The organism is Cupriavidus sp. FW305-F7, assembly GCF_058782875.1.
Genome location: NZ_JBYSYC010000027.1, coordinates 1 through 56,331, shown reverse-complemented (window position 1 = coordinate 56,331; position 56,331 = coordinate 1). Strand labels below are relative to the sequence as shown.

General features: G+C 67.1%; 52 protein-coding genes and 1 pseudogene (1 of these 53 only partly in view). 36 read left to right on the top strand and 17 right to left on the bottom strand.

The genetic code is table 11. The features are described 5' to 3' along the window. From AC3WL8_RS23655 to purU, 4 genes are all read left to right on the top strand, one after another. On the top strand, positions 1 to 742 hold the 3' portion of the coding sequence (locus tag AC3WL8_RS23655) for a 2-aminoethylphosphonate--pyruvate transaminase (protein WP_492378914.1). The gene continues 392 nt to the left of window position 1, outside the view; the window shows 742 of its 1,134 coding nt (coding positions 393–1,134); its start codon lies off the left edge, out of view; the stop codon is at positions 740 to 742. 113 nt (positions 743 to 855) lie between these two features. Further along, complete coding sequence (locus tag AC3WL8_RS23650; RefSeq protein WP_013953556.1) at positions 856 to 1,707, top strand: EamA family transporter; 852 nt, start codon at positions 856 to 858, stop codon at positions 1,705 to 1,707. Positions 1,708 to 1,804: 97 nt separating this feature from the next. Further along, positions 1,805 to 4,300 carry a GcvT family protein gene (locus AC3WL8_RS23645; protein WP_013953557.1) on the top strand — a complete coding sequence of 832 codons (2,496 nt, stop codon included), beginning with the start codon at positions 1,805 to 1,807 and terminating at the stop codon, positions 4,298 to 4,300. Positions 4,301 to 4,330: 30 nt separating this feature from the next. Beyond that, a complete protein-coding gene (purU, locus tag AC3WL8_RS23640; protein WP_013953558.1) occupies positions 4,331 to 5,227 on the top strand; it encodes a formyltetrahydrofolate deformylase in 897 nt (298 codons plus the stop codon). Between the two features lie 22 nt (positions 5,228 to 5,249). On the opposite strand, the gene AC3WL8_RS23635 is transcribed toward purU, so the two are convergent. Beyond that, positions 5,250 to 6,575, bottom strand: a complete 1,326-nt coding sequence (locus AC3WL8_RS23635; protein ID WP_211981906.1) for an aminotransferase-like domain-containing protein — start codon at positions 6,573 to 6,575, stop codon at positions 5,250 to 5,252. 84 nt (positions 6,576 to 6,659) lie between these two features. Here AC3WL8_RS23635 and AC3WL8_RS23630 point away from each other — a divergent pair, with 84 nt between their 5' ends. From AC3WL8_RS23630 to AC3WL8_RS23610, 5 genes and pseudogenes are all read left to right on the top strand, one after another. After that, entirely contained in the window at positions 6,660 to 7,289 is a 630-nt protein-coding gene (locus AC3WL8_RS23630) for a LysE family translocator (protein ID WP_013953560.1), read from the top strand. 25 nt (positions 7,290 to 7,314) lie between these two features. Further along, positions 7,315 to 7,653, top strand: a complete 339-nt coding sequence (locus tag AC3WL8_RS23625) for an antibiotic biosynthesis monooxygenase family protein (RefSeq protein WP_013953561.1) — start codon at positions 7,315 to 7,317, stop codon at positions 7,651 to 7,653. A gap of 66 nt (positions 7,654 to 7,719) precedes the next feature. Then, a pseudogene (locus AC3WL8_RS23620) lies at positions 7,720 to 8,175 on the top strand (c-type cytochrome); the annotation flags it as partial. A gap of 221 nt (positions 8,176 to 8,396) precedes the next feature. Next, entirely contained in the window at positions 8,397 to 9,917 is a 1,521-nt protein-coding gene (adh, locus tag AC3WL8_RS23615) for an aldehyde dehydrogenase (RefSeq protein WP_013953563.1), read from the top strand. A 2-nt stretch (positions 9,918 to 9,919) separates the two neighbouring features. Next, complete coding sequence (locus tag AC3WL8_RS23610; RefSeq protein ID WP_013953564.1) at positions 9,920 to 10,321, top strand: DUF779 domain-containing protein; 402 nt, start codon at positions 9,920 to 9,922, stop codon at positions 10,319 to 10,321. Between the two features lie 97 nt (positions 10,322 to 10,418). On the opposite strand, the gene AC3WL8_RS23605 is transcribed toward AC3WL8_RS23610, so the two are convergent. Together AC3WL8_RS23605 and AC3WL8_RS23600 are read right to left on the bottom strand one after the other, a co-directional pair. Next, positions 10,419 to 12,371 carry a sigma-54-dependent Fis family transcriptional regulator gene (locus tag AC3WL8_RS23605; protein ID WP_013953565.1) on the bottom strand — a complete coding sequence of 651 codons (1,953 nt, stop codon included), beginning with the start codon at positions 12,369 to 12,371 and terminating at the stop codon, positions 10,419 to 10,421. A 167-nt stretch (positions 12,372 to 12,538) separates the two neighbouring features. Further along, entirely contained in the window at positions 12,539 to 12,781 is a 243-nt protein-coding gene (locus tag AC3WL8_RS23600; RefSeq protein ID WP_018308883.1) for a hypothetical protein, read from the bottom strand. A 190-nt stretch (positions 12,782 to 12,971) separates the two neighbouring features. On the opposite strand from AC3WL8_RS23600, the gene AC3WL8_RS23595 reads away from it, so the two are divergent. The 3 genes from AC3WL8_RS23595 to AC3WL8_RS23585 are packed head-to-tail and all read left to right on the top strand — an operon-like array spanning position 12,972 to position 17,323. Then, on the top strand, positions 12,972 to 13,898 hold the full coding sequence (locus AC3WL8_RS23595) for an alpha/beta hydrolase (RefSeq protein WP_013953566.1): 927 nt from the start codon (positions 12,972 to 12,974) through the stop codon (positions 13,896 to 13,898). A 30-nt stretch (positions 13,899 to 13,928) separates the two neighbouring features. Next, complete coding sequence (locus AC3WL8_RS23590; RefSeq protein ID WP_013953568.1) at positions 13,929 to 16,040, top strand: penicillin-binding protein 1A; 2,112 nt, start codon at positions 13,929 to 13,931, stop codon at positions 16,038 to 16,040. A 29-nt stretch (positions 16,041 to 16,069) separates the two neighbouring features. Further along, the gene (locus AC3WL8_RS23585; RefSeq protein ID WP_013953569.1) at positions 16,070 to 17,323 is read left to right on the top strand and encodes an arsenic transporter; all 1,254 of its coding nucleotides are present in this window, start codon (positions 16,070 to 16,072) and stop codon (positions 17,321 to 17,323) included. Positions 17,324 to 17,513: 190 nt separating this feature from the next. On the opposite strand, the gene AC3WL8_RS23580 is transcribed toward AC3WL8_RS23585, so the two are convergent. Continuing rightward, on the bottom strand, positions 17,514 to 17,675 hold the full coding sequence (locus AC3WL8_RS23580; RefSeq protein WP_013953570.1) for a hypothetical protein: 162 nt from the start codon (positions 17,673 to 17,675) through the stop codon (positions 17,514 to 17,516). Positions 17,676 to 17,997: 322 nt separating this feature from the next. Between AC3WL8_RS23580 and folE the strand changes: the two genes are divergently transcribed. Next, positions 17,998 to 18,747: a GTP cyclohydrolase I gene (folE, locus tag AC3WL8_RS23575; protein WP_041228695.1), complete on the top strand. Its 750-nt coding sequence runs from the start codon at positions 17,998 to 18,000 to the stop codon at positions 18,745 to 18,747. Between the two features lie 48 nt (positions 18,748 to 18,795). Further along, on the top strand, positions 18,796 to 19,239 hold the full coding sequence (locus AC3WL8_RS23570) for a BLUF domain-containing protein (RefSeq protein WP_013953572.1): 444 nt from the start codon (positions 18,796 to 18,798) through the stop codon (positions 19,237 to 19,239). Positions 19,240 to 19,280: 41 nt separating this feature from the next. On the opposite strand, the gene AC3WL8_RS23565 is transcribed toward AC3WL8_RS23570, so the two are convergent. Both AC3WL8_RS23565 and AC3WL8_RS23560 read right to left on the bottom strand, forming a co-directional pair. Beyond that, on the bottom strand, positions 19,281 to 19,535 hold the full coding sequence (locus AC3WL8_RS23565) for a hypothetical protein (protein WP_013953573.1): 255 nt from the start codon (positions 19,533 to 19,535) through the stop codon (positions 19,281 to 19,283). Between the two features lie 183 nt (positions 19,536 to 19,718). Continuing rightward, positions 19,719 to 19,883, bottom strand: a complete 165-nt coding sequence (locus AC3WL8_RS23560) for an FmdB family zinc ribbon protein (protein WP_010812787.1) — start codon at positions 19,881 to 19,883, stop codon at positions 19,719 to 19,721. Positions 19,884 to 20,351: 468 nt separating this feature from the next. On the opposite strand from AC3WL8_RS23560, the gene AC3WL8_RS23555 reads away from it, so the two are divergent. From AC3WL8_RS23555 to AC3WL8_RS23535, 5 genes are all read left to right on the top strand, one after another. After that, positions 20,352 to 20,999, top strand: a complete 648-nt coding sequence (locus AC3WL8_RS23555; RefSeq protein ID WP_013953575.1) for a response regulator — start codon at positions 20,352 to 20,354, stop codon at positions 20,997 to 20,999. Between the two features lie 17 nt (positions 21,000 to 21,016). Then, positions 21,017 to 21,892 (top strand): hypothetical protein, encoded by an 876-nt coding sequence (locus tag AC3WL8_RS23550; RefSeq protein WP_013953576.1) that lies wholly within the window; start codon positions 21,017 to 21,019, stop codon positions 21,890 to 21,892. 39 nt (positions 21,893 to 21,931) lie between these two features. Then, positions 21,932 to 22,870, top strand: coding sequence for a histidine kinase dimerization/phospho-acceptor domain-containing protein (locus tag AC3WL8_RS23545; protein WP_492378913.1), 939 nt, complete (start codon positions 21,932 to 21,934; stop codon positions 22,868 to 22,870). Then, complete coding sequence (locus AC3WL8_RS23540) at positions 22,780 to 24,402, top strand: ATP-binding protein (RefSeq protein WP_492378912.1); 1,623 nt, start codon at positions 22,780 to 22,782, stop codon at positions 24,400 to 24,402. The genes AC3WL8_RS23545 and AC3WL8_RS23540 overlap by 91 nt, the downstream gene beginning before the upstream one ends. 142 nt (positions 24,403 to 24,544) lie before the next feature. Next, complete coding sequence (locus AC3WL8_RS23535; RefSeq protein WP_080569603.1) at positions 24,545 to 25,936, top strand: MFS transporter; 1,392 nt, start codon at positions 24,545 to 24,547, stop codon at positions 25,934 to 25,936. A 65-nt stretch (positions 25,937 to 26,001) separates the two neighbouring features. Here AC3WL8_RS23535 and AC3WL8_RS23530 read toward each other — a convergent pair whose 3' ends face one another. The 3 genes from AC3WL8_RS23530 to AC3WL8_RS23520 form a co-directional block, all read right to left on the bottom strand. Then, on the bottom strand, positions 26,002 to 26,976 hold the full coding sequence (locus AC3WL8_RS23530) for a Bug family tripartite tricarboxylate transporter substrate binding protein (RefSeq protein WP_013953577.1): 975 nt from the start codon (positions 26,974 to 26,976) through the stop codon (positions 26,002 to 26,004). 96 nt (positions 26,977 to 27,072) lie between these two features. Next, positions 27,073 to 27,885 carry an SDR family oxidoreductase gene (locus AC3WL8_RS23525; RefSeq protein ID WP_013953578.1) on the bottom strand — a complete coding sequence of 271 codons (813 nt, stop codon included), beginning with the start codon at positions 27,883 to 27,885 and terminating at the stop codon, positions 27,073 to 27,075. A gap of 33 nt (positions 27,886 to 27,918) precedes the next feature. After that, positions 27,919 to 28,851 carry an IclR family transcriptional regulator gene (locus AC3WL8_RS23520; RefSeq protein ID WP_492378911.1) on the bottom strand — a complete coding sequence of 311 codons (933 nt, stop codon included), beginning with the start codon at positions 28,849 to 28,851 and terminating at the stop codon, positions 27,919 to 27,921. 320 nt (positions 28,852 to 29,171) lie between these two features. Between AC3WL8_RS23520 and AC3WL8_RS23515 the strand changes: the two genes are divergently transcribed. Next, a complete protein-coding gene (locus AC3WL8_RS23515) occupies positions 29,172 to 31,271 on the top strand; it encodes a TonB-dependent siderophore receptor (RefSeq protein WP_492378910.1) in 2,100 nt (699 codons plus the stop codon). A gap of 103 nt (positions 31,272 to 31,374) precedes the next feature. On the opposite strand, the gene pdxR is transcribed toward AC3WL8_RS23515, so the two are convergent. After that, entirely contained in the window at positions 31,375 to 32,913 is a 1,539-nt protein-coding gene (gene pdxR / locus AC3WL8_RS23510; protein WP_492378909.1) for a MocR-like pyridoxine biosynthesis transcription factor PdxR, read from the bottom strand. A gap of 83 nt (positions 32,914 to 32,996) precedes the next feature. On the opposite strand from pdxR, the gene AC3WL8_RS23505 reads away from it, so the two are divergent. Continuing rightward, entirely contained in the window at positions 32,997 to 33,620 is a 624-nt protein-coding gene (locus AC3WL8_RS23505; RefSeq protein WP_013953582.1) for an FMN-binding negative transcriptional regulator, read from the top strand. A gap of 53 nt (positions 33,621 to 33,673) precedes the next feature. Next, a complete protein-coding gene (locus tag AC3WL8_RS23500) occupies positions 33,674 to 34,291 on the top strand; it encodes a LysE family translocator (RefSeq protein ID WP_492378921.1) in 618 nt (205 codons plus the stop codon). A gap of 40 nt (positions 34,292 to 34,331) precedes the next feature. Here AC3WL8_RS23500 and AC3WL8_RS23495 read toward each other — a convergent pair whose 3' ends face one another. Beyond that, the gene (locus AC3WL8_RS23495; RefSeq protein ID WP_492378908.1) at positions 34,332 to 37,910 is read right to left on the bottom strand and encodes an indolepyruvate ferredoxin oxidoreductase family protein; all 3,579 of its coding nucleotides are present in this window, start codon (positions 37,908 to 37,910) and stop codon (positions 34,332 to 34,334) included. Positions 37,911 to 38,031: 121 nt separating this feature from the next. On the opposite strand from AC3WL8_RS23495, the gene AC3WL8_RS23490 reads away from it, so the two are divergent. Both AC3WL8_RS23490 and AC3WL8_RS23485 read left to right on the top strand, forming a co-directional pair. Beyond that, entirely contained in the window at positions 38,032 to 38,967 is a 936-nt protein-coding gene (locus tag AC3WL8_RS23490; RefSeq protein ID WP_013953585.1) for a LysR substrate-binding domain-containing protein, read from the top strand. Between the two features lie 196 nt (positions 38,968 to 39,163). Then, on the top strand, positions 39,164 to 39,658 hold the full coding sequence (locus tag AC3WL8_RS23485) for a polyhydroxyalkanoate granule-associated phasin (protein ID WP_238553102.1): 495 nt from the start codon (positions 39,164 to 39,166) through the stop codon (positions 39,656 to 39,658). A 132-nt stretch (positions 39,659 to 39,790) separates the two neighbouring features. Here AC3WL8_RS23485 and AC3WL8_RS23480 read toward each other — a convergent pair whose 3' ends face one another. Further along, on the bottom strand, positions 39,791 to 40,093 hold the full coding sequence (locus tag AC3WL8_RS23480) for a DUF1330 domain-containing protein (protein ID WP_013953587.1): 303 nt from the start codon (positions 40,091 to 40,093) through the stop codon (positions 39,791 to 39,793). Positions 40,094 to 40,299: 206 nt separating this feature from the next. Here AC3WL8_RS23480 and AC3WL8_RS23475 point away from each other — a divergent pair, with 206 nt between their 5' ends. Beyond that, the gene (locus AC3WL8_RS23475; RefSeq protein ID WP_249221338.1) at positions 40,300 to 41,250 is read left to right on the top strand and encodes a Bug family tripartite tricarboxylate transporter substrate binding protein; all 951 of its coding nucleotides are present in this window, start codon (positions 40,300 to 40,302) and stop codon (positions 41,248 to 41,250) included. A 29-nt stretch (positions 41,251 to 41,279) separates the two neighbouring features. On the opposite strand, the gene AC3WL8_RS23470 is transcribed toward AC3WL8_RS23475, so the two are convergent. Continuing rightward, on the bottom strand, positions 41,280 to 42,254 hold the full coding sequence (locus AC3WL8_RS23470) for a LysR family transcriptional regulator (RefSeq protein ID WP_211981988.1): 975 nt from the start codon (positions 42,252 to 42,254) through the stop codon (positions 41,280 to 41,282). An 89-nt stretch (positions 42,255 to 42,343) separates the two neighbouring features. Here AC3WL8_RS23470 and AC3WL8_RS23465 point away from each other — a divergent pair, with 89 nt between their 5' ends. From AC3WL8_RS23465 to AC3WL8_RS23455, 3 genes are read left to right on the top strand one after another with little or no spacing between them, the layout of a single operon-like run. Next, positions 42,344 to 43,573, top strand: coding sequence for a CaiB/BaiF CoA transferase family protein (locus tag AC3WL8_RS23465; protein WP_013953590.1), 1,230 nt, complete (start codon positions 42,344 to 42,346; stop codon positions 43,571 to 43,573). Then, on the top strand, positions 43,570 to 44,580 hold the full coding sequence (locus AC3WL8_RS23460) for an NADPH:quinone oxidoreductase family protein (protein ID WP_211981990.1): 1,011 nt from the start codon (positions 43,570 to 43,572) through the stop codon (positions 44,578 to 44,580). The genes AC3WL8_RS23465 and AC3WL8_RS23460 overlap by 4 nt, the downstream gene beginning before the upstream one ends. Before the next feature lie 53 nt (positions 44,581 to 44,633). Further along, entirely contained in the window at positions 44,634 to 45,581 is a 948-nt protein-coding gene (locus AC3WL8_RS23455; protein WP_249221339.1) for a tripartite tricarboxylate transporter substrate binding protein, read from the top strand. A gap of 80 nt (positions 45,582 to 45,661) precedes the next feature. Here AC3WL8_RS23455 and AC3WL8_RS23450 read toward each other — a convergent pair whose 3' ends face one another. Next, a complete protein-coding gene (locus AC3WL8_RS23450) occupies positions 45,662 to 46,072 on the bottom strand; it encodes a type II toxin-antitoxin system VapC family toxin (RefSeq protein WP_211981994.1) in 411 nt (136 codons plus the stop codon). Then, a complete protein-coding gene (locus AC3WL8_RS23445) occupies positions 46,069 to 46,320 on the bottom strand; it encodes an antitoxin (protein ID WP_041228698.1) in 252 nt (83 codons plus the stop codon). Before AC3WL8_RS23445 ends, AC3WL8_RS23450 begins: the two co-directional genes overlap by 4 nt. Positions 46,321 to 46,678: 358 nt before the next feature. Here AC3WL8_RS23445 and AC3WL8_RS23440 point away from each other — a divergent pair, with 358 nt between their 5' ends. The 8 genes from AC3WL8_RS23440 to AC3WL8_RS23405 all read left to right on the top strand — a co-directional run bounded on the left by AC3WL8_RS23440 (position 46,679) and on the right by AC3WL8_RS23405 (position 54,852). Then, complete coding sequence (locus AC3WL8_RS23440; protein ID WP_013953595.1) at positions 46,679 to 47,854, top strand: branched-chain amino acid ABC transporter substrate-binding protein; 1,176 nt, start codon at positions 46,679 to 46,681, stop codon at positions 47,852 to 47,854. Positions 47,855 to 47,935: 81 nt separating this feature from the next. Then, complete coding sequence (locus tag AC3WL8_RS23435; protein WP_013953596.1) at positions 47,936 to 48,865, top strand: branched-chain amino acid ABC transporter permease; 930 nt, start codon at positions 47,936 to 47,938, stop codon at positions 48,863 to 48,865. Beyond that, positions 48,852 to 50,063 (top strand): branched-chain amino acid ABC transporter permease, encoded by a 1,212-nt coding sequence (locus AC3WL8_RS23430; RefSeq protein ID WP_492378907.1) that lies wholly within the window; start codon positions 48,852 to 48,854, stop codon positions 50,061 to 50,063. Before AC3WL8_RS23435 ends, AC3WL8_RS23430 begins: the two co-directional genes overlap by 14 nt. Then, positions 50,060 to 50,842 (top strand): ABC transporter ATP-binding protein, encoded by a 783-nt coding sequence (locus tag AC3WL8_RS23425; protein ID WP_013953598.1) that lies wholly within the window; start codon positions 50,060 to 50,062, stop codon positions 50,840 to 50,842. The genes AC3WL8_RS23430 and AC3WL8_RS23425 overlap by 4 nt, the downstream gene beginning before the upstream one ends. Then, positions 50,839 to 51,552: an ABC transporter ATP-binding protein gene (locus tag AC3WL8_RS23420; RefSeq protein WP_211981997.1), complete on the top strand. Its 714-nt coding sequence runs from the start codon at positions 50,839 to 50,841 to the stop codon at positions 51,550 to 51,552. Before AC3WL8_RS23425 ends, AC3WL8_RS23420 begins: the two co-directional genes overlap by 4 nt. Positions 51,553 to 51,567: 15 nt before the next feature. Beyond that, the gene (locus AC3WL8_RS23415; RefSeq protein ID WP_211981999.1) at positions 51,568 to 52,872 is read left to right on the top strand and encodes an amidase; all 1,305 of its coding nucleotides are present in this window, start codon (positions 51,568 to 51,570) and stop codon (positions 52,870 to 52,872) included. A gap of 15 nt (positions 52,873 to 52,887) precedes the next feature. Beyond that, complete coding sequence (locus AC3WL8_RS23410) at positions 52,888 to 54,204, top strand: M20 family metallo-hydrolase (protein ID WP_211982001.1); 1,317 nt, start codon at positions 52,888 to 52,890, stop codon at positions 54,202 to 54,204. Positions 54,205 to 54,261: 57 nt separating this feature from the next. Continuing rightward, positions 54,262 to 54,852, top strand: coding sequence for a helix-turn-helix domain-containing protein (locus tag AC3WL8_RS23405; protein WP_013953602.1), 591 nt, complete (start codon positions 54,262 to 54,264; stop codon positions 54,850 to 54,852). Positions 54,853 to 54,947: 95 nt separating this feature from the next. On the opposite strand, the gene AC3WL8_RS23400 is transcribed toward AC3WL8_RS23405, so the two are convergent. After that, a complete protein-coding gene (locus AC3WL8_RS23400; RefSeq protein ID WP_080569604.1) occupies positions 54,948 to 55,259 on the bottom strand; it encodes a hypothetical protein in 312 nt (103 codons plus the stop codon). A 298-nt stretch (positions 55,260 to 55,557) separates the two neighbouring features. Beyond that, a partial coding sequence (locus tag AC3WL8_RS23395; RefSeq protein ID WP_492378906.1) for an RNA-guided endonuclease InsQ/TnpB family protein occupies positions 55,558 to 56,331 on the bottom strand: 774 nt, incomplete at its 5' end.

Here is a 56,331-nt window from a genome sequence, read left to right as displayed (position 1 = left end):
GTCGATTACCCACGTGGCGCAGGTGCACTGCGAGACCGGCGCCGGCGTGCTCAACCCGCTGCAGGACATCGCCGCGCTGTGCCAGCGACTGGGCAAGGGGCTGATCGTCGACGCGATGAGCTCGTTCGGCGCGATCGAGATCGACGCCCGCACCATGCCGTTCGACGCGCTGGTGGCCGCCACCGGCAAGTGCATCGAGGGCGTGCCGGGCATGGGCTTCGTGCTGGTGAAGAAGGACGTGCTGGAAGCCAGCCAGGCCAACAGCCACTCGCTGGCGCTGGACCTGTATGACCAGTACGTCTACATGCAGAAGACCACGCAGTGGCGCTTCACGCCGCCCACGCACGTGGTGGCGGCCTTCCGCACCGCGCTCGACCAGTTCCTGGAAGAAGGCGGCCAGCCGGTGCGCGGCGCGCGCTACCGCAGGAACTGCGACGCGCTGGTGCAGGGCATGGCCGCACTCGGTTTCCGCGCCTTCCTGCCGGCGGCGGTGCAGGCGCCGATCATCGTCACCTTCCATGCGCCGGCCGATGCGCGCTATGACTTCAAGACCTTCTATGCCAAGGTGCGCGAGCGCGGCTACATCCTGTATCCGGGCAAGCTGACGCAGATGGAGACCTTCCGCGTCGGGTGCATTGGTGCAATTGATGACAACGAGATGCGCAATGTCGTGACGGCAATCGGCGAGGTGCTGGGCGAGATGGGGATCAAGGCGCAGGCGCCGCTGGCGGAAGCGGCTTAAGGCGTTTTCCTCCAACACCCGGCAGCAGGCTCCTCTCTCCCGCTTGCGGGAGAGAGGAGCAAACCAGCGGACTTGCGAACGCATCAGAAGACCACAAGAACGACCCCTCCTTCATGTCCCTCCCCCCAGACTTTCACGGCCTCGCCTTTGCCGCCGTGATGCTGTCCGCGCTGATGCATGCGTCGTGGAACGCCATCGTCAAGATCGGCGGCGACCGGTTGTCGTCGATGGCGCTGATTGACACCTTCTGCCTGCTGGTGGCGCTGCCCTTCCTGTTCCTGGTGCCGCTGCCCGCGCCCCAGGTCTGGCCTTTCCTGCTGGCCACCGTGGCACTGGAGGTCGGCTACAAGCTGTCGCTGGTGGCCGCCTACAACCGCGGCGACTTCAGCCAGGCCTATCCGCTGATGCGCGGCTCGGCGCCGATGATGGTGGCGATCCTGCTGTTGCTGGCCGGCAGCGAACGGCTGGGGCCTGGCGGCTATGCCGGCATTGCACTGATCTGCTGCGGGCTGGTCAGCCTGGTGCGCTGGCGCCGGCAAACGCCCGACCTGCTCGGCTTTGCGCTGCTGGCCGGGGCCTGCCTGGCGGGCGGCACCGTAATCGATGGCACCGCGGTCAAGCGCTACGGCGAGGTCTTCACTTACATCGTCTGGCTGCAGGCGATGTCGCACATCTTCATGCCGACCTACGCCTTCAGCCGGCGCGGCACCGCGCTGGTCACGCTGATGCGCACGGAATGGAAGCGCGCGTGGATCGGCGGCATCAACCGGGTGGGCTCGTATGCGCTGATGCTGTGGGCGATGACCATGGCGCCCGTGACCAAGCTGGCGGCGCTGCGTGAATCGAGCGTGATCTTTGCCGCGTTGCTGGGCCACTTCCTGCTGCGCGAGCCCTTCGACCGGCGGCGGCTGATTGCAACCGCGCTGGTCCTGGCGGGGATCCTGACACTGCAACTGGCGCGCTGATCCGCCGATGCATGTGGCATTTTGTGTTGTTGGTTGGCGTTTTTTTGCATAACATGGCAGGCAACGCCAACCACTTTCCTGCCGAGGTTTTCCCGCCATGTCCCCTGTCATCCCATCCCACTCCCGCGTCGTCATCATCGGCGGCGGCATCATCGGTTGCAGCGTCGCCTATCACCTGACCAAGCTCGGCTGGAAGGACGTGGTCCTGCTGGAACAGGGACAGCTGTCCTGCGGCACCACCTGGCACGCGGCCGGGCTGGTCGGGCAACTGCGCTCGCAGGAAAGCATGACGAAACTGATCCGCTACTCCACCCAGCTGTACAGCGAACTGGAAGCGGAAACGGGCCTCGGCACCGGCTGGAAGCAATGCGGCTCGCTGTCGGTCGCGCGCACTGCGGAACGCATGACGCAACTGCGCCGCACCGCGGCAGTGGCGCGGGCCTATGGCGTGGATTGCGAGGTGATCTCGCCCGCGCAGGCCGGCGAACTGTGGCCGGTGATGCGCACCGACGACCTGCTTGGGGCGGTCTGGCTGCCGGGCGACGGCAAGGCCAACCCGACCGACCTGACCCAGGCGCTGGCGCGCGGCGCGCGCAGCCGCGGCGCGGTCATCGCGCAGGATACGAAAATCACCGCGATCCATACCCGCGATGGCCGCGCCACCGGCGTGAGCTGGCGCAACAAGGCCGGCGACGAAGGCCGCATCGAGGCCGAGATCGTCGTCAACTGCGCCGGCCAGTGGGCGCGCAAGGTCGGCCAGATGTGCGGCGTGACCGTGCCGCTGCACTCGGCTGAGCACTATTACATCGTCACCGAGCGCATCGCCGGCGTGCACCCTGACCTGCCGGTGATGCGCGACCCGGACGGCTTCATCTACTTCAAGGAAGAAGTGGGCGGGCTGGTGATGGGCGGTTTCGAGCCCAATGCCAAGCCGTGGGGCATGCAGGGCATTCCCGAGCCGTTCGAGTTCCAGTTGCTGCCTGATGACTGGGACCAGTTCGAGATCCTGATGGAGAACGCGCTGATCCGCGTTCCGGCACTGGAGTCGGCGCAGGTCAAGCAGTTCTACAACGGGCCCGAGTCCTTCACGCCGGACAACAACTTCATCCTCGGCGAAGCGCCCGAGCTTCGTAATTTCTACGTGGGCGCGGGCTTCAACTCAATGGGGATTGCGTCTGCCGGCGGCGCCGGCATGGCGCTGGCGGAATGGATCGTCGCGGGCGAGCCGACCATGGACCTGTGGCCGGTCGATATCCGCCGCTTTGCCGGCTTCAACGGCAACGAGAGCTGGCTGCACGACCGCGTCAAGGAAACGCTGGGCCTGCACTACGCGATGCCCTGGCCCAACCGGGAACTGGATACGGCGCGGCCGTTCCGGCGCTCGCCGCTCTATGCCCACCTGCACGCTGCCGGCGCCAATTTCGGTAGCAAGATGGGTTGGGAGCGGCCAAACTTCTTCGCGCCTGCCGGACAGTCGCCCGAGATCCGCTACTCGTTCGGGCAGCAGAACTGGCTGCCGTGGAGCGGCGCAGAACACCGCGCCTGCCGCGAGGCAGTGGCGCTGTTCGATATGAGTTCGTTCTCCAAGTACATCGTCAAGGGTGCCGATGCCGAGGCCGTGCTGCAATACGTGATGAGCAACGACGTGGCCGTGCCGCCGGGGCAGACCGTGTACACCGCCATGCTCAACGACCGCGGCACCTATGAATCCGACCTGACCGTGACGCGGCTGGCGCACGACCAGTACTTGCTGGTGACCGGCTCGGCGCAGACCACGCGCGACTTCAATTATATCGAGCGCCTGATTCCCGCCGACAAGCGCTGCGCGATTGTCGATGTCACCGGCCAGTTCGCCGTGCTGGCGGTGATGGGCCCGCGCTCGCGCGAGCTGCTGCAGAGCGTGTCGTGCACCGATTTTTCCAATCAGGCGTTCCCGTTCGGCACCTCGAAAGAGATTGATCTCGGCTATGCCACGGTGCGCGCGACACGCCTGACCTATGTGGGCGAACTGGGCTGGGAACTGTATGTCCCGGTGGAATTCGCCGTGGGCGTCCATGACACCCTGCACGAGGCCGGGAAACGCTTCGGACTGGTCAATGCCGGCTACTACGCCATCGAATCGCTGCGCATCGAAAAGGGCTACCGCGCCTGGAGCCGCGAACTGACCACCGACATTCATCCGTTCGAGGCCGGGCTGTCTTTTGCCTGCAAGCTGAACACGGGCATCCCGTTCCGCGGGCGCGAAGCGCTGCTCAAGCTGCGCGCTGCCGGCGGCACCGCGCAGGTGCGGCGCCGCGTTGCCGTGGTCACGCTGGACGGCGCCAGCGAGGCCATGCTCTGGGGCGGGGAGGCCATCCTGCGCACCGCCCAGGACGGCACCGTGCGCCCGGCCGGCTTCGTGACGTCGGCCGCGTTCGGCCACACCCTTGGCTGTCCGGTGGGCATGGGGCTTCTGGCACGCGCCGATGGTCCGGCCGACGCGGCATGGATCGAGGGCGGCAAGTATCACGTGGACCTGGCCGGGCAACTGCTGCCCGCGCGCATCCATCTGCGCGCGCCGTACGATCCGGCCAGCGAACGGACCAAGGCCTGAACATCGATGCAAGCGGATACCGGAGTGCCCATGCCAGTGATCCAGACCGAAAGCGCCAGCTACATCCTGACGCTGTCGTGCCCCGACCGTCCAGGCATTGTCCATGCCGTCTCGGCGCTGCTGGTGGAAGCCGGCGCCAATATCGTAGATTCCGCGCAGTTCGGCGATCGCGACAGCGCGCGGTTTTTCATGCGCGTGCACTTCCAGCGGCCGCTGCCAGAAGGCCAGGATGGCGGCGATGCGCTCGCTGCCCTGCGCAGCACGCTGGCGGGCGTGGCGGCCGCGCATGAAATGGACTGGTCCCTCCACGACGCCGCGCGCAAGCCGCGCGTGATGCTGATGGTGTCAAAGATCGGCCACTGCCTGAACGACCTGCTGTTCCGCTACCGCACCGGCCAGTTGCCCATCGAGATTCCGGCGATCGTCTCCAACCACAAGGACTTCTACCAGCTTGCGGCGAGCTACGACATCCCGTTCCATCACCTGCCCCTGCTCAATGCCACGCCGCAAGGCAAGGCCGCGCAGGAAGCGAGACTGTGGGACCTGGTCTGCGACTACAGTATCGACCTGGTCGTCCTGGCCCGCTACATGCAGGTCTTGTCCGAGGATCTGTGCCGCCGCCTGGAGGGCCGCGCCATCAACATCCATCATTCCTTCCTGCCCAGCTTCAAGGGCGCGCGCCCCTACGCGCAGGCCTACGAGCGCGGCGTCAAGCTGATCGGCGCCACAGCGCACTACGTGACCGGCGACCTCGACGAAGGCCCCATCATCGAACAGGAAGTCGCACGCGTGGACCATGCCATGGATGCCGCGCAGCTGACCGCCATCGGACGCGATGTGGAATGCGTGGCGCTGGCGCGGGCGGTGAAATGGCATGCGGAACATCGGGTCCTGCGCAACGGCGGCAGGACGCTGGTGTTCCGCTGACGCGGCAGCCTTTGCCGCCGCTTCAGGCTGCCACCGCCCGCCGAACCTTGCGCAACGCCTGCTCCAGCGCATCCATCGAGATCGACCCGAGCGCCAGCCGCAGCGCATGCGGCACGCTCGCTCCGACCGCGAACGGCTCGGCCGTCGTCACCAGCACACCCTCTTGCTCCAGGGCAGCCGCGACCTGGTCGGCGCGCAGGTCCTCCTCGAGTTCAAGCCACAGGTAGTATGAAGACGGGTGCGCCGTGACGCGGCAGCCGCGCAGGATGCGCCGCGCCAGGCTCTGCCTGCGCCGGGCGTCCTTGCGCTTGCGCTCCTCCAGGTCATCGACGGTGCCGGCTTCGATCCAGAGGCAGCCTAACGCCACGGTCAGCGACGGCGTGTTCCAGGTTGACACGCGAATGGCGCGTTCCAGGGCCGGCACCAGCGGCCCGGGCGCCGCGACGAACCCCATCCTCAGGCCCGATGCCACGCTTTTCGACAAGCCCGAGACGTAGACGGTCCGCTCTGGCGCGAAGGTGAACACCGGCTTCGGCGCCGGTTCGGCAAGGAAGGCATAGGCACCGTCTTCAATGATCAGCAGATCATGCCGTTGCGCCAGGGCCGCAAGACGGCCACGGTCCGCCTCGCTCATGACATAGCCCAGCGGATTGTGCATGGTCGGCATGGTGTAGACCGCCCGCACCGGACGCCGCTTGCAGAGCGCGGCAAGCCGATCCAGGTCCAGGCCCGCGGCGGTCGCCGGCAATGGCTCCAGGTCGAGCCGGTACAGCTGCGCCAGCGCCTTCATGCCCGGATACGTCAGCGCGTCAACCGCCAAGACGTCGCCGGGATTGAGCAGTCCCATCACCGTCACCGCCAGGCCCTGCTGCGCGCCATTGACGATCAGCACCTGGCTGCCCGGCACCCGGATGCCGCGGTTGCGCAGGTGCCTGGCGACGGCCTGCCGTTCGTGCGGGCGCCCGCCCTGCGGCGCGGAGTGCAGCAGCGCGTCGAGATCGCCCGAGGCCGCGATGCTGCGCAAGCCATCGCGCAACAGTTCAACCTGCCCGGGCAGCGACGGATAGTTGAAGGTCAGGTCCACCGCGCCGGCGCGCACCGGATGCTGTTCCAGCCCCAGGCCGCGCGGCAGCGAGGTATCGCGCACGAACGTGCCCCTGCCGGTCTCGCCGACCACCAGCCCGACGGCCTCCAGCTCGACATAGACGCGTGCCGCGGTCGCCAGCGCCACGCCGTACTGCTTCATCAGCGCACGCACCGTCGGCAGTTGCGTGCCCGGAGGCAGCTCGCCGCAATGAATGCGCGCGGAAATCTCGTCAACAATGGTTTTGTAGCGCACGTGGGCCATGCTTTGTATCTAGAACAATGCTTTGCGTGTATCAGGCCAGAAGAATAGCCTGCATGCCTAGTCAACGCTAACCATTTCCTGCACATGATTGCCCTGACCACCCTGTCGATCTTCGCCGCGGCAGTGATGCTGCTGCTCCTGTCACCCGGCCCGAACATGGCATTCGTGATGGCACATGGCATCACCTATGGCCCTCGGGGCGGCGTTGCGACGGCACTGGGGATTGCCGTGGCCGACCTGGTCCTCACGGTCCTGACCGCCACCGGCATCACCGCCCTGGTAATGGCGTGGGCGCCGGCGTTCGACCTGATCCGCTATGCCGGCGCGGCCTATCTGCTGTGGATGGCGGTCAAGGCGCTCCGGCAGCCGCTTGCGCTGAAGGAGGCAGTGGTGACGCAAGCGTCCTTGCGCTCGGTGTTTGTGCGCGCCATGCTGAACAGCCTGCTCAATCCCAAGGCGCTGCTGTTCTTCATGGTCTTCCTGCCGCAGTTCGTCGATCCCGGCAAGGGCGGCGTAGCCCAGCAGCTGCTCATGCTTGGCCTGGTCCTGACAGTGATCGCCACCGTGTTTCACGCGTTGCTCGGCGCGGCTGGCGGTACCGTGCGCCGCTTCCTGTCACGCCACCCCAAGGCCGCGACACTGCAGTCGCGCGGCCTTGCGGCCGTGCTGGTGCTGCTGGCGCTGCGGCTGGCGCTGACCTCGCGCCCGGCCTGAAACCGTTTCTCACGCAGAGCCCTTGATGTATATCGCAGCCTTTATTTACCGGCCCGGCCAGGCCGATGACGAGTTCCACCGCCTTAGCGCCCTGATCGACGAGATCGCCGCCGGCATACCCGGCTTTGTCGGTGCCGAGTCCTGGCGCTCGCCAGATGGCCAGTTGTCCAACGCCAGCTACTACTGGCGCGACAAGGACTCCCTGCAGGCCTTCGCCACCCACCCGCGGCACCTGGACGCCAAGCGCCAGTACCGCAAGTGGTATGACGGCTATCACGTGGTGATATCCGAAGTGCAGCGCGCCTATGGCGACGGTTCGCTCCGGCATTTCGTGCCCGACAGCCGGCGCCAGCCGCAGGGCTAAACGCCTTCACCTATCCGGCCGATCTTTGGACGGCCGGCCGCCGGGATATGAATGATTCTGGCGGCGATCTATCTGAGCAGCCAGTACCTGAACAAGGGCGACCTGGCGGCGATGACGACCTACCTGCTCGGGGACAAGCCGCCCGCACCGCAGCCAGTCAAGCCCGTCAACGCCGATGCCGCGCAACTGGCACCGGGCCGCCGCCACTATGTGGCGGTCTGCGCCGGCTGCCACGGCCGCGAGGGCGAAGGCAAGCCGCACGTGGCGGTATCGATGGCCGGCAACTCGACCGTGCGCAACACCGATGCGCGCAACCTGATCGTGTCGATGCTCGACGGCATCGAGGCGCAGCGCTTCCCCGGCGCGGAGGCCATGCAGGACATGCCGGGCTTTGCCGCGCGCATGAGCGACGACGAGCTGGCGCTGCTGGCCAACTACCTGCGCGCCACCTGGGGCGGCCAGCCGGCCGACGTGACGCCCGCCGCGGTCAAGGCGCTGCGCGCCGCAGGCCCCGGGCACTGAAGCCCTGCCCCGGGTGTTCCATTCTGGAACACCCGGTGTCACGCGCTGGCACAGCCGTGCCGGCGTGTGACATATCCCACCCGTGCCACGCGCACGCGCCCCCCGCTTTTCCCCGTTCTTTCGTTCGATTCCCGCCCCGGCACAGCTCTTGCGATCTGCCTGTTGTGCGCATGGCCGGAATGCCGTGACGACACCACAGAAATCACTGAACGGAGCGAGACATGAACATGGCGGAAATCGCCCAGCTGGGCGTCAACAACCCCTACAAGCAGCAGTACGAGAACTACATCGGCGGCGCCTGGGTGCCGCCCGCCGGCGGCGAGTACTTCGAATCGATCACCCCGATCACCGGCAAGCCGTTCACGCGCGTGCCGCGCTCCGGCCAGCAGGATGTCGACGCAGCGCTGGACGCCGCGCATGCCGCCAAGGCCGCGTGGGCTCACACCTCCACCACCGAGCGCGCCAATATCCTGAACCGCATCGCCGACCGCATCGAGGCCAACCTGAAGCTGCTGGCAGTGGCCGAGAGCATCGACAACGGCAAGCCGGTGCGCGAAACCACCGCCGCCGACCTGCCGCTGGCGGTCGACCACTTCCGCTACTTTGCCGGCTGCATCCGTGCGCAGGAAGGCGGCATCTCCGAGATCGACGCCGACACCATTGCCTACCATTTCCATGAGCCGCTGGGCGTGGTCGGCCAGATCATCCCGTGGAACTTCCCGCTGCTGATGGCCACCTGGAAGCTGGCCCCGGCGCTGGCCGCCGGCAACTGCGTGGTGCTCAAGCCGGCGGAACAGACGCCGGCCTCGATCCTGGTGCTGATGGAAGTGATCGGCGACCTGCTGCCGCCGGGCGTGATCAATGTGATCAACGGCTTCGGGCTGGAAGCCGGCAAGCCGCTGGCATCAAGCCCGCGCATCAGCAAGGTGGCGTTCACCGGCGAGACCACCACCGGCCGGCTGATCATGCAGTACGCGTCGCAGAACCTGATCCCGGTGACGCTGGAGCTGGGCGGCAAGTCGCCCAACATCTTCTTCGAGGACGTGCTAGCCGCCGACGACGCCTTCTTCGACAAGGCGCTGGAAGGCTTTGCCATGTTCGCGCTGAACCAGGGCGAGGTCTGCACCTGCCCGTCGCGCGCGCTGATCCAGGAATCGATCTACGACCGCTTCATGGAGCGCGCGCTTAAGCGCGTGGCCGCGATCCGCCAGGGCCATCCGCTCGACACCGGCACCATGATCGGCGCGCAGGCGTCCGCCGAACAACTGGAGAAGATCCTGTCGTACATCGACCTGGGCCGCAAGGAAGGCGCGCAGTGCCTCACCGGCGGCGAGCGCAACGTGCTGGACGGCGACCTCGCGGGCGGCTACTACGTCAAGCCAACGGTGTTTGCCGGCCACAACAAGATGCGGATCTTCCAGGAAGAGATCTTCGGGCCGGTGGTGTCGGTGACCACCTTCAAGGACGAGGAAGAGGCGCTGGCCATCGCCAACGACACGCTCTACGGGCTCGGTGCGGGTGTCTGGACACGTGACGGCGCGCGCGCATTCCGCATGGGCCGCGGCATCCAGGCGGGGCGCGTGTGGACCAACTGCTACCACGCCTACCCCGCGCATGCCGCATTCGGGGGCTACAAGCAGTCCGGCATCGGCCGCGAGAACCATCGCATGATGCTCGACCACTACCAGCAGACCAAGAACCTGCTGGTGAGCTACAGCCCCAACGCGCTCGGGTTCTTCTGACCATGGCGGGCTCGACGTCCGCTCCCGCCACCGCGCCGGTCGCACGCGTGGTGGCAACCCCGGCCGCGCTCACGCTGATCGCGGAGCTGGCCGCGCGGCATGGCCCGCTGATGTTCCACCAGTCCGGCGGCTGCTGCGACGGCAGCGCGCCGATGTGCTACCCCGCCGGCGAACTACTGGTGGGGCAGGCCGATGTCTGCCTGGGCGAGATCGGCGGCGCGCAGTTCTATATGACGCGGGCGCAGTTCGAGTACTGGCAGCACACGCGGCTGGTGATCGATGTGGTGCCAGGGGCAGGCGGGATGTTCTCGCTGGAGGGACGGACGGGGAAGCGGTTCCTGACCCGGTCGGAGTTGTTCAGCGATGAAGAGGCTGCGTGGCTGGCGGCGCAGCCGGGGTTGTGAGGGTGATTGCTTGCTGATGTCGGTAGTTGCTTGCCGACGGAGTGCTCCCTCTCCCGCTTGCGGGAGAGGGAGCAAACAAGCGGTCGGCGGGACTGCCTCAGCGCTCCGATTCCGGCTCGCCTTCCAACCCCTCCCTCAACCTCCGATAGATCGTATTGCGCGACACCCCCAGCTCACGCGCCACGTGGCTGACATTGCCGCCGTGCCTGGCGAGCGCCTGCCGGATCAGGCCAGCTTCCCAGTCGCGCATCCGGCTGGCCTTTGAGGACGCCGGCGGCTGCGCAGAAGCCGCTGCATCACAGCGCTCCACCTCATCGCCACACTCCTGCTCAAACCCTTCCGGCAGGTGTTCCACCCCGATCTCCGCCTCCCCTTCCGCCAGGATCGCCGCCGTGCGCAGCACGTTGGCAAGCTGCCGGATATTGCCCGGCCACGGGTGCCGGCGCAGCAGCGCCAGCACCTGCGCGTCGACATGCACCGGGGACGGCAAGCCGGCGTCTTCGCCCTGCCGCTGCAGGATGCGATCGACCAGAAGCGGCAGGTCGCTGCGCTCGCATAGCGACGGCAGGGTCACGGCCAGCGCATTGATGCGGTAGTACAGGTCTTCGCGGAAGGCGCCATCGGCAATCATCGCGCGCAGGTCGCGGTGGGTGGCGCAGACCACGCGCACATCGACCGGCAGCGCGCGGGCGCTGCCCAGCGGGGTAACCGCACGCTCCTGCAGCACACGCATCAGCCGCACCTGCTGTGCCAGCGGCATGTCGCCGATCTCATCCAGGAACAGCGTGCCGCCGTGCGCCTGCACGACCTTGCCCTCGCTGCCGCGGCGGCGCGCGCCAGTGAAGGCGCCTTCTTCGTAGCCGAACAGTTCGGCCTCGATCAGCGATTCGGGGATGGCCGCGCAGTTGACCGCGACGAAAGGCCCGCCGGCGCGCGGCGAGGCGGCGTGGATGGCACGCGCCAGCCACTCCTTGCCGGTGCCGGTGCGGCCCTGGACCAGGATGGTGATATCGCGCCCGCTGACCTTGCGCACGCGGCGCAGCACTGCGGCCACGGCGGCGTCGCCGGTATCGAGCGCGGCAAGTGCCGGCGGCAGCGGATCTTCGGCGCTGGGCTGGCGCACCGCGATGGGCGTGGCCAGGTATTCGATGCGGGCAAACACCTGTACCCGGCTGGGCAGCGTCAGCGTCTGCAGTGATCCCGCCGCGCCGCTGCGCGCCTGCATCGCCGCGCGCACCGGCTGGCCGAACAGCCCGGCAAAGCCGGCTGCCGCCAGCGCGTGCGGGGCCAGCCCCAGCTGGAACAGGCCGCTGCGGTTGGCAGCCAGGAAAGCACCGTCGGGCGAGAACGCCGCCATGCCCTCGAACAGCGTGCCGACGAACTCGGGCCGCGCATGGAAGCGCACCAGCAGCGCGTCCGGGAAGTGGTTGGCAAACAGGTGGTTCTCGATCATCTGCGCCGACATCCGCACCAGCGCCATGGTGTGCCGGTGGAAGCCGCGATGATCGCCGCTGACATCGAGCGTGCCCAGGATGGCACCGGTCGGGCTGGCGATCGGCGCGCATGAGCAGGTCAGCTGGTGGTTGGACTCGAGGAAATGCTCGCTGGCGTGGATCAGGGTGGGGCGGGCCTCGGCCAGTGCGGTGCCGATGGCGTTGGTGCCCTTGCTCGGCTCCGACCACGACACCCCCGGCGCCAGCGCGACGCGCCGCGCCCGCGCAACGAAGTCGCCGTCGCCCAGGCTGTGCAGGATCACGCCGCTGCTGTCGGTCAGCAGCACCATGCTGTCGGTATTGGCGATCTGCGCGTGTAGGGTCTCCATCACCGGCAAGGCATGGCGGTACAGGTCGCAGCTGGCGTCCACCAGCTCACCCAGCGCGCGCGGGCTGACGGCATCGAAGCCGGGCGCATGGCGCGCATCCAGCCCGAAGCCGGCCGAGCGCGCATGCGCGCGGGCGATCAGGCCGGCGCGGTCGGCATCGGTCGGGTCGACATGGGCAGCCTGGGGGGCAACATCGGAAGGCGCAGCGGGATGGGCGGCACGGTGCATGACGGCGGGTCTCCTGTATCAGGCGGCGCGCGTCGCGGCCGCTGCCCTGCCGTCCCGTGGCGCGTGCCGTGCAGTTCAGGTGCGGCGGCAGGCCGGGCGGCTGTATTCCGGCAACCTTATCACAGGCTCCCGGCCATGTATTGCCCCCGCGCCATGCCGGGCCGGGGTCAGCGTTTTTCGTCGAGCAGGTCGTTCAGGATCTCGTCGAAGGTGGCCTGGGCATCTTCCAGCGCCTGCAGCGCCGCATCGAACGTCTGCAGCGCAAGCTTGGATGGCTTGCCGCTGCCCTGCGGCGGATAGTGGGTCTGCAAGGCGGTGAAGGCCACCTGCACCTGCCGCGTCGCCGCGACCACGCGTTCCATCGCCTGCGCCTCTTCGGCGCGGTATTGCTCGTGTTTCTGCTCGCTCATGCCTGTTTGCTCCGTATGCGCGTCGTCTCGGGAGGGGGCGCGCGCGCGTGAATGAGGTATATCGTACAAGAACTGCGCCGGCCGGCTTGCGCTGCGCGCTTGCGCCAGACAAAAATGAGGTAGGCTGCGCGGCTGGGCGGCAAGGCCGGCGCTGGTGCGCCTCGCCTGGCAGCGACACTGAAGACTAGCCATGCCATTGATCACCCGCCGTACGCTGGCAGCCGCGCTGATGACTGCCAGCGGCTTCGCATGCTACTGGACCTACCTGACGCTCAACCAGGAGCGGCTGCTGTTCGATGCGCGCCGGCGTCCGCCGCGCGACCTGCCCGACGGCATCATTGGCTACTCGCACCTGATCCCCGGCGGCGTGGTGCGCGGCTACATCTACCATACCCCCGGCGACAACGTGCGCGACCTGCTGTTCTACCTGCCCGGGCGTGGCGAGGATGTGCTCGAAACGCTGCAGTACGCACGCTGGCTGCCCGCCGGCATGGCCTTCGCCACCTACGACTACCGCGGCCTGGGACACTCCGACGGCCTCCCGTCCGAGGGCGCCGCAGTGGCCGACGCCAGCCAGTTCCTGCTGCATGCGCGGCGTGTCTTCCCCGACACCCGTGTGCATGTGGTGGGGCGCAGCCTGGGCACCGGCGTCGCGATCCAGCTGGCGGACCTGCAGGACTTCGAGAGCCTGCAGCTGATCACGCCCTACGACTCACTGCTTGAACTGGTGCGCAAGCGCTTCCCGCTGGTGCCGCTGCGCCAGCTGATGCGCCACCATTTCGATTCGATCTCGCACTGCAAGAAGGTCGTGCAGAGCACCAAGGTGCTGCTGGCCGAGACCGATGAAGTCGTGCCCCATGAATGCTCTGAACGGCTCATGGCCGCCTGGCCGGGCCCGGTGGCGCTGCAGACCGTGCCAGCCACGGATCACTTCACTATCATCGAACGCGAGGAGACCTGGCTGGCGCTGTGCGAATTTGCCCGGCATCACAGCCAGGCCAGGCTGCGCGTGGCTACGGCACAGCCCGCCCGGCCCGCCCCGCCGGCCGCCGCCGGCACGCCGCCCGTCGACCATGACGAGCTCGGCAATCCGTTGCCGCTGGCGGCCAGGCGCTAGCACCAGTCAGCCAGCGGGTAAAATGCGCGCATGAAAAAAATCGCAGTCAAGGCAGGCGGCGCCGTACTGGCGCTGGCTGCAGCCGGTGCCTTGCTTGCCGGCTTTGCCGCGGTGGTAAGCCTGCGGCAGCTTCCCCCAGTCGACGCCCTGCGCGACTACCGGCCCGACGTGCCCCTGCGGATCTACACCAGCGACAACGTGCAGATCGGCGAGTTCGGCAGCGAGCACCGCGAGTTCATCCCCTTCGGGCAGATGCCGTCGCGCATGGTCCAGGCGCTGCTGGCAGCCGAGGACGACCAGTTCTACCAGCACGAGGGTGTCGACTTCCCCGGCGTGCTGCGCGCCGCGCTGGCCAACCTGGGCCAGGGCTATGCGCAGGGCGCCTCCACCATCACCATGCAGGTGGCGCGCAATTTCTACCTGTCGCGCGAAAAGACGCTGGCGCGCAAGTGGTATGAAATGCTGCTGGCCTGGCGCATCGACCAGACCCTGCCCAAGGACCGCATCCTTGAGCTGTACATGAACCAGGTCTACCTGGGCGAGCATGCCTACGGCTTCGGCAGCGCCGCGCATGCGTACTTCGGCAAGCCGCTGGCGTCATTGTCGCTGGCCGAGACGGCCATGCTGGCGGGGCTGCCCAAGGCCCCCTCCTCCATCAACCCGGTGGTCAACTTCCCGCGCGCCAAGCGGCGCCAGGAATATGTGCTGGGCCGCATGCTGGCGCTGGGCATGATCAGCCAGGACGACTACCGCGAGGCCCGCGCCGCGCGCCTGGCGATCTCCGACAACAGCCCCGGCAGCTTTGCCGGGCATGCCGAGTACGTGGCCGAACTCGCGCGCCAGCTGGCGCGCGAGCGCTTTGGCGACGAGGCCTACACGCGCGGCCTGAACGTCTACACCACGGTGTCGTCGGTGCGACAGACGCTGGCTTACGATGCGGTGCACGGTGGGCTGGAAGGCTACGCGCGGCGCCACCGCAAGTTCGTCAAGGACCTGTCGCAGGGTCCGCAGGCCGCGCTGGTATCGCTGGACAGCGCCACCGGCGCGATCGAGGCGATGGTGGGCGGCGCCGACTTTGCCACCAGCCGCTTCAACCATGCCACCCAGGCGCAGCGCCAGCCGGGCTCGACCTTCAAGCCCTTCGTCTATGCGGCGGCGCTGGAGCGCGGCGTGTCGCCCCGCACGCTGATCAATGACGCGCCGCTGCCCAATGGTTCGCGCTGGCAGCCGACCAATGACGACGGGCGCTTTGTCGGCCCCATCACCGTGCGCCAGGCGCTGGCCGAATCGCGCAACCTGCCGGCGATCCGCACGCTGCAGGCGATCGGCATCCCGTACGCGGTGGAGTTCGCCAGCCGCTTCGGCTTCGCGCCCAGACGGCTGCCGCGCTACCTGCCGCTGGCACTGGGCACCGGCACCACTTCGCCGCTGCGCCTGGCCGCGGCCTACGGCGTCTTTGCCAACGGCGGCCACCGCACCGAGCCCTACCTGATCGCGCGCATCACCGACAGCGAAGGCAAGGTGCTGTTCTCTGCCGAGCCGGGCAACGCCACGGACAGCCCGGCCCCGCCGCGCGTGATCAGCGCCCGCAACGCCTTCGTCATGGACAGCCTGCTGCGCAGCGTGGTCGACGACGGCACCGGCGCCGGCGTGCGCCGCTACCTGCGCCGCGACGACGTGGCCGGCAAGACCGGCACCACCAACGATTCGGTCGACGGCTGGTTCGCGGGCTACGCCGGCGGCGTCGTCACGGTGGCGTGGATGGGCTACGACGACAACCGCAGCCTGGGCGAGCATGAATTCGGCGCCACCACCGCGCTGCCGGTGTGGGCCGCCTATATGGAGGGCCGCCTTGCGGGCGTGCCTGTGCCTGCAGCCGAAGCGCCCGCCGGCGTGGTCCGCGTGAGCGACGACTGGATGTACGCCGAGTATGCCGATGGCAGCCACGGCATCGCTGCCATTGGCTTCCCGCCACCGGCACCCGCGGCGGCGCCGGCGGTCGATCCGGTCGCCAGCAGGCTCGGCGGGCCCGCGGCCGCGGCACCGGCTGGCTCCGCACCGACGCCCGTCACCAGCGAGGCGATTGGACTGTCGGCGCCCGGCGCTGCCACGCCGGCCGTCCCCGCAGACGCCAGCCTGTAGACTTCGGGCTTTCCACTGTCCCGATCCCGATGTCCAGCCACGCCCCTCTGCTGATCTGGTCGGTCGCCGCGCTGACCACGGCCGGCGTCCTGTTCCGCCCGTTCCGCCTGCCCGAAGCCTTCTGGGCCACCGCCGGCGCCCTGCTGCTGTGCGTCACCGGCCTGATGGCGCTGCCCGACGCGCTGGCGGCGGTGCTGCGCGGCTACGACGTGTACCTGTTTCTCGCGGGCATGATGCTGATCTCCGAGCTGGCCCGCAAGACCGGGCTGTTCGACCACGTCGCCGCGCTCGCCGTGCGCCGGGCGCGCGGCTCGGCGCTGCGGCTGTTTCTGCTCGTGTACGGCTTCGGCACACTGGTGACGGCATTCATGTCCAACGACGCCACCGCCGTGGTGCTGACGCCCGCAGTGCTGGCCGCCACGCGCGCCGCGCGGGTCCGGCATCCGCTGCCCTACCTGTACGCGTGCGCCTTCATCGCCAATGCCGCCAGCTTCGTGCTGCCGATCTCCAACCCGGCCAACCTGGTCATCTTCGGCACACGCATGCCGCCGCTGGCGGGCTGGCTGGCGAGCTTCGCGCTGCCGTCGCTGGCCGCGGTGCTGGCCACGCTGGCGGCGCTGTGGTGGACGCAGCGCGCGGCGCTGGCCGAGCCCATCGAACATGACGTGCCGGTGCCGCCGCTGTCGCCGCAGGCCCGGCTGACCGCGCTGGGTATCGTGCTGACCGGCCTGATCCTGCTGGTGGCCTCGCTGCGCGGCAACGACCTGGGCTGGCCGACCTGCGCGGCGGGCGTGGCCACGCTGCTGCTGGTCTGCGCCACCCGGCGCGAGCTGCTGGTCCCGGCGCTGCGCGAGGTTTCATGGGGGGTGTTGCCGATGGTGGCTGGGCTGTTCGTGCTGGTGGCGGCGCTGGAGCAGACCGTGGTGATCGGCCACCTGGCCGATGCCGTCGCAGCGGCGTCGCGCGACGGCGGCGCGCTGGCCCTGCTGGGCGTGGGCGCGGTGGTGGCACTGGCGGGCAATATCGCCAACAACCTGCCGGCAGGCCTGATCGCCGCCTCGGCGCTGGCGGGCGGACATGCCTCGCACGCCGTGACCGGTGCAGTGCTGATCGGCATTGACCTTGGCCCCAACCTGTCCGTCACCGGCTCGCTGGCCACGTTGCTGTGGCTCACGGCGCTGCGGCGCGAAGGGCATATGGTCAGCGCCGGCCAGTTCCTGCGCGTGGGGGCCGTGATCATGCCGGCAGCGATGCTGCCAGCATTGGCGCTTTTGCTGCTTTAGAACCCGTTTCAGAATGAAAATGGGGACGCGTTCAAGCCAGGCGCGGCGCAGGCTAGGCGCGGGCCGCCGGCCTTGGTCATTCCAAGGTCAAGGCCCGTAACAACGCATGCGCCGCGCCTGGCTTGAACCCAAAGGGAAGGCTGCTGCCGGGCCCCTTTTTCATTCTGAAACGGGTTCTTAAGCCGCTGACTCAGCTGGTGGCGGCGTCGTTGGCCGCGGGGGTGCTGGCGGCCTGCAGCAGGGGCCGGCGCAGGCCGGTCGCGCCATGGCGCACGGCACTGGCGTGGTGTTCCGCCACGCCCGTTTCCACCGGCGTGGCCGGCAGCGGCACTGTGACCACATGGAGCAGCATGAGGCTGCTGCACGGAAAGGCAATCGGCATGATTACGTTTTTCCCGACAAAGAGTCTGGCCGCGCGCTGCAGCGGCCGGGTGCCGGCGGCTTTATGGCGGGCTGCCTAGCGTTGTGCAGACATTATGTGCGCTTGTCGGCGTTGTGCGGCGCGGGCTTTAGCGATGTCATGAACTATTCACGGAGCAATGCCGGCTTGTGGCGTAATCGGCCCACCGCACCGCATCCTGCCATGCCCCGCGCGGGTTGTGAGGCCACGGCATCTGCCATATAGTGAATCCGGCACACCCGCTGCGCAGTCATCCATCCCACCACGCATAACCATGACCAGCAAGGACGCGGCGCACCGCGCGAAGGACAGCAACGCCGGCGACGATGCCGGCCACCCCCACACCCACAGCGTCTCGGCCCGCATCCGCGCACGGCTGGAGGCCGCCCAGGAGCGCTTCCACGCCAACGACAATATTGCGCACTACATCGAGCCGGGCGAGATGGAGCAGCTGCAGGCGGAAGTGCAGACGCGCCTGGAAGACGTGCTGCGCGCGCTGGTGATCGACGTCGACAACGACCACAACACCCAGGAAACCGCGCGCCGCGTCGCCAAGATGTACCTGAAAGAGATCTTCGCCGGCCGCTACGCCAAGGCCCCGCCGGTGACCGAGTTCCCCAACGTCGGCCAGCTCAACGAACTGATGATCGTCGGCCCGCTGCGCGTGCGCAGTGCCTGCTCGCATCACCTGTGCCCGATCATCGGCAAGCTGTGGGTAGGGGTGATGCCGAACCAGCATTCCAACCTGATCGGCCTGTCCAAGTACGCGCGGCTGGCCGAATGGATCATGTGCCGGCCGCAGATCCAGGAAGAGGCGGTGGCACAGGTCGCCGACCTGCTGCAGGAAAAGATGAATCCCGACGGCCTGGCCATCGTGATGGAGGCCGAGCACTTCTGCATGCACTGGCGCGGCGTGCGCGACACCGATGCCAAGATGACCAACAGCGTGATGCGCGGCTCGTTCCTGAAGGACGACAGCCTGCGCCGCGAGTTTCTCACGCTGCTGAACCACAACCGCGGCTAGGCGGCACGCCCCGCCACCCACCAGCCGCCACAACCGAGCGCCACGACCATGCTAGTCCGCCTGCTCTATGCCAGCCGCGCCCGCCAGGCCATCGACGCCGCCCTGCTCGACGCCATCCTGGCCGCCAGCCTGGAACGCAATCCGCGCCACGGCATCACCGGGGTGCTGTGCCACGGCAACGGCATCTTCCTGCAGGCGCTGGAAGGCGACCGCCAGGACGTGTCACAACTGTTCCAGGCGATCGCACGCGACCCGCGCCACCACGACGTGACCCTGCTGCATTTCGAGGAAACCTGCACGCGCGACTTTGCCGGCTGGGCGATGGGCCAGGTCAATGCGGCGCGCATCAACACCGCCACCCTGCTCAAGTTCTCGGCGCGGGCCGAACTGGACCCGTACCGCACCTGCGGTGCGGCGTCGCTGGCATTGCTCAAGGAACTGATCGCCGGCGCGTCAGTCGTGTCGCGCACCGGCGAACGCGGACGGCACTGAGCCGCGCCGCCAGGGCCTGCGGCGCGCTTCTGTCACCAGGGCTAGGCCGTCACCTGGCCGAACAGGCCGCACTCCAGGTCACTCTCGAATTCCTCGACCCAGACCGAATCGGGGCCGGCCTCATAGACACTGGTCTTGTCCGTGCCCACCCGGCGCACGCTGACGCGCCGCACCCCGGCCTCGCGGCTTTCCTCGAGAATCTCGAACATCTCGGCCGCCAGCCCGACATGCCTGCATACCTGCAGGACCTGTTGCTGCTCGTCGGCGGGAAATTCGGTGAACGGTCTCGTTGCCATGGCATCCTCCGTCAAGGTTGAGATCGCCGCTTGCGCGCAGCGCTAACGCGCGTGGTGCCCATGCACCACGCCTGGAAAAGACATGCCGCGGCCGTCAGCCGGCGGCACATCCGCGCGCCCGCCGCACTACGGGGCGGCGGGCCGCAAACCCTCCTGGGAGGTAGTTGTTCGGACTCGGCGGACTCAGCTCTTGCGCTGGGTCACTGCCACGAACGGGGCCGGTGCGTGCTGGACGGACTGGCTGCCGCAGTTCGGGCAGTTCGGATGGGCAGAGGCGTGTTCTGCGAGATGCTCGGTTTTCTCGAACATATGGCCGCACTTCTCGCAGCGGTATTGGTAGACGGGCATGGCGTTCCCCAACGCGGTGCACGCGCCGCGGGGCGCGTGTCAGCTTCATTCTAGGACAGCGGTCCGCGCCCCGATGCGTGAAAGTTCGCGCTGCCGGAGCCGGCGCGCTGCGCGCACGCGGCGATGTCACCGCGAATCCACTTTCTCTCGCCGCGCTCCTGCCGCCACTGCATGAATGCGTCTTCCGCCGCGCATTGACATCAGGCAAATAGCTGGTCGCGCTCGCCGCGGAACAAGCGCCGCAATGCTGCGCAAACCCAGGTCAAGCATCGCGGCATGGCGCCGTTCAATTGGCAGGTCACGCATTTCCCGAACTGGCCGTGTCCATGCCCGCCTCAAGCAAGTTCCCTGAACTAGCAGAATTACGATTCAAGGGGTGGCGGAACATAGCCAGAATTTCGGATTTGTGGTGACGCAATCGCCCAGTGCAACCGGCGTGGACCGGTTGCCACCCATCCGGAGATAGCTATGTACGACGGAGTCTTGCGTGTCGCCCTGGCGGACGACCACCCGCTGGTCGTGGCCGCCCTGCGCGACTGCCTGCAGCGCAGCGGCAGTGTCCAGATCAGCTGCGAATGCCGCAACGGCACCGAGTTGCTCGGCGCGCTGGACAAGCATCCCGCCGATATCGCCATCACCGATTTCTGCATGGGCCACGGCGATACCTCGCTGGACGGCTTCAACCTGCTGGGCCGCCTGGCGCGCCGCCATCCGCTGACGCGCGTGGTGGTGATCAGCGCCCAGTCCAATCCCGCCATCATCCGCCGCGCCATGAAGCTTGGGGTGCGCGCCTTTGTCAGCAAGGAAGACCACCTGGAGGAGGTCGTGCGCGCCTGCATCCACATCGCATCCGGCGGCAGCTGCTTCTATTCGCCCGCGGTGCACGCCATCCTGCAACACGCCACGCTGGCCGGCGCACCGGCCACCGAACTGACGCAGCGCGAACTGGAAGTGATCCGGCTCTATGCGCAAGGCCTGCAGCTGACGGACATCGCCGGCAAGCTCGGCCGCTCGGTCAGCACCATCTCCAGCCAGAAGACCGTGGCCATGCGCAAGCTGGGGGTGCAGACCAATACCGGGCTGATCGGCTACGCCTATGAAAACCGCCTGATCTGACACGGCCGGACCCGCCGATGCAGCAAACCGTCGACCGAACCCGTGAGACCCTGGCCAGCGCCTTCGATGCGCTTGCCCACAACGCGCGCCGCCAGCAACACCTGTACTCGGTGACCATCGCGGTGCTGATCGCCATCGTGCTGTTCTCCGGCTTGCTGCTTGCCGGCCTGGCAACGGAACAGCACCTGGACTACCGCAGCAGCGACGTCTCGCGGTACGCCAGTTCGGTCTCGCAGTTGCTGCATAATGAGTCCTCGTTCCTGCGGCGCACCGTGCTGAGCATTCGCTACAACCTCGATGCGCCCGCACCGGAGCCGTCGCGCGATGCCGCCTTCGGGGCCTTCCGGCGCACCGGCACCGCGAGTCTCCACGTCGATGCCGTGCGCAAGGACTATCACCTGCTTGCCACCGAGGCAACGCGGCAGGGCTGGGGGGCCGGGCTGCCGGCGCAGTTCGTGCGGCTGCGGCAGATTGCCCTGGCTGCGGTGGCCACGCAGCAGGCGTTCGATCTCGACCACGGGGCCTACGCGGTCGCGCTGGACGAAGACAGCGCCGTGGTCATCAGCCAGCCCGAGGCCGGCGCGCGCGCATCGCTCGCGCTCGACCCGACGTTGATCCCGCGGCTGCGCACATGGCTGACCCAGGCGCTGCTGGAGCGCAGCGGCCACACCGTGCCGGCGCGCGACCAGCAGGTCTGGTTGGGTCCGCTGCGCCACCCGGTGGACGACGCCCCTGTCATGGTGCTGGCCGGCGCCGCCTATGCCGGCGACACGCCCACCATGCTGGTGGCCACCTGCGTGCCCCTCCAGGCGTTCCCCGCCGAATTGCAGCGCGCGGATGATCCGGCGCTGCTGGCGCTGCTCAATCCAGCCGGCGAGATCATCGATGTATAGCCACGCGACTGGCCGGCAGCATCGGCCAGCGTCCACGATGTGGCGGCCGGCGCGCGCCTGCTCTCGCACGGCACGCTCGATGTCACGCCATCCGGTGTGCGGCTGGTGCAGGCGCTGCCGGCCGGCTTCGGGCGGCTGGTCTACCACCTGCCGTACCGCATGCTGGGTGCGGCGCTGGCAGCGGAGCTGGCCGTGATCGCCGGCGCCATGCTGCTGCTGACCGGCGCCATCGGGCTGGCCGCGCGCTACTGGAGCCGGCACCTGCTGCGGCGCACGCACGCCGAAGCCTCGCGCGCGCTGGAAAGCGAGCTGATGAACCACGTGCTGGTCAATGCCACGCCGGTCGGCTTGTGCATCGTGCGCCAGCACGACTACGCCGTCCTGACGTCGAACCCGCTGGCCGGCGTGCTGCTGCAGTGGCAGCCCCATGGGCGCCTGCCCGATGCAATAGCGGAGGCGTTCAAGCGACAGCCGTGCGGTGGCGACAGCGGGCACGCCTCCATTTCCAGCTTCACCGTCGCGGCACCGCCGTGCGCGCCGGCAAATGAGCCACCCGGCCCCGGCGACGCCGGACAGCGCTTCCTGCAAATCACCTACGCACCGGCGCGCTACCGCGAGGAAGCGGTGCTGTTCTGTGCCGTGCAGGACTGCACCGCGCAGCAGGCACTGCAAGAGCAGCTGCGCTCCGCCCAGCAGGCCACCGAGGCAATGATGCGCGCACGCTCGACCTTCTTCGCCGCGATGAGCCACGAGATCCGTACGCCGCTGAACGCATTGCTGGGCGCAACCTGGAACTGCTCGCGCGCGGCAGCGGCCTGGCAGCACACGCGCCCCGGCTCAGGGCGCTGGACACCGCCGCCGAGACGCTGCGCCGGATCGTCAACGATGTGCTGGACTTTTCCAAGATCGATGCCGGCAAGCTCAGGCTGGTCAACGCGCCCTTCCGCCCCGTCGAGGCGCTGGAGAGCGTGGCGCTGACCCATGCGCCGATGGTGGCCGGCCGTCCCATCCGCTTTCACCTGCAGCTGTCGCCATCGCTGGATGCGGAGGTCACAGGCGACCGCATGCGCCTGGTGCAGGTGTTCAACAACCTGCTGAGCAACGCCTTCAAGTTCACCGCCAGCGGCCGCATCACCGTAAGCGGCGAGCTGCGTCAGGACCACCACGGCACGCAGCGGCTGGTCTGCCGCGTCAGCGATTCCGGCATCGGCATGCCGCCGTCGCTGGCGGCGCGCGTATTCCAGCCGTTCGTGCAGGGTGATGCCGCAACCGCCAGCCGCTATGGCGGCACTGGCCTGGGCTTGTCGCTCTGCGCCCGGCTGTGCGAGCTGATGGGCGGCAGCGTCAGCGTGGATAGCGTGCCGGACGTGGGCAGCGCATTCACGGTCTCGGTGCCGCTGCCGCCGGCCGCTGGCACGCAGCGGCCGCTTGTCCCGGCCGCCGCGGCGCAGTGCGGCGACGTGGTCGTGCTGTGCCAGGACATGCGCACCGGCGAGGCCCTGGCTGCGTGGCTCACTACGGCAGGCTGGCGTGCCGATGTGCTGGCATCGCAGGCGGCCGCGCTGGCGTCCCTCCAGGTCAAGCTGCCACGCGTCATCGTCGCCACGGAAGAGCACCCCCTGGCGGCACTGGGCGGCCTGCGCGATGCGGCAAAGGTGCCGCTTGTGTGGGTGACGCCGGAGGGCCCGCATCGGCCACGCCAGTGCGCCGCCGGCATCCTCGAAGTCACGGCCTACAGCCACCGCGCGCTGATCGACTGCGTGGCCCAGGCGGCCGAGGGCGCCACGCCGGCGCTTGCGCCGGCTGACGGCAACACGCTGGCGGTGCAGGCACTCGCGGCACCGGCCGCGGCGCCGCTGACGATCCTTGTCGCCGAGGACAATCCGCTGAACCAGACCCTAATCGCCGAACAGGTGCAGGCACTTGGCTGCCACCCGATCATTGCAGGCAACGGCAGGCAGGCATTGGCGGCGCTGGAGAGCACGCACATCGACGCGGTGCTGACCGACATCCATATGCCAGTCATGGACGGCCTCGCGCTGCTGCACGCGGTGTGCGCGCGGCATCCCGGCATGCCGGTACTGGCCTTCAGCGCATTCACGTGCGGCGAGCCGTCGGCAGACTGGCGCCTGCGCGGCTTTTCCGGCTTTGTCGCCAAGCCGGCGTCGTTGCAGGACCTGCAAGCGTGCCTGCATGGCCTGCACGGCCGCAGGCATGCCGCGGCCCCGCCTCCCGCCACCCATGACGATACGGCTGCGGCCTCACACGCCGAAGCCGCCGATCGCCGTCGCTATGAAGCCATGCTGCGCCGGCAACTGCAGCAGGACTTGCCAGCGTTGGCGCACATCATTGCACAGCAGGACCTGTCGGCATTGCGACACTGGGTCCATGCCGTGGCCGGCGCCTTCATGATCGTGCGCCGCCAGCCCATCGTCGAGGCGTGCTTGGCACTGGAAACACTGTGTGACGCCGCGCAGGCGTGGACCCCGGCCGCCGCAGCCGCGGGATAGTGCGCCCCGCGCGCAGCGCTCTACCACAATTAGCGGATTTGCGAGCATCGCCACGCGGGACGATAATGGCAATGCTGCGCCGTGGCCGTCCTGGCCATGCCTGACCGATGCTGGCGCGGCATTGTCTTCAATGTCTCTCCCCATGCAGCCAGAACAAGGCCTTCCCCAGCCACAGCGGACCTGGGCGATCCTCACTGTTTTCTTCGGCCTGATCATGGCCGTGCTCGATGGCTCGATCGCCAACATCGCCCTGCCGTCGATCTCGCGCGAGCTGCACGCCGATCCGTCCAGCACGATCTGGGTGGTCAACGCTTACCAGCTGACAGTGACCGTGTGCCTGCTGCCGCTCTCGTCGCTGGGGGACATCCTTGGCTACAAGCGCGTGTACCGGGCGGGGCTGGCCACCTTCCTGCTGGGCTCGCTGCTGTGCGCGCTGGCGGTCAACCTGCCGATGCTGGTGGCCGCGCGGGTGCTGCAGGGCATCGGCGGCGCCGGCATCATGAGCGTCAATACGGCACTGGTGCGCTTTATCTACCCGCCCACGCGCCTAGGCCGCGGCATCGGGCTGAACGCGCTGGTGGTCGGCGTTACCATCGCCGTGGGTCCGTCGCTGGGCGCGCTGATCCTGGCGGTCGCCAGCTGGCAATGGCTGTTCGCGGTCAACGTGCCGGTGGCCATCGTCGCGCTGGTGCTGAGCCGCACTTCGCTGCCGGCGACGCCGCCGCAGCCGCGCGAGTTCGACTACCCCAGCGGGCTGCTGTCGGCGTTGGTGTTCGGCATGTTCATCCTCAGCGTCGATGTTCTGGGCCATGCCGGCTGGCGCATCGCAGGCGCTGCGGGCATGGGCGTGGCCGTGGTGCTGGGTTGGCTGCTGGTGCGGCGCCAGCACGGCCGCGCCGCGCCGCTGGTGCCGGTGGATCTGTTTGCCAGCCGCGCCTTCAGGCTGGCGGTGGGCACCTCGTTCTGCTCCTTCATGACGCAGATGCTGGCCTTTATCGCGCTGCCGTTCTATCTCGAATACCAGCTCGGCCGCTCCCTGCAGGAAACCGGCCTGCTGATCACGCCCTGGCCGCTGATGGTGGCCGTGATGGCCACGGTGTCGGGCCGGCTGTCGGACCGCTATCCGGCCAGCATCCTGGCCGGCATCGGGCTGGCCATGCTGGCGTGCGGACTGGTCGGGCTGGCCACGCTGGGCCCGGACGCCGGCAGCCTGGACATCGTCTGGCGCATGGCGATGTGCGGCACGGGCTTCGGCTTCTTCCAGTCCCCCAACAACCGCGCCATGATCGGTGCCACGCCGCCCGAGCGCAGCGGCGGCGCCAGCGGTGCACAGGCGACCACGCGGCTGCTGGGGCAGACCACCGGTACCGCGGTGGTGGCGCTGCTGTTCAGCCTGGCGCCGACCAGCGCGGCGCGCATTGCGCTGTATCTGGCGGCAGTGGTGGCGGCGCTGGGGGCCTTGATTAGCCTGAGCAGGTTGCGCGATGCCAGCGGCGCGGAGCCTGCGCGCGGGGCGGTGGAGCCGGACGCCTGATCAGCAATTGCGTGCGCCCTCTCGCGCAAGCGGGAGAGGGGAGCAAACCCTCTGGGTTTAAAGGCCTACTCCGCCTTTGCCCCCGACTCCTTCACCACCCTCGCCCACTTCGCGATTTCCTGCCGCTGATAGGAAGCCAGTTTCTCCGGCGTGCCCAGGATCGGATCCAGCCCCAGCGTCTTCAGCTTCGCCTGCACATCCGGCAGCGTGAAGATGCGGTTGAGTTCGGTGTTGAGCCTGGCCACCACGTCCTTCGGCGTATTGGCCGGCGCGAACACGGCGAACCATGAATCGGCTTCAAAGCCCGGCAAACCCTGCTCGGCCAGCGTCGGGATATCCGGTGCCGAGGCCGAGCGCTTCGCGCTGGTGATGCCCAGCGCGCGCAGCTTGCCCTCGCGCACCACGGGCAAGGCCGACGGCAGGTTGTCGAACATCATGGTGATATGGCCGCCGAGCAGGTCGGGGATGGCCATGGCGCGGCCTTTGTAGGGCACATGCGTGATCTTGACGCCGGCCATCGAATTGAACATTTCCCCGGCCACGTGCGGCGAGGTGCCGACGCCGGGAGTGCCGAAGGTCAGGCCGCCCGGCCTGGACTTTGCCAGCGCGATCAACTCGGCCACGCTCTTTGCCGGCACCCCGGGATTGACCACCAGCACGTTCGGCGTCGAGGCGATCAGGATCACGGGGGCGAAGTCCTTGACCATGTCGTACGGCATCTTGCTGTACAGCGCGCCGTTGATCGAGTGCGTGCCGACCGTGCCCAGCGCCAGCGTATAGCCGTCGGCCGGCGCGTGCGCCACGGCTTCGGCGCCGATATTGCCGCCCGCGCCCGGCTTGTTGTCCACCACCACCGGCTGGCCCCATGCGGGCGAGATCTTTTCCGAGACGATGCGCGCCAGCGTGTCGGGCGCACCGCCGCTGGGGAAGCCGACCACGATCCGGATCGGCTTGGCGGGATAGCCTTGTGCCAGCGCGGGGGCCGCGCTCACCAGGGCGGATGCGGCGAGCATTGCCGCGGCAACGGTACCGAAACGCATGGATTCTCCTCCTGTTGCCGGCGGCTACATGGCTGCCCGCATTGTGAAGACGGCGGCCAATGCCGCCGCCGGAACCTGCCAGGACTACTCGTGCCTTCAGACCGCGATGCCGCCGAACTCCTGCATCACCTTGTCATGCAGGCGGCGCATGCCGCGCAGCCAGCGGTCGTAGTCTTGGCCCTTGCGGCGATAGTACTCAAGCACCTCCGGGTGCGGCAAGATCAGAAAGCGCTCGTCGGCCACCCCTTCCAGCGTCACCGCGGCGACGTGCTCGGCAGTGACCGAGCCTTCCTGCAGGAAGCCCTTGCGCTCACCCTTCTCGCCGAACAGCATGTTGGTCTGCACGCCCTGCGGGCAGATGCAGCTGACCTTGATGCCGCGGTCGCCGTAGGTGATCGACAGCCACTCGGCAAAACCGATGGCGGCGTGCTTGGTCACCGCATACGGCGCCGAGCCGATCTGCGACAGCAGTCCCGCGGCCGAGACCGTGTTGATGAAGTAGCCGTCGCCGCGCTCCAGCATCTGCGGCAGCACCGCCTTGGCCGCGTGGATATGCGCCATCACGTTGATTTCCCAGATGCGCTGCCAGTCGTCGGCGCTCGCCTCCAGCCCCTTGCGCAGGATGATGCCGGCGTTGGAACAGAAGATATCGACCTGGCCAAAGCGGCGCGTGGCCTCGTCGGCCAGGCCCTGCACCGCGGCGGCATCGGCCACGTCGACCGGCTGGGCGAACACCTGGCACGCAGGCGCCGCGGCCTGGACTTCGGCGGCAACTGCGGCGGCGCCCGCCGCGTTCAGGTCGGCCACGGCCACGCCGCGCGCGCCGGCCTGCGCAAAGGCCAGCGCCAGCGCGCGCCCGATGCCGGTGGCCGCGCCAGTCACCACGACGGTCTTGTTGCGTACTTCCATGGGTTGTCTCCTCGTTGAATTCGGATGCTTGCGTCAGCCGTTGGACGCGTCGGCGCGGGTGCCTGGGCCGGGCTCAGGCTGCGCTGAGGCAAAGCGGGCGGTCGCACGCGCGCCGCCCGGCTGCCACAGCCGCGCCTGCAAGGTCTCTGCAAGGTCGCGCACGCGCGGGCCCAGGTTGCTTTCCAGGATCTCGGGCGACAGCCGTGTCGCGGCCCCGCCGATATTCAGCGCCAGCACCTCGCTGCTGCCCGCCAGGCGCAGCGGCGCCGCGGCGCCGCTGACGGTGCGGTCCCATTCGGCATGCGCCACGCAGAAGCCGCGCCGCGCGTGGTCGCGCAGCGCACGGTCGATGCCGGTGCGCACGGCGGGCCAGCGCGTGCCGTAGTGGCGCGCCAGTTCGGCCAGCGCGGCCTGGCGGTGATCGACATCCAGCCCCGCCAGCCAGGCGCGGCCGATCGCCGAGGTGGCCATCGGCAGGCGCGCGCCCGGCGCCAGCCGGATCACCAGCGCCCCGCGCGGCTGGCAGCTTTCCAGGTAGACCATGGCATGCCGATCAGGCATGGCCAGTGCCACCGTGCAATCGGTGGTAAACGCCAGTGACTGCATCAGCGGCTGCGCGATCTCGCGGATGCCGGCGCCGCCTACATAGCGGTGGCCCAGCACCATCGCGCCCTGCCCCAGCCGGTATTTCTCAGTGGCTTCAATGTAGGTGAGATAGCCGAGCGTGGCCAGCGTGTAGGTGAGCCGCGACACGGTCGGGCGCGGGATGCCAGTGCGCCGCGACAGCTCGGCGTTGCCCAGGTAATCATCCTGCGGCCCGAAGGCGCGCAACAGCTCCATGCCGCGTGCCAGCGCCGTGACGAAGTTGCGGTCGTCGGCGCAGGCATGGGCCGCCTGCGCGTCGGCCGGCACCAGGATATGTGCGGCATCGGGCGGCGGGGTTGGAATGGTGGTGGTGCGTTTCATGGGCAGGCGGCCGGGAAGAGAACATTGATAGCAGTAACGGGACTGCCCAGGGGCCGCTATGTAGGGAAAGCATGTGCGCTAGAAACGGCGTTGATGGATACGAATCAGTAAGGTAGTGCGACTTTTGTCATCAACAACAGTAGAACGCTTTGAACAGGAGAAGGTGGGGCGCACGCCGCCGCCCCTTACTTTGACTACGATGGCGCCCTGCCCTCCTACGGACTAGGCGCAATTTGTAAGCGCACCGCACGAAATTCTTGTAAATACAAACCATTCTCATTTATGATGCGCCACTTTCGTTGCTTTCGCCTTGGGCCGTCATGTTTGTCCGCCGTCTTGCCATACCCGCCGCCGTCAGTTGCCTGTTCCTGCCTCCCGTTGTTTCCCACGCCGCCGAAGGTCTCACCACGCTGCCATCTGTGACGGTCAGCGCCGCCGCCGACGGGCAAACTGACCTCGGCTTCACCACGCGGCGGCCGGCCGGAGTGACCAAGTCGGATCAATCAGCGGCCGACGCCGCGCAGTCGATCACCGTCATCACACGCGACCTGCTCGACAGCCAGCAGGCACAGAACCTCAGCGACGCGCTGCAGAACTCAGCCGGCGTGGTCACCAACGTCTATGGCAGGCGCGGCTGGGACGACTTCATCATCCGCGGCCAGCGTGCATCGGAATCGATCTTTGCCGACGGATTGCTCGTCGACAGCAACAACCGCGTGGCGCAGGAGCTGTTCGGCGTGGAACGCGTGGAAGTGCTCAAGGGACCGGCCTCGATCCTGTTCGGCGCGGTACAGCCGGGCGGCCTGGTCAACATGGTCAGCAAGCGCCCGCGTGCCGAACTGTTCGGTGAACTGGGCCTGACCGTCGGTAACTACGGCTTCCGGCAGGTGACGGTCGACGTAGGCACGCCACTGGCCAAGGACAGCAAGGCCGCGTTCCGCCTGAACGCGCTGATGATGAACAGCGACGATCCGACCGACTACGTCTGGTATCGCAACCGCTGGATCGCGCCGTCGCTGACGCTCGACCTTGGCGCGCACACAGACTTCACGATCCTGACCAGCCACAACCAACGCAATTACGTGCGCCAGCAGGGCCTGCCCGTGAATGGCACCCTGGTGCCGAACCGCAATGGCGTGGTGCCGAGCAACCGCTTCATCGGCGAGCCGAATGCGCCGTCTTATGACGGCGAGCAGAACCGCATCGGCTACGCGCTGACGCACCGCTTCGACTCCGGCTGGACGTTGAACCAGAACCTGCGCTACCAGACGTCGTCGCTGACCGGCACGCTAGTGTCGGCCGGCACGATGGCCGTCAACAGCCAGGCGATGAACCGCAGTGGCACGCAGCAGAGCTTCTCGGGGGACTCGTTCGGTGTCGACACTAACGTGCAGCGGACTTTCGCGTTCACGGGGCATGCCCACAGCGTGACCTTCGGCATCGACTACCGCCATACGAAGGAAGACCGCTTGCAGAAAACGTGCCGCGTGGCAGCGCTGAACGTCTACAACCCGGTCTATGGCGCCAGCATCAACTGCCCGTCCGCCTATAGCCTGGACGCGACCGATACGCTAAACGCGGTTGGCCTCTATCTGCGCGATCAAATCCGTATCGCCGAGCGCTGGACTGTGACCGGCGGCGTGCGCTACGAATCCGCGCAAACGAGCACAACGGACCGGCTGGCGCGGTCGCGTACCGGCAACGACAACAACGCCGTCACCGGCAGCGCGGGCGTGATGTACGACCTGACGCACTGGGCGCGTCCGTACGTGAGCTTCGCCACTTCGTTCCTGCCGAACGCCGGCACCGACGTCAACGGCGCCACGTTCAAGCCCGAGAAGGGCCGCCAGTACGAAGTGGGCATCAAGTTCGACATGCCGGACAAGACCGGCCTGCTGACACTGGCCGCGTTCGACCTGACACGCACCAATGTGCTCAGTACCGATCCGGTTAACACTGGCTTCAGCGTGGCCGTCGGCGAACAGCGGTCGCGCGGGCTAGAAATGGAACTGACGCAGGATCTCGGCAATGGCTTCAGCGTTTCGGGGGCCTATGCCTACATCGCAGGCGAAGTCACCGGGGACACCACGGCTGCGAACGTCGGCAAGCCACTCAACAGCGTGCCCCGGCACAGCTTCTCGGTCTGGAGCCAGTACCGCTTCCGCGGCGCGCTCGCCGGCTGGTACGTCGGTGCCGGCCTGCGCGGCGAGAGCGCCAAGCGCGGCTACAGCTTTAACTACACCGTGCCGGGCTACACGGTGGCCGATCTTGCCGTCGGCTACGTAGCATCGCACTGGCGCGCGGCGTTCAACGTCAAGAACGTGTTCGACAAGATGTACTACGCGGGCGGCCTGAACAACAACGTACTACCAGTGGGCAATCCGCGGGTGGCCATGCTCAACGTGACGATGACCTATTGATGCGGCCCCCACCTGGAACCTCCAGACCAGTAATGAGGCGGCCACCAGGCTGCTGTGGTTCGAATCGAACCCATCGCGTATCGGCGGCCATAGCATCGAGTCGTCAGCCTACCTGAAATCCGTTGTCAGCCTGGCCCTGAGAACCCAGGCGGGAAACACCCCGCCCCATCACCGCAATCACCGACCCTAAAATCTGCATCCCCCGCTGAATCTGCTCCACCGTCAAACTCGCATAACCCAGCACCAATCCAGCCGCTCGACGCTGTCCATGCGGCCGGGCCCCTGCAAACAACGGAGATACCGGGTAGACCCCCACATCCTTGCTGCGCGCAGCGGCCGCCAGCGCTGTCTCGTCCCGGGGCCGCAGCGACGGCAACCACAGCACCACATGCAACCCCGCCGCCGTACCGCAGACGTCCGCGTCCGCTGGCAGGTAGCGTGTGACGCCATCCAGCAAGGCTGCTCGCCGGCGCTCGTTTTCCCGGCGCATGCGCCGCACATGGCGTTCGTAGGCACCGCTTTCGATCAGCGCTGCCAGCACGCGCTGCTCCAGCACGGGCGCATGGCGGTCGGCCAGCCGCTTGGCCTGCCGGAACACCGGCACCAGTTCAGGCGGCAGCACCAGGTAGCCGAGCCGCAGGTGCGGCGACAGCGCCTTGGAGAAAGTGCCGACGTAGATCACGCGGCCGTCGGTGTCGATCGAGCGCAGGGTGTCGATCGGGCGCTGGCCGTAGCGGAACTCCCCGTCGTAGTCGTCCTCGATGATCCAGGCGTCGTGGCGCTGCGCCCATTGCAGCAGCTCCAGGCGCCGGCCGATCGGCAGCACACCCCCTAGTGGGAACTGGTGCGACGGTCTCACGTACACCAGGCGGACACGATCGTCCTGGGGAAGGCTGGCGGTATCCAGGCCATGCCCGTCCACTGGCGTGGCCTGGCACCTGGCGCCGGTGGCTTCGAAGCAGCGCCTTGCCATCAGGTAGCCAGGGTCTTCGAAGGCGAAGGCATCGCCGGCATCCAGCAGCAACCGTGCGCACAGATCGATGGCCTGCTGCGAGCCATGTACCACCAGAACCTGCTCGGCCTCGCAGGCCAGTCCCCGGGCACGCCGCAAATAGCCCTGGAGGGCGCGTCGCAGCGATGCCTCACCTTCGGGCGGGGCGTATGACAGGCTGTTTTGCTGGCGCAGCAGTTCGGCCTGGTAGGCACGCCGCCAGGCCAGGGTTGGAAAGTCCCGGGAAGCCACCGCCCCATACAGGAAGTCGAAGCGAACCGGTTCAGCTTGCAGCGGTGCCGGCATGCCGAGTCCCGCCACGCGACGCCCGAATTCGGACAGGGTTGGGGCCGACCTGGAGTGCCGGCCTGCGGTCAGCCCGGCTGGTGCCGGTGCCGCCAACGGGCTGGCGATTCGGGCCACCCGCCCCACCGCGGTGACGAGGAAGCCCTCGGCCACAAGTTGTTCGTAGGCGGCGGTGACGGTGGTACGCGATACACCCAACTCGGACGCCAGCGCTCGCGTGGACGGCGCCCGGGCACCCGGCGGCAGTGAGCCGTCCGCGATCTGGGCGCGCAGAAGATCGTAGATGCGGCGTCCCGCGCCCGTGGCTCCGGCACGGTTACCGGCTGGCTGGCGTGACTGGCCCATAAAGAATCATGAAAACTGGACCTTCTGATTGTGCCAGTTGTCGGCGAGAGTATCGAGCATTCCATCCCTTCCGATTCCCCACCATGTACATTCCTGCTCACTTTGCTGAAAACCGGCCAGAGGAACTGAGCCGCATCATCCGCGAGCACCCGCTGGGGATGCTGGTTACGCAAGGCAGCGCCGGACTGGATGCCGACCACATCCCGTTCGAGTTCGATCCCGGCGAGGGAACCCACGGCGTGCTCACAGCCCACGTGGCCCGCGCGAATCCACTCTGGCAGCGTTGCCCCACGGGCTCGCCGGTCATGGTCGTCTTCCGCGGCGCCGAGGCCTATATCTCGCCCAACTGGTACCCGAGCAAGCATGAGGCGCACCGCCAGGTGCCGACCTGGAACTACGAGGTGGTACACGCGCACGGCACGATCACCGTGCATGATGACGAGCGTTTCGTTCGCCGCCTGGTTGCGCGCCTGACCCGGCGGCACGAGACAGCCGAAGCCAGGCCCTGGAAGATGGGGGACTCCGCGCCGGAGTACATCGACAGCATGCTGCGCAACATCGTGGGCATCGAGATCGCCGTCACTTCGCTGGTGGGCAAGGTCAAGCTCAGCCAGAACAGGGAGTTGCGGGATCGCCTCGGTGCCGCCGACACCCTAGAGGCGCGGGGGTATGGCGAACTTGCACAGTGCATGCGCAAGGCTGGTTGAATTGCCCCCGGACCCGCGCTCAGCTTTGCCTCACCATTGACGAACACCACATCATGTCACTCATCCCCTTCCTGATCGCTGCCATCGTTCTCGCCATCACCCCCGGCCCGGGCATCGCCTATGTCGTTGCACGAACGGTGGCTGGCGGCCGGTCCGAGGGCCTGGCTTCATGCTTCGGCACCGCCCTTGGTGGCTTGCTCCATGTGCTCGCGGCGGCCTTGGGCCTGTCGCTGGTCATTGCCCAGTCAGCCGTGGCGTTCAACCTGCTCAAGTATCTGGGTGCGGCTTATCTGGTGTACCTGGGGATTCGCATGTTGATGCGCAAGCAAGCGCCGGTCACGCTCGAAACCATGTCATCCAAAGGTGCGCGCCGCGCTCTGGTCGAGGGCATCATGGTCGAGGTCTTGAATGTCAAGACGGCGCTGTTCTTTCTGGCGTTCCTGCCGCAGTTTGTCTCGGCAAGCGAACCTCTGGTGCCGCAGTTGGTGCTGCTGGGCTGCATTTGCGTCGCGCTCAATACGCTGGTCGACGTTGTCGTCGTGTTTGCCGCGCATCGTCTGCTCAAGTCTGGCGCCGCCCGCGAAGCTCGCGCCCGCTTGATGACCCGGATGTCGGGTGTCACGATGCTGGGCCTGGGCGCCTTCCTTGCGCTGGCCCGGCGCGAGGCCTAGACAGGGGGCGGTTCGGCGCAGGGCTCGAACCGCCCGCCTCTCAAGCCGCAGCCCGCCGGGCCGCGCAGCGATACTGCGCCAGCAACGCCTCCCGCCGTACTGCCGCCGCATCCATGCTGGCCTCCTTCACGTGGCCGTAGCCGCGGATATCCTCAGGCAACGCGGCAAGCGCCAGCGCGGCGTCGACGTTGTCCGCGCTCAGGGACGCTGCGAACTCGTCGACCATGGCCAGATAGTCGTTGACCAGCGCCCGCTCGGCGCGGCGCTCGGCAGTCTTGCCAAACACATCGAACGCCGTGCCACGCAAAACCTTCAGGCGCGCCAGCAAGCGGAATGCCGTCATCGTGCGCGGACCGAAGCGGCGCTTGACCGGGCGGCCCTTGCCGTCACCCTTGTCGCTCTTGGCCAGCAACGGGGGCGCTAGCCAGAAGTTGAGCTGGTAGTCGCGGCCGGGCTCCCCTTCGAACTGGGCGCGCAGCTTGTCCAGGAAGGCGGGATCGGCGTAGAGGCGCGCCACCTCGTACTCGTCCTTGTAGGCCATCAGCTTGGCCAGGTTGCGCGCCACGGCCTCGGTCAGCGGCAGCTTGCGCTCGATGCCCAGTTGCTGCTCCGCTGCGCGGATGCGCTCGACGGCCTCGCGGTAGCGGGCAGCGTATGCGGTGTTCTGGTAATCGGCCAGCATCGTCTCGCGCTTGCGGATCAGGGTGTCGAGCGTCTGCGGGATTGCCACGACCTGTGCGGCCGGGGCCGCCGGAGCACCCGGCAAGAGCGCCTTTACCGCCGCCTCGCCATGGTGCGCGAGATACCGTCCCCATTCGAATGCCAGCCGGTTCTTGTCGATCGACACCCCATTGAGTTCGATCGCGCGCAGCAGGCTTTCACGCTGCAGCGGGATCCAGCCCTTCTGCCAGGCAAAGCCGAGCAGCAGCGGGTTGGAGTAGATGGCGTCGGCCAGCAGGGTCACCGCCCATGCGCTGGCGTCGAAGAACGCGCAGGCATCGCCCACGCTGGCGCGCAGGTCCTGCTCGGCGCTGGCGCCGGGGAACTTCCACTTCGGGTTCTTGATGAATTCCGCGGTGGGCGTGTTGGCGCTGTTGACCACGGCGGCGGTCAATCCGTGCCGGATCTTCGACAGCACCTCGGCCGAGGCCGAGACAATGGCGTCGCCCCCGATCACCAGGCGCGCCTCGCCCGTCGCGATACGCGTCGCATGCAGGTCGTCCGGGCCCGGTGCGATCTGCACGTGGCTGATCACCGCCCCGCCCTTCTGTGCCAGGCCAGCCATGTCCAGCACGGTCACGCCCTTGCGTTCAAGGTGCGATGCCATGCCCAGCAGGCCGCCGATAGTGACCACGCCGGTGCCGCCCACGCCGGTGACCAGCACGCCGTACGGCCGCTCCAGGGCTGGCAGCCGCGGCAGCGGCAGCGCTTCGAAGTCGGCGCCGGTGCCCTTGCCACCCGCTGCCGCCGGCTTGCGCACCTGCGCCCCCTCGGCGGTGACAAAGCTAGGGCAGAAGCCGTTGACGCAGGAGAAATCCTTGTTGCACGACGACTGGTTGATCTTGCGCTTGGTCCCGAGTTCGGTCTCCAGTGGCTCCACAGACAGGCAGTTGGACTTGGCCGAGCAATCGCCGCAGCCCTCGCAGACCGCATCGTTGATAAAGGCGCGCTTGGCCGGGTCAGGATAGGTGCCGCGCTTGCGGCGGCGGCGCTTCTCGGTCGCGCAGGTCTGGTCGTAGATCAGGATGGTGACGCCCGCGGTATCGCGCAGCTCAACCTGGACGGCGTCGAGCTGGTCGCGGTGGAACACGGTCACGCCGGACGGCAGCATGTTACCGTCGCCATACTTCTGCGGCTCGTCGGTGACGACGACCAGCTTCTTCGCGCCCTCGGCCAGCACCTGGTGCGCAATCTGCGGCACCGTCAGCACGCCGTCGATGGGCTGCCCGCCGGTCATTGCCACGGCGTCATTGAACAGGATCTTGTAGGTGATATTGGCCTTTGCCGCGATCGATGCGCGGATGGCCAGCAGCCCCGAGTGGAAATACGTGCCGTCGCCCAGGTTGGCAAACACGTGCTTGTCACCGGTGAAATGCATCTGGCCGGTCCAGGCCACGCCCTCGCCGCCCATCTGGCTGAAGGTGTCGGTATTGCGGTCCATCCACAGGGTCATGTAGTGGCACCCGATGCCGGCCAGCGCACGCGAGCCTTCCGGCACGCGCGTGGACGTATTGTGCGGGCACCCTGAGCAGAACCAGGGCTTGCGCTCCAGCGCGATGCGCGGCTGCGCGGCCTCGCGCTCCTTGGCCTCGATCAGCGCCACGCGCGCTGCAATGCGTGCGCGCACCGCTTCCGGCAGGTCAAGGCGTTCCAGCCGGCGGGCGATGGCCTTGGCGATCAGCGCCGGCGACAATTCATAGTGCGCCGGCAGCAGCCAGTTGCCACGCGGCACCGACCACTCGCCGCCATCGTTGCCACGCTGGTCGAACTTGCCAAAGACCTTGGGCCGCACATCCTCGCGCCAGTTGTACAGCTCTTCCTTGAGCGCGTATTCGAGGATCTGGCGCTTTTCTTCCACCACCAGGATCTCTTCCAGGCCGGTGGCGAACTCACGGGCGCCGTGCGCCTCCAGCGGCCACACGCAACCCACCTTGTAGACGCGGATGCCGATGCGGGCGCAGGTGTCGTCGTCCAGGCCCAGGTCTGCGAGCGCCTGGCGCACGTCAAGATATGCCTTGCCGGCGGTCATGATGCCGAAGCGCGCGTTCGGCGAATCGAGCACGACGCGATTGAGCCGGTTGGCCCGCACATAGGCCAGCGCCGCATACCACTTGTGGTCAAGCAGCCGCGCTTCCTGCTCCAGCGGGGAATCGGGCCAGCGGATATTGAGGCCGCCCTGCGGCACGACAAAGTCCTCCGGCAACGCGATCTGCACGCGCTCGGGATCGATCTCGACCGAGGCGGTCGACTCCACCACATCGGTGACGCACTTCATTGCCACCCACAGGCCGGAATAGCGGCTCATGGCCCAGCCATGCAGGCCGTAGTCGAGGTACTCCTGCACATTGGCGGGGTACAGCACCGGGATGCCGGCAGCCTGCAGCACGTGTTCCGACTGGTGCGCCACGGTGGAGGACTTGGCGGCATGGTCGTCGCCGGCCAGCAGCAGCACGCCGCCATGGCGCGACGAGCCGGCCGAATTGGCGTGCTTGAGCACGTCGATGGACCGGTCCACGCCCGGCCCCTTGCCATACCACATCGAGAACACGCCGTCGCGCGTGGCGCCGGGGAACAGGTTGACCTGCTGGCTGCCCCAGACGGCGGTCGCGGCAAGGTCTTCGTTGACGCCGGGCTGGAACACCACGTCGCTGGCCGCCAGGTGCTGCTTGGCCTTCCACAGCGCCTGGTCCACGCCGCCCAGCGGCGAGCCGCGATAGCCCGAGATAAACCCGGCGGTGTTGAGGCCGGCGGCGCGGTCGCGCGCCTTCTGCAGCATGGGCAGGCGGACCAGGGCCTGCACGCCGCTCATGTAGACGCGGCCCTGCTCCAGGGTGTACTTGTCGTCCAGGCTGGCGCTGGCCAGGGCTTCGAGCAAGGCGGGGTTCAGCGGGGCATTCACGATTCTCAGTCTCCGTGCTTGTTCTCTTGTATCCGGAGCAGTTTAGAAATCCGTGCCGTCATCGTAAAATCATGAATTCCAACACCTGATATCTGCAGAACGGATACCTCGGAGACCCCCCATGTTCAAGGTGCGCGAAGGCTCGGAAAGACTGGCCAAGGAAGTCACGCTGAGGCAGTTCCGCTATTTCGTCGCGGCCGCGGAGACCGGGCAATTCTCGATGGCCGCGACCGCCGAGCATGTCTCGCAGTCGGCCATCACCAATGCTGTGCTGGCGCTTGAGCAGCGCCTGGCCGTACGCCTGTTCGATCGCCGGCCCCACGGTGTGACGCTGACGGCAGAAGGCCACCTATTCTTCCAGCACGCCCGCCAGATCCTGGATTCGGTCGAGGATGCGCTGCGCGAGCCGCGCTTCCAGGTGCACGGGTTGCAGGGCAGCGTGCGCCTGGCCGCCTCCTACACGGTGCTGGGCTACTTCCTGCCGGGGCTGCTGGCGCGCTTTCGCACCAACTATCCGGACATCGAACTGGATCTGCTCGACATGGACCGGCCGGATATCGAGCGAGCCGTGCTGGCGGGGGAGATTGAGCTGGGCATTGCGCTGCTGTCGAACCTGGAGCGGCCCCAGCGCTTCCAGCGTCATACGCTGATGCGTTCCCGGCGCCAGCTGTGGACCTCGTCCAGCCATCCGCTGCTGGCCGTGGAGCGGCCTTCGCTGCGCGATATTGCGGCCTATCCGTATATCCTCATCACCGTGGACGAGGCCGAGGAATCCACCCTGCGTTACTGGCGCAGCCACCGGCTCGCACCCAAGGTCGCATTCCGGACCGGCTCGATGGAGGCCCTGCGCGGGCTGGTGGCGCATGGCTTCGGCGTCACCGTGCTGTCCGACATGGTGTATCGCCCGTGGTCACTGGAGGGAAAGCAGATCGAGGCCCGGCCGATTGCCAATGCGGTGCCGGACATGGAGGTCGGCATGCTGTGGCAGCCCGGGCGCAAGCTGGGCAAGCCGGCGGATGCGCTGAGGGAGTTCCTGATTCACGCTTGCGGGAGCTGAGGCGCCGAGTCCTGCGGTGTCGTGTCGTGCCCAACCCAGCGCAGAAAACCAAAAGAATTGGTGCAATGCAACATAAATGCACCTATGCTTGGAGGCATGCCGGCCGGACACGCCTTCAAAAAGCGATCCAGACGCCGCTCGCCTCCCAAGAATTTGCCAGGTGTCCGTTTTCATCGGATGCCGAAGGAAAACCCGCGTGCCCTCCTCCGTTATTCCGCAGCCTGTCCTCGACGCTTCTGCAACAAACTCCTCCCGCCTCTTCAGTGAAATGTGCGAACTGCTCCAGGCGGCAATACATGTCGTCAGCATTCGCACCACGCGCATGGCGATCGCCGGTCCGGCGCCTGACGAGCAGGACCAGCGCGAATTCAGCCTGATGAGCATTGAGAAGGGAGAGGCCGCATCGGAATCGTTGCTTGCGATGGGTTCGGGATGGATCAACCTGACCATGACCCTCGCAAAGGACACCAGCGACCATCTCTGGGCGACATCCGCGGCCGCGGCCACGCTGGCATGCAGTCGTTCCACCGCGCAATGGTTCGAACGCCAGGCCGACCTTCTGCAATTGGCCGCCGGGTTCCCCGGCAACCCGCTGAAGCTGGCAGACCTGGCGACAAACCTGATGCAGGAAATCCTCGCGCCGATCCACGGCCGTGCGATGGCAAATGCGAAGCGCCTGGGCGCAGCGTGAAGGGCGCCAGGCCCGCGGTTGCATCGCCACGGACCGAATCAGACAGCACCCGCACGCAGCCGCGCGAACAGGAAACCGCTGACCAGGCCGACCCGGTCGGAGCCAGACGCCGGCAACGCTTGCGCCGATTTTCTAGACGGTGACGGCCGCGACCCCTTCCAGCGCGATAATCCTTGTTGTCGCACACCTTTCCCGAATCGCCTTGAGGCGGGCGTACTCTGGCGAGTCATACCAGGCCATCAAGGCATCCATGTCCGGGAACTCGACGATGACGAGACGATGCGGCTGCCAGTCTCCTTCGAGAACTTTGGTTGGACCGCCACGGCCCAGATACTTCCCACCATACCGCACCTCGGTAGCAGGTACGTCTCGTTTGTACTCTTCAAAAACGGCGGGGTCCGTGACGTCAACGTCGGCAATCAGGTATGCAGCCATGACACGCTCCTATCTGCGCTAGTTCCCCGCTTGATTGTAGTTGCCACAATTGCCAGTGCAGGCCGCCTGCTCGACGCCGCGCCGGTAAAATGCAGGTCGCCGGCATTCATTCGCGAGCACGGCATGGACTGGTTCTCGTAGCATTCACCAGCCCATACAAACTACACGGACGGAGACATGCCTTGAACATAAAGAGCCGATTCACCCTGGGCCTGTTGGCGACGGTAAGCGTTATCGCGGCTACACCAGCTTGCGCACAAGAGCAATGGCCGAGCAAGACAATCCGCTTTGTCGTGCCCTTTGCCGCCGGCGGCGCCAATGACCTGATGGCGCGCGCCGCGGCCGAGGGCGCCACCAAGGCGCTGGGCCAGACCGTGCTGATCGAGAACCGGCCCGGCGCGGGCGGCACCGTGGGCGCCGACATCGTGGCCAAGAGCGCGCCGGATGGCTACACCTTCCTGATCAGCGCAGCCGGCGTCATCTCGAACGGCATGATCAAGAAGTCCATGCCGTTCAAGGATGACGCGCTGGTCCCCGTCGCCATGATCGGCCTTGCGCCCTCGGTCATCGTGGTGCCGAAGAACGCGCCCTACAAGGATCTGCGCGACTTTGTCGAGGCGTCAAAGAAGGGGAGCGGTTTCAACTTCGCGACCGCGGGAACCGGCAGCACCCCGCACTTCGTGGCGGAGATCCTGAATGTGAAGTACGGCGCGAAACTGCAGCCGGTGCCCTACAAGAGCGGGTCGGAAAGCACTACGGCAGTGCTGGGCGGCCAGGTGGAAGGAACCTCAGAGGCCAGCATCATCGCCCTTCCGCATATCCTGCACGACGGCAAGTTCAAGCCGCTGGCCACCACCTGGACGCAACGCTTCTCGGCCTACCCGCAGCTTCCCACCGCCGTGGAGCAAGGTTTCCCGGAGCTGCAGATCGCGCATTGGGCCGGCGTCCATGCACCCAAGGGGACGCCCGATGCGATCCTGGACAAGGTGGCCGCCGCGGTGGACAAGGCCATGAAGGACCCGGCCGCCGCCGCCAAGCTGAAGGCCGTGGGCATCGAGCCGGTCGGCGGCACGCGTGCGGACTTCGTGAAGTTTGTCGATGCGGAGCGCAAGCGGCTGGGCGAGATCGTCAGGGCTGCCAGGATGCAGGAGAAGTAATCGCTGCGCCCGCCATGCCGCATCAACGGTCAAGACGCTGGGGCGGCGTTGCTTTCATTGGCCGATGCCGCAGGCAGGTTGCGGCGCCCCCAGTTCTCTGCCTGCCGCTCCAGATGCAGGCGGATAAAGTCCATCAGCGTTCGCGTTGCCAGCGTCGGATAGCGGTTTGGCGCGGTCAGCATGTAGACGCTGTCGCCCACGCCTTCGGCTTCGCACTCGGCCAGCGCCTCGCGCATTTGTCCGGACTGCAGTTGCCGCCAGACCGCATAGCGCGGCAGCAGTGCCACGCCCAGCCCGCCCATCACCGACTCGAACAGGAACGGATAGTCGCCTGACTGGATCCGGGGCGACACGCGCAACGTCATCGGCGTACCCGCCAGCCATACCTTCAGCGTAAAGCGGCGCCCTAGCGATGCCGGGGCAATCATGTCGCAGCGCTCCAGGTCGGCCACGGTCCGGATCGGACCGTGACTGTCCAGGAACGATGCCGACGCGCACAGGCACCAGCCGACATCGCAGATGCGCCGCGCCACGTGGTCATCCGGCGGCTGCGAGGTGATCTTCAGCGCCACGTCGACCTCGGCCGGGATCAGGTCGCCAATGTTGTCGTTGATGACGACGCGCAGCGAAATCTGCGGGTAGTTGCGCGCGAATTCCAGCAGCAATGGCGTCAGGTAGAGATGACCCAGTCCCGTGGGCAGGCGGATACGCACGTCGCCGCGCACCACCTGGCCAAGGCTGTCGATCGAGGTATTGGCCGACTGCAGTTCGTCCAGCATGCGCAACCCATGCGCGTACAGCAACTGACCCGCTTCGGTCAGTTCGACATGGCGCGTGGTGCGGCGCATCAATTGAGCGCCCAGGTGCTGCTCCAGCAATTTCAGGCGGCGCGATACGTTGGAGCGGGTCATGCCGCTGCGCTCGGCGGCGGCGGTCAGCGTGCGCGACTCGACCATGGTGACGAAGAGCCGCACCAGGTTGAGATCGAAATTATTGTCAATCATGAGTCAACACCGTAGGCACAAATCGAGGGATTGTCCTGGCAGGAAGCCAACCCTAGCATAAACCTCCTGCTTATCCACCTTCAAATCCCATGTCCGCACTGCCCGCTTCCGACCTGTCCGACACCGACCTGCCCTTCACCGGCCTGCGCGTGCTGGACATCAGCCAGGGCATTGCCGGCCCGTACTGCGCGCACATCCTGTGGCAGCAAGGCGCGGAAATCGTCAAGGTCGAGCCGCCCGCGGGCGACTGGGGCCGCAAGGTCGGGGTCGTGCGCGGCGATACCAGCGCGCTGACGATTGCCTATAACGCCGGCAAGCGCAGCGTCTGCATCGACGCCACCACCGACGCCGGCAAGGAAGTGCTGCTCGGCCTTGCGCTGCAAGCGGACATCGTTGTGCAGAACTTCCGCCCTCAAGTGGCGGAACGGCTGGGCGTGGGCTATGCGGCACTGGCCGCACAACGGCCCGCGCTGGTCTATGTGTCGATCAGCGGCTATGGCCCGGATGGTCCCTATGCCGACTATCCGGCGTCGGACTCGGTGATGCAGGCCGACTCCGGGCTGATGTTCGCCAACCGTGCCGCCGACGGTGGCGCGCGCCGCATCGGCATGCTGCTGGCCGACGCCGCCACCGGCCTCTATGCCGCCCAGGCCTGCGCCGCGGCGCTGTGCCGGCGCTTTCGCAGCGGGCGCGGCGGCCATGTCGAGCTGAACCTGTTCGATGCGTGTTGTGCGCTGCAGGCCAACAACCTGCTCGAGCACGCGATCGGTGGCCCGACGGCCGCCGGGCCGGTGAGCGCGCCCAATGGCGTCTATGCCAGCAGCGACGGCAGCGTGACGCTGCTGGCGCTGAACAACGCGCAGTTCGCCAAGCTATGCCATGCGCTGGACCGCACCGACTGGCTGGAAGACCCGCGCTTTGCCGACAATGCCGCGCGCATGGCCCACGCCGGGCTGCTGAACCAGCAGGTGGCCGGGCAGATCGCCACGCGCACGACCGCGCAATGGCAAGACATCCTCAGCCGGCATGACGTGCTGCATGCCCCGGTGCGCAGCTATGACGACGTGCTGGCGCACCCGCAGGCCGCACACCGGCAGACCTTCCAGACGATCGCGCAGCCGGGGCTCGGACCGCTGCCCTTCGCCGGCATCCCGGCGCGCGACATGCGCCGGCCAGCCGGCCCGGCGCCGGCCAACGGCGAACATACCGTGCAGGTCCTGCGCGAGGCCGGCTTCGGCCAGCAGGCCATCGACGCATGGCTGCAGCAGGGTGTGGTGCGACAGGCGACGGCCCCGGCGGCCAAGGCAGGTGTGCAATGAAGGCGCTTGTCTGCAAGCAGTTCGGCGGCGTGCAGGACTTGGCGCTGCAGACCATTCCGGAACCGGCGCTGGCCGACCCGCATGCGGTCACGATTGCCGTCGAGTACGCCAGCGTCAGCCATGCCACCGGCCTGATGATCGCCGGCCAGTACCAGCGGCGCCCCCCGTTGCCCTTCGTGCCCGGCACCGAAGCGGTCGGCCGCGTGGTGGCCTGCGGTGACGCGGTCACGCGGCTGCGTTCCGGCGACCGGGTGGTGGCGATCGCGGACTGGGGCTGCTTTGCCGAGCAGGTCACCGTGCCCGAGTACACCGTCTACCGCGTCCCGGACGCGCTGCCGCCAAAGGCTGCGCTGCCGATCCCGATTTCCTATGGCACGGCGTATTGCGGGCTGGTGTGGCGCTGTGCGCTGCGCTCAGGCGACACGGTGCTGGTGCTTGGCGCCGGGGCCGGTGTCGGCCTGGCCGCCGTGGAGATTGCGCGCCAGCTCGGCGCCACGGTCATCGCCTGCGCCAGCACCGAGGCCAAGCGAGCCGACGCGCTGCGGCGCGGCGCCACGCACGCGCTGGCCCCGGCGGACCTGGCGGCATCGGTCAAGGCGCTGACGGACGGCCGTGGCGCGGACGTGGTGGTGGACCCGGTCGGCGGCGACCTGTTCAACCAGGCGCTGCGCGCGGCGGCGGCGAACGCACGCATCCTCAGCATCGGCTTTGCCAGCGGCACCATCCCGCAGGCCCCGGTCAACCTGCTGCTGGTCAAGAACCTCACGCTGCACGGGTTCTTCTTTGGCCGCTACATCGGCTGGACGCCCGCCAACGAGCGAGCCGAGCATGCGGAGGCGCTGCAGGAGGTCATGGCGACGCTGTTCGATTGGGCCGCGCAGGGCAAGCTGGAGCCGACCGTATCCGCGGTCTATCCGATCACCGGCCTGGGCGACGCCTTGGCCGCGCTGGAATCCCGCCAGGTGGTGGGCAAGGTAGCGATAAAAATCAAGGAGACAGAGACGTGAACACCCGATACCAGAAACGACTTCCTGCGTGGCCGCGGCTGCGCGCCGCACTGATGCTGGCGGTAGCTGCGGCCGCGTTGCCGGCTGCCGCCGTCGCGCAGGACTTCCCGCTGCATCCCGTGCGCATGGTGCTGCCCTACCCCGCCGGCGGACCGACCGACCTGCTCGCTCGCGTGGTCGCAGTCAAGATGGGCGAGAGCCTGGGCCAGAGCGTGGTGGTCGACAACAAACCCGGCGCCAGTGGCATGATCGGCGCCGAAGCCGTGGCGCGCGCGCCCGCCGACGGCTACACCATCCTGGCCAATGCCTCGCTGCATGTAATCAACCCCAGCATCCAGCCGAAGATGCGCTATGACTCATTCAAGGACTTCGTGCCCGTCACGCAGCTGGCCGACGTGCCGTTGGTGCTGGTGGTCAACAACGCATCGCCGGTAAAGACCGTGCAGGACCTGATCGCCTACGCAAATAGTCAGGGCGGTGCGCTCAACTTCGGCTCGGCTGGCAATGCCTCGGCCCAGCACCTGGCCGGCGAATCGTTCAAGCTGGCAGCAAAGGTGCCGATGCAGCATGTGCCGTACAAGGGCAGCGCGCCGGCGCTGACGGACCTGATGGGAGGCCAGATCCAGCTGATGTTTGATTCCATGCCGTCGGCGATGCCCTTCATCAAGTCCGGCAAGCTGCGTGCCGTTGCCGTGACCACCGCGCGCCGCGCGAGCGCGCTGCCAAACGTGCCCACCGTCGCCGAGTCCGGCCTGCCCGGCTTCGACATCAGCACCTGGTACGGCCTGTGGGCGCCGCGCGGCACGCCGGCCCCGGTCGTGGAAAAGCTGGCCGCGCATGCGGCCAGCGCGCTGAAGCGGCCCGATGTGCGGCAACAATACGCCGACATGGGCGCCGAGCCGGTCGGCTCTTCACCCGGCGACTTTGCCCGCTACAACGCTTCCGAAGGCAGGAAATGGGCGGAAATCGTGCGGCGCTCGGGGGCGAAGGCAGACCAGTAGCGCACTGCGGTTGCGGCAGGACTGGCCGATGCCGGGTGTCGGCCAGACGCGCAGTTGGCCAATCTTTCAGATTGCCGCGATCAGTTTCCGGTCGGAACCGACCAGTCCTCCACCACCAGGCCAGGAACGCGCCGGAACGCCTGGTCATTGGTCACCAGCACCGCACCAGTCTCCAGCGCGTGCGCGGCAATCAGCAAGTCCAGTGCCCCCATTGGCTGTCCTTGGGATTCCAGCGCAGCGCGGGTCTCACCATAGCCGACCATTACTGAAGGGGTCCAGGGCAACACCTCGACCCTGCGCAGCAGTTCGTCGACTGCGCGCGCGAGGCGCGCTGCACCGGGGCGTTTGGCCAGCCCGTACATCAGTTCCGCGCCGGTGATGGCTGACAGGCACAGCGCCGCCATCGGCGCGGCCGTCACGCGTGCCACGACTGCCGGATGTGCCCGCAGCAGGTGGCTCACGATATTGGTGTCGAGCATGTAGCGCGTCATTCGAGGCCCGCCAGCGGATCCCTGGCTTGTTCGCCCTGCGCGCGGCCGGCCAGGAAGTCTGCCGGCACGGCGCTGTCCTTGATGGCTGCCAGGAAGCCGTCCCAACTCTCCGGCCGGCGCGACAGGATCACGTCGCCGGTGGACGGGTCGCGGCGTATATATACCTCGCGCTCGGCGAAGCGGAATTCCTGCGGCAGCCGTACCGCCTGGCTGCGGCCAGTGGTGAAAATTTTGGCAGTGGTGCTCACGATGTTTCCTATGATAGCTATCAAAAGATATACCATAGGTCGATAGATATCAAGATACTTATCTGTGCCTCGCATCCGGGAGTCGTTTAGCACCGCAAACGTGCGCCCAATGCGCGCAAGTTGAGCATCGGACCCACGGATCCGCTCCTCATTTCCCCCACACCCCCATTCCAGCTACGGGTTATTGCTCGTTGAAGGGTGGCATGTCTGTTGCATAGCATTCAAGTAACTTGAATTTGGTGCAGGCGGCTTTCAAGAAGCCGCCCCGGGTATCCGCAGGCGGCCCGCATCGGTTCGGGTCCGTGACGCCGGGCCAGTGGCCCGTCCAATTTGTCCATGCAACCCAGGGGGAAAGAGAGTGCGCAAGAAACACACTGCAGTAGCCGCCGCCATGGCAGCCGCAGCGACCGCAATGGTCCTGACGGCAGCACCGGCGCAGGCCAAGGATGTCGTCAAGATTGCCTTTGTCGGTCCGCTGACCGGTGGCGTGTCGTCGATCGGCCTGGGCGGACGTAATTCCGCGGACCTGGCCGTGCGCTTGCGCAATGCGGACCCGAAGGCCAGGTACACCTATGAACTGGTGGTGCAGGACGACGAATGCCGGCCGAACGTCGGCGTGCAGGTGGCGACCAAGATCGCGGCGGACAAGTCCATTGTTGCCGGCGTGACGCACTTCTGCTCTGCCGTGGCCATGGGTACAGTGGGCGTCTACAACCGCTTCGGCATGCCCGCCGTCGTGTGGGGCGCCGTGCTGCCCGAGGTCACCTACGGCAACAAGTTCAAGGAGATCCATCGCGTCAACGGCACGATGATCAACCAGAGCGAAGTGGCAGCCAAATTCATGACCGGGCTGGGCTACAAGAAGTGGGCGATCATCCATGACACCACCGACTACGGCAAGGGCCACAACAAGTATTTCAGCGAGTTCCTTAAGAAGGATGGCGGCACCATCGTAGGCACGTTCGGCGTGACAGCCGATCAGCAGGACTTCACCACGGAGCTGACCAAGATCCGCGAACTGAAGCCCGACGTGGTGTATTTCGGCGGCCTCACGCCGCTGGGCGTGCGCATCCGCACGCAGATGGACAAGCTCGGCATCAAGGCCCAGTTCGAAGGCACGTCGGGCATCAAGTCCGATGCCTATATCGAAGGCGTGGGCAAGCCGCTGTCGGAGGGTTCGCTGGCGTTCATCGAAGGCGCGCCGGTAGAGAAGCTGGCGGGCGGCCAGTTCTTCATGGAACGCTACACGCAGCAGAAATACGGTGAACCGCCCGAAGCGTACGGCCCGTTTGCGTTCGCCGCGGCCAACCTGATCATGGACGCCGTGGAAAAGGTGGGCCCGGACCGCAAGAAGGTGCGTGATGTGCTGAACGGCACCAGGGACGTGAACACCATCATCGGCAAGGTCACCTTCGACGACCACGGCCAGAACGTGGTGCCGCTGATCACCAAGTATGTGGTGGAAGACGGCAAGTGGGTGATCTGGGAAGACAGCACCTACGGCAAGGGCAAGAAGAAGCTGACCGGCCTGTAAGCATGGCGGCCGGGTTCGGGGCGCTCCTGCCCCCCGCCCGGCCCCGCGCCCGCCTGGGCATCCGGAATTCGGAGGATACCGATGAGTGTATTAGGGCAGTACGTCTTTAACGGGCTGATGCTCGGGATGATCTACGCCATGGTGGCGGTCGGGTTCACGCTGTTCTTCGGCGTGCTCGACGTGATCAAGTTTTCTCATGGCGATGTGCTGATGGTGGGCGCGTTTGCCGGGCTGGCGGCATCAGCCGGCGTGGTGGCGATGCACGTGGATTCCCCGTGGCTGCAGCTGCTGGCCATCGTGGTGTGCGCGGTGACGGTGACCGGCCTGCTGGGCGCCGGCATCGCCCGCGTCCTGATCCTGCCGCTGCGCCGTGCGCCACCGCTGAACACGCTGCTGGCCACGCTGATGCTGGGCACAGTGCTGCGTGAGGCGGTCCGGCTGTTCTACCCGGACGGCTCGAACCCGAAGCCGTTTCCCGCGCTGCTGCCCGCTGGCGAGTTCACCATCGGCGCGCTCTCCATCCGCGCGGACAACCTGATCCTGCTGGCCGCCGGCGTAGCCATCATCCTCGGCGTGCATCTGCTGATCACCCGCACGCGCTTTGGCATGGCCATTCGTGCCGTGGCCCAGGATGGCGAAACGGCCCGGCTGATGGGCATCAACTTCGAGGTAGTGGTACTGGTCACGTTTGCGCTGGGGTCCGCCATGGCGGCACTGGCGGGCGTGATGAACGGCCTCTACTACAACGAGATCAACTTCAACGTCGGGCTGCTGCTGGGAGTGATCGGCTTTGCCGCTGCCATCCTGGGCGGGCTCGGCAATATCTACGGCGCCATCCTCGGCGGCTTCCTGTTTGCGGCGCTGCAGGTACTGGGCAGTGCCATGCTGCCGGCCCTGGTGCCAGACATCCCGAGCGCCTACAAGGACGTATTCGCCTTTGCCGTGGTCATCGTGCTGATGGCCTGGAAGCCGACCGGACTCATCGCGGAGAAAGCCAGTGAACGTGTCTGACAACGTCTCGAAGCCGCTGCCTGCGGTCCCCGGCGCAACGACCGACGGCTCGCAACGCCGCCCGGCCATGGTGCTGGCCATCGCGGCCATCGCCATGGTGGCCTATCTCTACTGCTTCCTGCATGCGGAATCGCAGCTGGCAGTGGCCGTGCTGCTGGCACTGGCCGGGGCCGCGGTGTTTGCGGCGGGTCGGCTGGGCCTGACGCAGGCCGTGGAGCAGGCGACAGTGCGGCGACCGGGCCAGTCCAGGCTATGGGCGCTGGCCGGCACGCTGGCGCTGATCGCGCTGTTCCACGAGAGCCATTTCGTCCTGTTGATGCTGTGTGCGGTGCTGCTTTACACCACCGCCTGCCTGGGGTTGACCGTCCAGTTCGGGTTTTCCGGCGTGTCCAACTTCGCGGGCGCGGCGTTCTTTGGCATCGGCGCCTACACCACGGCCGTGCTGGCCACGCACACGGGCATTCCTCACGTGCTGGTGATCGTGCTGTCTGGCGTGGCAGCGGCCGTGATCGGCTCGGTGCTGGTTGCACCCGTGCTGCGCACGCGCGGCCACTATGCGGCGCTGGTGACCATCGCGTTCGGCATCCTGTTCAAGACCTTCCTTGAGGTCAACGACGTGCTGGGCGGGCCGCAGGGCCTGCAGGTGCCCGGGATGACGCTGTTCGGCTTCGCGTTCAATGAGGGCGTGACACTGTTCGGCGTGGACGTGTCGTTCTACGCCAGCTATGCGCTGCTGAGCCTGCTGATCTGCGCAGGCACGTTTGCCGTAGTCAAGGCGCTGGAACGCTCGTGGGTAGGCCTGGCGATGGACGTGGTGCGCACCGACGAGACCGCCGCCGCCGCGTTCGGCCTGCACATCGCCCGCTGGAAGGTGATTGCGTTCATGCTCGGCAACTTCTTTGCCGGCATCGCGGGCAGTGTCTACGGTATGGTCACTGCGTTCGTGGCGCCCAACAACTTCACCTTCGCCGACTCGCTGCTGATGCTGTCGATCGTGATCCTGGGCGGCCTTGGCAACGTGGTGGGCCTGGTGCCAGCGGCGATCATCGTGCTGGTGCTGCCCGAAAAGCTGCAATTCATCCAGGAATACCGCTTCCTGTTCTACGCGGCGCTGGTGATCGCCATCCTGCTGTTCCGCCCGGACGGCCTGATGCCGCGCAAGACCCGCCTGTTCTTTCCCCGGGAGGATGCGCAATGAGCGACGCGATGATCCAGGTGCGCGACCTGACCATGCGCTTTGGCGGCCTGACCGCGCTGGACAAACTCCAGCTCGATATCCGCCGTGGCGAGATCCTGGGCCTGCTCGGCCCCAACGGCTCCGGCAAGACCACGTTCTTCAACGTGCTGACGGGGCTATACAAGGCCAGCGCCGGAACTATCACTTATGACAGCGACAACGTCATCGGCAAGACGCCACAGCAGATCTATCGCAGCGGCGTGGCGCGGACGTTCCAGCGTTCGCGGCTGTCGCTGCCGCTGACGGTGTTCGACAACATCGTGATCGGCGATTACCAGAACATGCAGCACGGGCTGGTCTTCAACCTGTTCCGGCGCAAGGCGTTCCGCGCCGAGTACGAGCGCTACGTGGAGTCGGTGCGCGAGCTGCTGGGCATCTTCAGCCCGCCGCTGGTGGCGCGGCTGTTCGAGCCGGTGGAAACGTTCACGATGATCGACCGCCGCCGCATCGAGGTCTGCCGGGCCCTGATGAGCCGCCCTCGGCTGCTGCTGCTCGACGAGCCTTCGGCTGGCATGACGCATGACGAGACTCACGAGCTGATGGACGACATCCTGCAGGTGCGCGGCAAGCTGCAGGACCTGTCGGTGGTGCTGATCGAGCACGAGATGAACGTGATCGAGCGAATCACCGACCGCTGCATCGTGCTGAACTACGGCAAGAAGATTGCCGAGGGAACCTACGCCGAGATTACCGCCGATCCCGACGTGCAGACCGCCTATCTGGGGGAGGAAGCCGCATGAGCGACAGCACACTGCGCGTGGAAGGGCTGACCACGGGCTATGACAAGGTCAACGTCCTGCACGATGTCTCGATCGAGGTGCCGCCGGGCAAGATCACATGCATCCTTGGCGCCAACGGCGCCGGCAAGAGCACGCTGATCCGTTCGATCCTGGGCCTGACACCGCCGCGCCAGGGACGCATCCTGTGGGACGGCACGGACATCGCGGGCGAGAAGACCCACAACATCATCGCACGCGGCATCTCCTGCATTCCCGAAGGCCGCAAGGTGTTCCCGCGCATGACGGTGGCTGAAAACCTTGCGCTGGGCGCCTTCCTTGAGGCGGACCCGGCCAAAGTGCGCGAGCGCATCGAGCGCGTGTACACGATCTTCCCCCGGCTGCGCGAGCGCGCGGGCCAGCTCGCCGGCACCATGTCCGGCGGCGAACAGGCGATGGTGTCGATCGGGCGCGGACTGATGGCGCAGCCGCGGCTGCTGGTCATCGACGAGCCGTCGCTGGGCCTGTCGCCGCTCTACGTGAAGGAGAACTTCAAGGTCATCCAGCAGATCAACGAACTGGGCATGACTGTGCTGCTGGTGGAACAGAACGCGCGCCAGACGCTAGCCATCTCACACCAGGGCTATGTGCTGACCCAGGGCCGTGTCGTGGCCCAGGGCACCGCGCAGGCGCTGCGCGAGAACGATGAGGTTCGCGCAGCCTATTTCGGCTGATCCGGAGAACATGCGATGGACGATTTCCTCGATCTTCCGGTCCGCACCCTGGCGGCGATGGTGTCCCGGCGCGAACTGAGCGCCGAAGCGGTGGTCCGTGCGGCGCTGGCCCGCATTGCAGCGCAAGACGCAGGCATTCTGGCCTGGCAGCACGTGGGTGGCGACACCGCCGTGGCGCATGCGCGGCGGCTAGATGCCGGCGGCGCGTCAGGCGCCTTGCCGGGCGTCCCGCTTGGCGTCAAGGACCTGATGGATACGGCCGACATGCCGACCACTTATGGTTCGCCGATATACGCCGGACATCGGCCGGGCGTGGATGCGGCGGCGGTAGCACTGGCCCGGTCGGCGGGCACGGTCGTGGTCGGCAAGACCGTCACCACCGAATTCGCCACGTTTCAGCCTGGGCCGACCCGCAACCCGCGCGCGCCGGCGGACAGGCCCCGCACCCCCGGCGGCTCCTCGAGCGGATCGGCCGCCGCCGTCGCCGCAGGCATGGTGCCGCTGGCCTTCGGCACACAGACCGCGGGATCGATCATCCGGCCGGCCGCCTATTGCGGCGTGGTGGGCTACAAGCCCACGCATGGCACGCTGCCGCTGGCCGGTATCAAGCCGCTGGCACCGAGCCTGGATACGGTGGGGGTGCTGGCCCGCCGCGTGGACGACGCGGCCTTCTTCATCGGCACCTTGGCGCGCGATGCCGCGGTAGCGGATGCGTCGACGGTACGCCACGCGCCGCTGCGCATCGGCATTTGCCGCACGCCGCATTGGGAACGCGCCAGTGCCGATACCCAAGCTGCGCTGGACACCGCGATCCGTGCGCTCGAACGCATCGGTGGCACGGTGCGCGACTTCAACCTGCCGCAGGCTTGCGACGGGCTGACTGAAGCCCAACTGGACATCATGGCATTCGAGGCACTCGCCGCATTCGCGCCGGAAGCACGCGAGCACGCAGAAGGCTTTAGCGCGGCTTTCGCGCGCCAACTCAAAGCGGGCCGCGCCGTCACCGGCCAGCGCTTCCATGTCGCGCTGGCCCACGCGGAAGCAGCCCGCACGGCGTTCAGTATGGCGATGGCCGAATTCGACGTCGTACTGGCCCCGAGCGCCGAAGGCGAAGCGCCTGCTGGCCTTGGCGCCACCGGCGATCCGATTTTCTGCCGCATGTGGTCGCTGCTGGGCACCCCATGCGTCCATGTGCCGACGGGGACCGGCGCCACCGGCATGCCGGTTGGCGTGACCGTGACGGGGCCGCGCCATGCCGATGCCCGCGTGCTCGGCATGGCTCATCGTCTTGAGCAGGCGCTCGGCGCCAGCCTTGCCTGATATCTGGAGACCAAATTGACCGTATCGAACCCGCCCACCCTCGCCAACGCACAAACCATTGCCGAACGCGCGCAGGATCATGTGGGCGCCGAGCGCCTGGCCGCATCGCTGGCAGCCCTGGCCCGGTTTGGCCTGCGCCACGACGGCGGCGTTTCCCGCGAAACGCTGACCGCGATCGACCTGGCCGCCCGGCGCCACCTGATCGACCAGGCACGCGCGCTGGGCTGCACAGTCGGCATCGACGATTGCGGCAACCTGTTTTTCCGCCGCCCCGGCCGCGAAGACCTGCCGCCGGTGCTGACCGGCAGCCACGCCGATACGCAGCCGGTGGGCGGCAAGTACGACGGCGCGTACGGCGTGCTGGCCGGCCTGGAAGTAATTGCCGCGCTCAACGCGGCCGGCATTGAGACATTGCGCCCCGTCGAGGTTGTGTCCTGGACCAACGAGGAAGGCAGCCGCTTCGGTCCCGGCGCGATGGGGTCGAGCGCCTTCGTCGAACCCGCGCGGCTGGCAGGCTATCGCGACGTGACTGATGCGGCCGGTATTCGGTTCGGCGAGGCGCTCGATGCCGCGCTGGCGGAAAGCCATGACGTGCCCAGGGTGCCGATGGCGCGGCCCATGGCGGCATGCGTCGAACTGCACATCGAACAGGGGCCGGTGCTGGAAGGCGCAAATGTGCCGCTGGGCGTGGTCACCGGCATCCAGGCGGTACGCTGGTTCCGCGTGGAATGCACGGGTACGATGGCCCATGCCGGCACCACGCCGATGGCGGTGCGACACGATGCGATGGCCGCGGCCGTGGCCATTGCGCAAGACCTGTACACGCTGGCGCCGCGCCATGCGGCCGCCCCCGGTACTCCCGAACTGCGCCTGACGCTGGGCCGCTGGAGCGTGGCGCCGAACTCGGTCAACACCATTCCCGGCCACGTCACGTTCACGGTCGATATGCGCTGCCTGGACGACGCCGCGCTTGATCGCGCCGAAGCGGCATTGCGCGCGGCGTGTGTCAGGCACGCACATGCGCCCGAAGCGGTCACGGTCACGCGCTTCTTCCATCGCGAGCCGACGCATTTCCCCGAGGCCATGCTGGGCACCATCGAGCGCGCCTGCTCGCGTGCCAGCGGCAACGCCGGCCGGGCGCTGCCGATGCGGCTGACCTCCGGCGCGTTCCACGACGCCATGTACCTGGCCGACCATTGCCCCACGGCGATGATCTTCGTGCCAAGCAAAGGGGGCATCAGCCACAATGCCGCCGAAGATACGGAAGGCGCCGATCTGTTCCTTGGAGCCCAGGCACTGGCTTACACTGTCGCCGAACTGGCCAGCCGCTGAACACATCGACGTACGGCGCCTGGCGGCCGATCCAAGTCCAACCCATTCCGAGCCTGCATGGCAAAGACCGAGCGCCCCACACCTGAAACGGCCGACAGCAAGTCGGCCACCCTGACGCTTGGCGTCAAGCTGCGCCACGCCCGGCTGGTGGCCGGCTACACGCTGCTACAGCTCGCCGGGAAGGCGGGGTGCTCGGAAAGCCTGATTTCAAAGATTGAGCGCGGGCTGGCCACCCCGTCGTTTACCACGCTGCACCGGCTGGCCGTAGCGCTGGACACCAATATCGGCGCGCTGACCAGCGACGAGGAGCCAAACCAGTCGCCGATCCTGCGGCATGGTGAACGCCCGGTGATCCGGGCCGGCGGCGTGGCGCTCGAACGCGTGGTGCTGCCCAAGCGTGGCGGCCTGCTGCAGGCCAACATCCACATCGTCTGGCCCGGCGAGGCCAGCGACGGGCAGATCGAGCACCAGGGCGAGGAAGTGGGCTACGTGCTCGAAGGACAGCTCGAACTGATGCTCGGCGACGACGTCTACCTGATCGGCCCGGGCGATGCCTTCACGTTCGCCAGCCAGGTGCCGCATGGCTACCGCAATGTGGGCGACGTCGTGGCCAGGGTGCTGTGGGTGAATTCGCCGGCCACCTTCTGAGACGGGCGGACGAAAAGCGGGCTTCCGCAGGGAAGCCCGCGCCTTGGGGTCAGGCCCGCAGGAAGGCAGACTTAGCGTAGAACCCGTCTTCAGTCCTAGTCGTCATCGTGCCAACGGCGCCACTCGCGATGGCGCTCTCTCCACTCGCGTTCCCTCCACCGCCGTTCACGCCACTGTTGTTCACGCCATTCGCGTGCTTGCCAATCGTCGTAGTAACCAGGCGCCACTACCACCGGGCGCGGAGCCACGTAAACTGGGGCCGGCTCGTAGTACACCGGGGGTGGAGGCGCTGCAACTACGACACCTGGAATACCGATGCCAATTCCGACGTCTACCCTTGCCTGGGCGGTGCCTGACGCAAGCACGGATGCGGCTGCAATTGCACAAACTGCCAAGATCTTCTGCATGATGCTGTTCCGTCGAATGTTGCCAATACCTTAGGGGGTTCTCGCCATGTTTGGTATGAGCAGAACCTAAAGCTGGTTACCTCGTGTAACGGCGACAGCTTGTGACAGTTGACCACGGCGCTTGAGAGTCTTGTAAGGCTTTGTATCCACGCCTTCGTGGGCTGACGCTTCATTGACATCCTCCCCGTCCTCAGCCTTCGGCTGCCGCCTTACGGCGGAAAGGACGAGGATTCCTACGGCGCTACGTGATGCTCTACGTAGTCACTTCGGTGGGTTCCTGCTTCGTAGAGCGGCTTGACTACGCCGACTCTCCACAGGCTGCAACGCGGTGCCCCCGCGCCAAAATGTTGATCGCGCCGACCACGTCGGCGTGATTCGCATAGCCGCATGCCACACAGGCGAAGCTCGCCTGGCTCTGCCGGTTCTCGGCAGATACATGCCCGCAGCAAGGGCACGTGCGACTGGTGTGCTGTGGCGGCACAGCTATTAGCCAGCCGCCATTCCACGCTAGCTTGTATTCCAGTTGACGCCCGAACTCGTACCAACCCTGATCGAGGATGGCCTTGTTCAGGCCGGACTTGGCCCTGACGTTCTTGCCCGGTTGCCCGCTTGAACCGGCCGCTGACTTGGACATGTTCCGTACCTTCAGGTCCTCGATACACACCATCGCTTGATTTTCGCTGATCGTGGTCGTGGCTTTGTGCAGGTAGTCGAGGCGGGCGTTACCGATGCGTGCGTGGATACGCTGGATTCGGGCCTTGGACTTCTTCCAGTTGTTGCTGAATTTCGTCTTGCGGCTCATCGCCCGCTGCGCACGGCGCAGTCTGGCTTCGTGCTTCCTAAAGCTGTTGAGCGGCGCGAGGAAAGTGCCATCGCTCATGGTGGCAAAGCGAGCGATGCCCATGTCGATGCCGATGGCGCTGGTGGCTTTCGGCACAGGTCGCTCGACCTTCCGCTCAGTCTGGATCGAAACAAACCACTTGCCGCCCGAAAGACTGACGCAGGCATTGCGTACCTCACCGAGTACGTCGCGGCTGTTCCTGTATCGCAGCCAGCCCAGCTTGGGCAAAAA

Excerpts from the sequence above, each read along its gene's own strand:
- AC3WL8_RS23650 (WP_013953556.1), top strand. The coding sequence starts at position 856 with ATGTCCCTCCCCCCAGACTTTCACGGCCTCGCCTTTGCCGCCGTGATG.
- AC3WL8_RS23645 (WP_013953557.1), top strand. The coding sequence starts at position 1,805 with ATGTCCCCTGTCATCCCATCCCACTCCCGCGTCGTCATCATCGGCGGC.
- purU (WP_013953558.1), top strand. The coding sequence starts at position 4,331 with ATGCCAGTGATCCAGACCGAAAGCGCCAGCTACATCCTGACGCTGTCG.
- AC3WL8_RS23635 (WP_211981906.1), bottom strand. The coding sequence starts at position 6,575 with ATGGCCCACGTGCGCTACAAAACCATTGTTGACGAGATTTCCGCGCGC.
- AC3WL8_RS23630 (WP_013953560.1), top strand. The coding sequence starts at position 6,660 with ATGATTGCCCTGACCACCCTGTCGATCTTCGCCGCGGCAGTGATGCTG.
- AC3WL8_RS23625 (WP_013953561.1), top strand. The coding sequence starts at position 7,315 with ATGTATATCGCAGCCTTTATTTACCGGCCCGGCCAGGCCGATGACGAG.
- adh (WP_013953563.1), top strand. The coding sequence starts at position 8,397 with ATGAACATGGCGGAAATCGCCCAGCTGGGCGTCAACAACCCCTACAAG.
- AC3WL8_RS23610 (WP_013953564.1), top strand. The coding sequence starts at position 9,920 with ATGGCGGGCTCGACGTCCGCTCCCGCCACCGCGCCGGTCGCACGCGTG.
- AC3WL8_RS23605 (WP_013953565.1), bottom strand. The coding sequence starts at position 12,371 with ATGCACCGTGCCGCCCATCCCGCTGCGCCTTCCGATGTTGCCCCCCAG.
- AC3WL8_RS23600 (WP_018308883.1), bottom strand. The coding sequence starts at position 12,781 with ATGAGCGAGCAGAAACACGAGCAATACCGCGCCGAAGAGGCGCAGGCG.
- AC3WL8_RS23595 (WP_013953566.1), top strand. The coding sequence starts at position 12,972 with ATGCCATTGATCACCCGCCGTACGCTGGCAGCCGCGCTGATGACTGCC.
- AC3WL8_RS23590 (WP_013953568.1), top strand. The coding sequence starts at position 13,929 with ATGAAAAAAATCGCAGTCAAGGCAGGCGGCGCCGTACTGGCGCTGGCT.
- AC3WL8_RS23585 (WP_013953569.1), top strand. The coding sequence starts at position 16,070 with ATGTCCAGCCACGCCCCTCTGCTGATCTGGTCGGTCGCCGCGCTGACC.
- AC3WL8_RS23580 (WP_013953570.1), bottom strand. The coding sequence starts at position 17,675 with ATGCTGCTCCATGTGGTCACAGTGCCGCTGCCGGCCACGCCGGTGGAA.
- folE (WP_041228695.1), top strand. The coding sequence starts at position 17,998 with ATGACCAGCAAGGACGCGGCGCACCGCGCGAAGGACAGCAACGCCGGC.
- AC3WL8_RS23570 (WP_013953572.1), top strand. The coding sequence starts at position 18,796 with ATGCTAGTCCGCCTGCTCTATGCCAGCCGCGCCCGCCAGGCCATCGAC.
- AC3WL8_RS23565 (WP_013953573.1), bottom strand. The coding sequence starts at position 19,535 with ATGGCAACGAGACCGTTCACCGAATTTCCCGCCGACGAGCAGCAACAG.
- AC3WL8_RS23560 (WP_010812787.1), bottom strand. The coding sequence starts at position 19,883 with ATGCCCGTCTACCAATACCGCTGCGAGAAGTGCGGCCATATGTTCGAG.
- AC3WL8_RS23555 (WP_013953575.1), top strand. The coding sequence starts at position 20,352 with ATGTACGACGGAGTCTTGCGTGTCGCCCTGGCGGACGACCACCCGCTG.
- AC3WL8_RS23550 (WP_013953576.1), top strand. The coding sequence starts at position 21,017 with ATGCAGCAAACCGTCGACCGAACCCGTGAGACCCTGGCCAGCGCCTTC.
- AC3WL8_RS23535 (WP_080569603.1), top strand. The coding sequence starts at position 24,545 with ATGCAGCCAGAACAAGGCCTTCCCCAGCCACAGCGGACCTGGGCGATC.
- AC3WL8_RS23530 (WP_013953577.1), bottom strand. The coding sequence starts at position 26,976 with ATGCGTTTCGGTACCGTTGCCGCGGCAATGCTCGCCGCATCCGCCCTG.
- AC3WL8_RS23525 (WP_013953578.1), bottom strand. The coding sequence starts at position 27,885 with ATGGAAGTACGCAACAAGACCGTCGTGGTGACTGGCGCGGCCACCGGC.
- AC3WL8_RS23520 (WP_492378911.1), bottom strand. The coding sequence starts at position 28,851 with ATGAAACGCACCACCACCATTCCAACCCCGCCGCCCGATGCCGCACAT.
- AC3WL8_RS23515 (WP_492378910.1), top strand. The coding sequence starts at position 29,172 with ATGTTTGTCCGCCGTCTTGCCATACCCGCCGCCGTCAGTTGCCTGTTC.
- pdxR (WP_492378909.1), bottom strand. The coding sequence starts at position 32,913 with ATGGGCCAGTCACGCCAGCCAGCCGGTAACCGTGCCGGAGCCACGGGC.
- AC3WL8_RS23505 (WP_013953582.1), top strand. The coding sequence starts at position 32,997 with ATGTACATTCCTGCTCACTTTGCTGAAAACCGGCCAGAGGAACTGAGC.
- AC3WL8_RS23500 (WP_492378921.1), top strand. The coding sequence starts at position 33,674 with ATGTCACTCATCCCCTTCCTGATCGCTGCCATCGTTCTCGCCATCACC.
- AC3WL8_RS23490 (WP_013953585.1), top strand. The coding sequence starts at position 38,032 with ATGTTCAAGGTGCGCGAAGGCTCGGAAAGACTGGCCAAGGAAGTCACG.
- AC3WL8_RS23480 (WP_013953587.1), bottom strand. The coding sequence starts at position 40,093 with ATGGCTGCATACCTGATTGCCGACGTTGACGTCACGGACCCCGCCGTT.
- AC3WL8_RS23470 (WP_211981988.1), bottom strand. The coding sequence starts at position 42,254 with ATGATTGACAATAATTTCGATCTCAACCTGGTGCGGCTCTTCGTCACC.
- AC3WL8_RS23465 (WP_013953590.1), top strand. The coding sequence starts at position 42,344 with ATGTCCGCACTGCCCGCTTCCGACCTGTCCGACACCGACCTGCCCTTC.
- AC3WL8_RS23460 (WP_211981990.1), top strand. The coding sequence starts at position 43,570 with ATGAAGGCGCTTGTCTGCAAGCAGTTCGGCGGCGTGCAGGACTTGGCG.
- AC3WL8_RS23455 (WP_249221339.1), top strand. The coding sequence starts at position 44,634 with ATGCTGGCGGTAGCTGCGGCCGCGTTGCCGGCTGCCGCCGTCGCGCAG.
- AC3WL8_RS23450 (WP_211981994.1), bottom strand. The coding sequence starts at position 46,072 with ATGACGCGCTACATGCTCGACACCAATATCGTGAGCCACCTGCTGCGG.
- AC3WL8_RS23435 (WP_013953596.1), top strand. The coding sequence starts at position 47,936 with ATGAGTGTATTAGGGCAGTACGTCTTTAACGGGCTGATGCTCGGGATG.
- AC3WL8_RS23425 (WP_013953598.1), top strand. The coding sequence starts at position 50,060 with ATGAGCGACGCGATGATCCAGGTGCGCGACCTGACCATGCGCTTTGGC.
- AC3WL8_RS23420 (WP_211981997.1), top strand. The coding sequence starts at position 50,839 with ATGAGCGACAGCACACTGCGCGTGGAAGGGCTGACCACGGGCTATGAC.
- AC3WL8_RS23415 (WP_211981999.1), top strand. The coding sequence starts at position 51,568 with ATGGACGATTTCCTCGATCTTCCGGTCCGCACCCTGGCGGCGATGGTG.
- AC3WL8_RS23405 (WP_013953602.1), top strand. The coding sequence starts at position 54,262 with ATGGCAAAGACCGAGCGCCCCACACCTGAAACGGCCGACAGCAAGTCG.
- AC3WL8_RS23400 (WP_080569604.1), bottom strand. The coding sequence starts at position 55,259 with ATGCAGAAGATCTTGGCAGTTTGTGCAATTGCAGCCGCATCCGTGCTT.